The 43,601-nt window shown below is 58.9% G+C and carries 37 protein-coding genes; 17 read left to right on the top strand and 20 right to left on the bottom strand.

Going from position 1 to position 43,601, the window contains the following annotated elements:
* The 4 genes from ALO80_RS27080 to yaaA all read right to left on the bottom strand — a co-directional run.
* A partial coding sequence (locus ALO80_RS27080) for a PilZ domain-containing protein (RefSeq protein WP_144434256.1) occupies window positions 1-634 on the bottom strand: 634 nt, incomplete at its 3' end.
* Between the two features lie 40 nt (window positions 635-674).
* Entirely contained in the window at window positions 675-2,156 is a 1,482-nt protein-coding gene (gene alg8 / locus ALO80_RS27075; RefSeq protein ID WP_002552255.1) for a mannuronan synthase, read from the bottom strand.
* A gap of 100 nt (window positions 2,157-2,256) precedes the next feature.
* The gene (locus ALO80_RS27070) at window positions 2,257-3,573 is read right to left on the bottom strand and encodes a nucleotide sugar dehydrogenase (protein WP_054984385.1); all 1,317 of its coding nucleotides are present in this window, start codon (window positions 3,571-3,573) and stop codon (window positions 2,257-2,259) included.
* A gap of 815 nt (window positions 3,574-4,388) precedes the next feature.
* Window positions 4,389-5,168 carry a peroxide stress protein YaaA gene (gene yaaA / locus ALO80_RS27065; RefSeq protein ID WP_055005220.1) on the bottom strand — a complete coding sequence of 260 codons (780 nt, stop codon included), beginning with the start codon at window positions 5,166-5,168 and terminating at the stop codon, window positions 4,389-4,391.
* Window positions 5,169-5,370: 202 nt separating this feature from the next.
* Between yaaA and ALO80_RS27060 the strand changes: the two genes are divergently transcribed.
* From ALO80_RS27060 to moaE, 5 genes are all read left to right on the top strand, one after another.
* The gene (locus ALO80_RS27060; RefSeq protein ID WP_055011186.1) at window positions 5,371-6,549 is read left to right on the top strand and encodes a polysaccharide deacetylase family protein; all 1,179 of its coding nucleotides are present in this window, start codon (window positions 5,371-5,373) and stop codon (window positions 6,547-6,549) included.
* Between the two features lie 294 nt (window positions 6,550-6,843).
* Window positions 6,844-8,238, top strand: coding sequence for a PhoH family protein (locus tag ALO80_RS27055; RefSeq protein WP_054984383.1), 1,395 nt, complete (start codon window positions 6,844-6,846; stop codon window positions 8,236-8,238).
* 108 nt (window positions 8,239-8,346) lie between these two features.
* Window positions 8,347-8,832: a cyclic pyranopterin monophosphate synthase MoaC gene (moaC, locus tag ALO80_RS27050; RefSeq protein ID WP_054984382.1), complete on the top strand. Its 486-nt coding sequence runs from the start codon at window positions 8,347-8,349 to the stop codon at window positions 8,830-8,832.
* The gene (gene moaD, locus ALO80_RS27045) at window positions 8,829-9,074 is read left to right on the top strand and encodes a molybdopterin converting factor subunit 1 (RefSeq protein WP_054984381.1); all 246 of its coding nucleotides are present in this window, start codon (window positions 8,829-8,831) and stop codon (window positions 9,072-9,074) included. The genes moaC and moaD overlap by 4 nt, the downstream gene beginning before the upstream one ends.
* A gap of 2 nt (window positions 9,075-9,076) precedes the next feature.
* Window positions 9,077-9,526 carry a molybdopterin synthase catalytic subunit MoaE gene (moaE, locus tag ALO80_RS27040; RefSeq protein WP_055011183.1) on the top strand — a complete coding sequence of 150 codons (450 nt, stop codon included), beginning with the start codon at window positions 9,077-9,079 and terminating at the stop codon, window positions 9,524-9,526.
* Window positions 9,527-9,529: 3 nt separating this feature from the next.
* Here the strand turns inward: moaE and rhlB are convergent, their stop codons facing one another.
* Together rhlB and ALO80_RS27030 are read right to left on the bottom strand one after the other, a co-directional pair.
* Window positions 9,530-10,987, bottom strand: a complete 1,458-nt coding sequence (rhlB, locus tag ALO80_RS27035) for an ATP-dependent RNA helicase RhlB (protein WP_055011182.1) — start codon at window positions 10,985-10,987, stop codon at window positions 9,530-9,532.
* A 115-nt stretch (window positions 10,988-11,102) separates the two neighbouring features.
* Window positions 11,103-11,762, bottom strand: coding sequence for an alpha/beta hydrolase (locus tag ALO80_RS27030; RefSeq protein WP_055011181.1), 660 nt, complete (start codon window positions 11,760-11,762; stop codon window positions 11,103-11,105).
* A 485-nt stretch (window positions 11,763-12,247) separates the two neighbouring features.
* Between ALO80_RS27030 and ALO80_RS27025 the strand changes: the two genes are divergently transcribed.
* The 5 genes from ALO80_RS27025 (at window position 12,248) to ALO80_RS27005 (ending at window position 17,808) form a co-directional block, all read left to right on the top strand.
* The gene (locus ALO80_RS27025; RefSeq protein ID WP_054984377.1) at window positions 12,248-13,276 is read left to right on the top strand and encodes an amino acid ABC transporter substrate-binding protein; all 1,029 of its coding nucleotides are present in this window, start codon (window positions 12,248-12,250) and stop codon (window positions 13,274-13,276) included.
* 70 nt (window positions 13,277-13,346) lie between these two features.
* On the top strand, window positions 13,347-14,528 hold the full coding sequence (locus ALO80_RS27020; protein WP_055011180.1) for an amino acid ABC transporter permease: 1,182 nt from the start codon (window positions 13,347-13,349) through the stop codon (window positions 14,526-14,528).
* A 10-nt stretch (window positions 14,529-14,538) separates the two neighbouring features.
* Window positions 14,539-15,636 (top strand): amino acid ABC transporter permease, encoded by a 1,098-nt coding sequence (locus ALO80_RS27015; protein WP_055011179.1) that lies wholly within the window; start codon window positions 14,539-14,541, stop codon window positions 15,634-15,636.
* 10 nt (window positions 15,637-15,646) lie between these two features.
* Window positions 15,647-16,411 (top strand): amino acid ABC transporter ATP-binding protein, encoded by a 765-nt coding sequence (locus tag ALO80_RS27010; RefSeq protein WP_003365366.1) that lies wholly within the window; start codon window positions 15,647-15,649, stop codon window positions 16,409-16,411.
* Window positions 16,412-16,578: 167 nt separating this feature from the next.
* A complete protein-coding gene (locus ALO80_RS27005) occupies window positions 16,579-17,808 on the top strand; it encodes a CynX/NimT family MFS transporter (protein WP_055011178.1) in 1,230 nt (409 codons plus the stop codon).
* A 42-nt stretch (window positions 17,809-17,850) separates the two neighbouring features.
* Here the strand turns inward: ALO80_RS27005 and ALO80_RS27000 are convergent, their stop codons facing one another.
* Complete coding sequence (locus ALO80_RS27000) at window positions 17,851-18,789, bottom strand: aromatic alcohol reductase (protein ID WP_055011177.1); 939 nt, start codon at window positions 18,787-18,789, stop codon at window positions 17,851-17,853.
* Between the two features lie 49 nt (window positions 18,790-18,838).
* On the opposite strand from ALO80_RS27000, the gene ALO80_RS26995 reads away from it, so the two are divergent.
* The 4 genes from ALO80_RS26995 to ALO80_RS26980 all read left to right on the top strand — a co-directional run bounded on the left by ALO80_RS26995 (window position 18,839) and on the right by ALO80_RS26980 (window position 21,193).
* A complete protein-coding gene (locus ALO80_RS26995) occupies window positions 18,839-19,288 on the top strand; it encodes a winged helix-turn-helix transcriptional regulator (RefSeq protein WP_055011185.1) in 450 nt (149 codons plus the stop codon).
* 82 nt (window positions 19,289-19,370) lie between these two features.
* Entirely contained in the window at window positions 19,371-19,862 is a 492-nt protein-coding gene (locus ALO80_RS26990; protein ID WP_054984371.1) for a nuclear transport factor 2 family protein, read from the top strand.
* Entirely contained in the window at window positions 19,855-20,196 is a 342-nt protein-coding gene (locus ALO80_RS26985) for a GIY-YIG nuclease family protein (RefSeq protein ID WP_055011176.1), read from the top strand. The genes ALO80_RS26990 and ALO80_RS26985 overlap by 8 nt, the downstream gene beginning before the upstream one ends.
* Before the next feature lie 64 nt (window positions 20,197-20,260).
* Complete coding sequence (locus ALO80_RS26980) at window positions 20,261-21,193, top strand: glutathione S-transferase family protein (protein WP_055011175.1); 933 nt, start codon at window positions 20,261-20,263, stop codon at window positions 21,191-21,193.
* A gap of 90 nt (window positions 21,194-21,283) precedes the next feature.
* Here the strand turns inward: ALO80_RS26980 and ALO80_RS26975 are convergent, their stop codons facing one another.
* Entirely contained in the window at window positions 21,284-21,634 is a 351-nt protein-coding gene (locus tag ALO80_RS26975; RefSeq protein WP_054984368.1) for a glutaredoxin family protein, read from the bottom strand.
* A gap of 5 nt (window positions 21,635-21,639) precedes the next feature.
* Window positions 21,640-22,641: a nucleoid-associated protein YejK gene (gene yejK, locus ALO80_RS26970; RefSeq protein ID WP_054984367.1), complete on the bottom strand. Its 1,002-nt coding sequence runs from the start codon at window positions 22,639-22,641 to the stop codon at window positions 21,640-21,642.
* 393 nt (window positions 22,642-23,034) lie between these two features.
* On the opposite strand from yejK, the gene ALO80_RS26965 reads away from it, so the two are divergent.
* Entirely contained in the window at window positions 23,035-23,316 is a 282-nt protein-coding gene (locus ALO80_RS26965) for an HU family DNA-binding protein (RefSeq protein WP_002552279.1), read from the top strand.
* 105 nt (window positions 23,317-23,421) lie between these two features.
* Here ALO80_RS26965 and rlmF read toward each other — a convergent pair whose 3' ends face one another.
* The 5 genes from rlmF to ALO80_RS26940 all read right to left on the bottom strand — a co-directional run bounded on the left by rlmF (window position 23,422) and on the right by ALO80_RS26940 (window position 29,969).
* Complete coding sequence (gene rlmF, locus ALO80_RS26960) at window positions 23,422-24,408, bottom strand: 23S rRNA (adenine(1618)-N(6))-methyltransferase RlmF (RefSeq protein ID WP_055011174.1); 987 nt, start codon at window positions 24,406-24,408, stop codon at window positions 23,422-23,424.
* Window positions 24,409-24,493: 85 nt separating this feature from the next.
* Window positions 24,494-27,340, bottom strand: a complete 2,847-nt coding sequence (locus ALO80_RS26955; RefSeq protein ID WP_055011173.1) for a valine--tRNA ligase — start codon at window positions 27,338-27,340, stop codon at window positions 24,494-24,496.
* Window positions 27,341-27,550: 210 nt separating this feature from the next.
* Window positions 27,551-27,985, bottom strand: a complete 435-nt coding sequence (locus ALO80_RS26950) for a hypothetical protein (RefSeq protein WP_055011172.1) — start codon at window positions 27,983-27,985, stop codon at window positions 27,551-27,553.
* A gap of 7 nt (window positions 27,986-27,992) precedes the next feature.
* Window positions 27,993-28,421, bottom strand: a complete 429-nt coding sequence (locus tag ALO80_RS26945; protein WP_054984363.1) for a DNA polymerase III subunit chi — start codon at window positions 28,419-28,421, stop codon at window positions 27,993-27,995.
* A 57-nt stretch (window positions 28,422-28,478) separates the two neighbouring features.
* Window positions 28,479-29,969, bottom strand: coding sequence for a leucyl aminopeptidase (locus tag ALO80_RS26940; RefSeq protein ID WP_055005232.1), 1,491 nt, complete (start codon window positions 29,967-29,969; stop codon window positions 28,479-28,481).
* 319 nt (window positions 29,970-30,288) lie between these two features.
* On the opposite strand from ALO80_RS26940, the gene lptF reads away from it, so the two are divergent.
* Both lptF and lptG read left to right on the top strand, forming a co-directional pair.
* Entirely contained in the window at window positions 30,289-31,416 is a 1,128-nt protein-coding gene (lptF, locus tag ALO80_RS26935; RefSeq protein ID WP_054984361.1) for an LPS export ABC transporter permease LptF, read from the top strand.
* On the top strand, window positions 31,403-32,464 hold the full coding sequence (gene lptG, locus ALO80_RS26930) for an LPS export ABC transporter permease LptG (protein ID WP_054984360.1): 1,062 nt from the start codon (window positions 31,403-31,405) through the stop codon (window positions 32,462-32,464). Before lptF ends, lptG begins: the two co-directional genes overlap by 14 nt.
* Window positions 32,465-32,602: 138 nt before the next feature.
* Here the strand turns inward: lptG and ALO80_RS26925 are convergent, their stop codons facing one another.
* The 6 genes from ALO80_RS26925 to ALO80_RS26900 all read right to left on the bottom strand — a co-directional run.
* The gene (locus ALO80_RS26925; RefSeq protein ID WP_027902257.1) at window positions 32,603-32,815 is read right to left on the bottom strand and encodes a cold-shock protein; all 213 of its coding nucleotides are present in this window, start codon (window positions 32,813-32,815) and stop codon (window positions 32,603-32,605) included.
* A 412-nt stretch (window positions 32,816-33,227) separates the two neighbouring features.
* The gene (gene gcvT / locus ALO80_RS26920) at window positions 33,228-34,352 is read right to left on the bottom strand and encodes a glycine cleavage system aminomethyltransferase GcvT (protein ID WP_055011184.1); all 1,125 of its coding nucleotides are present in this window, start codon (window positions 34,350-34,352) and stop codon (window positions 33,228-33,230) included.
* An 88-nt stretch (window positions 34,353-34,440) separates the two neighbouring features.
* Entirely contained in the window at window positions 34,441-37,305 is a 2,865-nt protein-coding gene (gene gcvP / locus ALO80_RS26915; protein WP_055011171.1) for an aminomethyl-transferring glycine dehydrogenase, read from the bottom strand.
* A 10-nt stretch (window positions 37,306-37,315) separates the two neighbouring features.
* The gene (gcvH, locus tag ALO80_RS26910) at window positions 37,316-37,699 is read right to left on the bottom strand and encodes a glycine cleavage system protein GcvH (RefSeq protein ID WP_055011170.1); all 384 of its coding nucleotides are present in this window, start codon (window positions 37,697-37,699) and stop codon (window positions 37,316-37,318) included.
* Between the two features lie 322 nt (window positions 37,700-38,021).
* On the bottom strand, window positions 38,022-39,515 hold the full coding sequence (locus ALO80_RS26905; protein ID WP_174518978.1) for a TolC family protein: 1,494 nt from the start codon (window positions 39,513-39,515) through the stop codon (window positions 38,022-38,024).
* A gap of 93 nt (window positions 39,516-39,608) precedes the next feature.
* Window positions 39,609-43,601 (bottom strand): beta strand repeat-containing protein (locus ALO80_RS26900; RefSeq protein WP_235812514.1); only part of this gene is annotated, 3,993 nt, incomplete at its 5' end.

Raw genomic sequence — 43,601 nt, 5'->3', positions numbered from 1 at the left:
GCACGGTGCCTTCACGCGGCATGGTCACGTCCATGCTTGGGATGGTGACCAGGCCGGCCGATGCATGGCTGACGAAGTACAGGCCGTAGATCGTCTTGAAAATGAAGCCGAAGGCGGCCAGACCGACAATGAAGATACCCAGGCTGAAGGTCACGGCGCGCAGGCGACCCATGGCGCTCATGCCGCTGTCCTTGCCCTTGACCTTGCGTGCCTTGGTGAAGTTGTCGCGCTGCAGTGTTGCCAGTACTTCACCCAGGGTGACGACTTCGCCGGATAGGTGCGAGGTGATCAGGTGGCGCAGGGTGGCAATGTCCTGAGGTTCCAGGTTCTGGAACTGGCAGCCGATACGGTGGCTGGAGTTGTCTATCGAGCGCACCTGCAGGTCGACGTCCATGGCCAGGCCAAGGTTGTCGATGATGAATTGCAGGCGTCCTTTGACGATCTGACCTTCGCTGAATTTTTGCCCGCTCGGAGCAACGAAGCTCAGACCACCGGCCGACAGGTCTTCGACACGTACCAACGGTGCGTTGGGCTGATCATTCAGCAGACGCAGCTTGGCAGGGATCTTGATCCGCGCGTGTTGGCGCTGGGCTTCGGATTCATGTACGACGTTCGCATTCACGGCTGTATTCATGGCTAATTTTCCTACTTAAGCGATTAATCCGTTGGCCCGGTCAAACCATCGTCAACAGCACGGCGACGAAGATGGTGCCAGCCGAGAAAGTCATGGTTCGGGACGACCACGTGTTGAACCAGCCCTGAAAGCTGGCCATGTCGCGGCTCAGTTTGGTGTCCTGGCGTGTCCAGGACTGGCGGTCCAGGCGGAAGAAGACGTAGATCTTCATCAGCGCGCCGACGATCTGGTTGTAATAGAGAATTATCGGGTAGGCAGGCCCGATCCTGTGCCCCGACAGGGACAGCAGCAGGGTGAGGATCAGGCGGGTCATGCCGATCCACAGCAGATACATCAGCAGGAACGCGCCACCGTATTTGAAGCTGGCGATCAGGGCGACGGTCAGGCCAAGGATGGACGTCCACATCGACACACGCTGGTCGAACAGTACGATGCTGGTGAAAATACCCAGGCGACGCACGCCCAGACCCAAGGCACGCGAGTTCTGACGCAGATTGTTGCCGTACCAGCGATACATCAGCTTGCGGCTGGCTTTCAGGAAGCTTTTCTCGGGCGGGTGCTCCACCGTGTTGATCGCGGCATCCGGCACGTAGAACGTGTCGTAACCCAGACGCATCAGGCTGAACCAGCTGGACTTGTCGTCACCGGTCAAGAACCGGAAGGTGCCCAGACGCCAGTGATTGAGCGAGTCGCTTTCCACGTCGGCAATGAACTCGGGGTCGGTTACCACGGTTGCGCGGAACACCGACATGCGACCGGTCATGGTCAACACGCGTTTGGACAAGGCCATCGAGCACATGTTGATGTGACGCTGAGCGAAACGCAGCTTGTGCCATTCGCTCATGATGTAGCCGCCACGGACTTCACAGAACTCGTTGGTGGTCAGGCCGCCGACGTTGTCGAACAGCTGGAACCACGGCACGGTCTTGGCGACCACGCCTTCGTTGAGCACCGTATCGCCGTCGATCACTGCAACCACTGCACGGCTGTCGGGCAAGTGGCGCGAGATGGCACGGAAACCGTAGGCCAGGCCATCGCGTTTGCCAGTACCTGGAATGCGTACGAAGTCCAGCTTGACGCGTTCCGGCGGATTGAACTTGGCCCACATGCTCTTGACCAGCAGCTCATCGGACATTTCCACCAGCGAGCAGACGATAGTCGTCGGCAGGCCGCAGTCGATGGCTTCGCGGATGACCGAGTTGTACACCTGTGCGGTGGTCAACGCGTCGATACGAAAACTGGTAACCATCAGAAACACATGAGACGGGTCTGCTGCGCTGCCCAGCTTGCGAACCTTGCGGCGCAAGTGCGGGTAGACGATGTACAGGAAAATCATCCCGCGCACGAAGTGCGTGATGCCCATCGAGTAGCGCCAGATACCGACAGCGCCAATCAGGAATATAAAGTTCTTCGACTGTGAGTCGAAGATACTGGTGGGCAATGCCGCGGCAAGGCCCATGAGTAAACTTAAATAGAACAGCCAACCTGCGGCCTGTAACAGGCCGTGCTTGAGCCTCTGCATAATCGTATCCCTAAGTCAGTTGCGAGCCTCAAGCCCCAGGCTGCAAGCACATTGCTTGAGCCTGTGGCCTGGAGCCTGGCGCTTGTGGCTTGCGGCTGATTTACCAGCAGATACCTTCGGCGCGACCGTCTTCGCTGGTGGCGTTAGTCATGAAGCCCACCAGGTCAATAACGCGCTTGCCTTCAGGCGTCTTGTTGGCGAGGGCGCGGAAACGCTCATCGCGGTTGCCAAGGATGATGACGTCGGAGTCATTGATGACTTTGTCGAAGTCCGAATTCAGCAGCGACGAAACGTGCGGAATCTTGGATTCGATGTAGTCCTTGTTGGCACCGTGAACGCGTGCATATTCAACGTTGCTGTCGAAGATGCTCAGGTCGAAGCCTTTACCGATCAGCATTTCAGCCAGCTCTACCAGCGGGCTTTCACGCAGGTCGTCAGTACCGGCCTTGAAGCTCAGGCCCAGCAGTGCAACTTTACGGGTGTCGTAGCTGGCGACCATGTCGAATGCGTTCTGCACCTGCGAGGTGTTACTGCGCATCAGCGAGTTGAGCAGAGGTGCTTCGACATCCAGGCTGCTGGCGCGGTAGGTCAGGGCGCGAACGTCTTTCGGCAGGCAGGAGCCGCCGAATGCGAAGCCTGGGCGCATGTAGTACTGGGACAGGTTCAACGCCTTGTCCTGGCAGACCACGTCCATCACTTCACGACCATCGACGCCGACGGCCTTGGCGATGTTGCCGATTTCGTTGGCAAAAGTAACCTTGGTGGCGTGCCACACGTTGCAGGTGTACTTGATCATTTCGGCAACGGCGATGTCCTTGCGGATGATCGGAGCGTCGAGTTCTTCGTACAGCGATTGCAGTACATCGCCCGAGGCTTTGTCGAACTCGCCGATGACGGTCATTGGCGGCAGGTCGTAGTCCTTGATCGCGGTACTTTCGCGCAGGAACTCCGGGTTGACGGCAACACCGAAATCGACACCGGCTTTCTTGCCGGAGCAGTCTTCCAGAATCGGGATGACCACATTGGCAACGGTGCCCGGCAGTACGGTACTGCGAACAACGATCGTGTGGCGGGTGGCTTTGTCACGCAGGACGTAGCCGATTTCACGGCAGACCGATTCAATGTAATCGAGTTCCAGATCGCCGTTCTTCTTGCTCGGCGTACCGACGCAGATCATCGACAGGTCGGTGGCGCGAATGGCTTCGGCGAAGTCAGTAGTGCCGCGCAGTTTTCCGGTACTGATACCTTTCTGCAGCAGTTCTTCCAGACCCGGTTCAACGATAGGTGATTTGCCGTTGTTGATCAGATCGATCTTGGTGCTGGAAATATCCACACCAACTACATCGTGACCGCGGGCAGACAGGCAACCGGCACAGACTGCACCGACATAACCCAAACCAAATATGCTGATACGCATCGTATTCTCCTCGATTTTTCACGCCATAAATTGGCTGGATATTAAATTTTGGCCAGCAGATGTCACGCGCCATCCTGTACGGCTAACAACGCCGTAGAACTAACGCAGGCATATTTAATGAGTGAGTGCCCAAAACAAGTGAGGCGAACTCAAATGACACTAAGTGCAAGCGGCAAGTAACCTGTCCGTTCGGTCAGGGCCCTGCTCTCCTTGGATGCAGTAAACCACTCCTGTTTGACGATCGACGGCGGACCTCGGTCGGAAAGCCTCTGGCTAGAGCCATGGCCGTCCTTGTCGAATCCTGCGCGTCACACCGGGTCGGCGCTTCGCCTGTCTACAACATCAACTAGTGATGTGAGTTTAATTCTGGTACCTGACGCCAGTGTCGTGTGGACCTGGCTTCCCTGTCGGTAACGTCCCGTTAGTCCAGACGACCTGTAAGTGATCTCTTACACGTCAGTCCAGAATTGTTACGGGATGTAGGAGCGTACGAATTCGCATTTAGTTCCGGGCCGCTCGTCCTGATTTGCGTATTTTGGTGTATCCGGTTTGTCATAAGGACGGTATCGAGATGATGGCTTTTTTCTTAAAAGCCTTGACTTGCAAGGGGTTCAGGCAGGGAGATACTAAAAGGCTACTACTGAAAAAAGTTAAAATGCCACTACTTAAAAAAGTTGGATTTTTTTCACAAAAAAACTGGACGTCAGTGCACAGTCTAAAACATGACGTTTATCTGACGTCACAATGCTGGCAATCGGTGTCGGATCGTAGGACAGGTCGTGTAACAGCGGTGCGTTACACGACGGTTACAATGACTAGTCTTCTGCAACGTTGCGCAGGAACACCAACTTGTCGGGTGTCGATTGTTCACGGTTGTAACGATAGCCCTGTGCATCGAACGCCTGTAAGGCTTCGGGACTGTTGATGCGCTCTTCTATAACGAAGCGGCTCATCATGCCGCGCGCCTTCTTGGCATAGAAGCTGATGATCTTATAGTGGCCGTTCTTGAAGTCCTTGAACTCGGTGTCGATGATTCGGGCCTTGAGCGCCGAGCGTTTGACTGCAGAAAAGTACTCGGTGGAGGCCAGATTGAGCAGCAGGTCGTCGCCCTGATCGGCCAGCGCTTCATTCAACCACTCGCTGATTCGCGTGCCCCAGAAGGCATAAAGGTCCTTGCCGCGAGCATTGGCCAGTCGAGTACCCATCTCCAGCCTGTAGGGCTGCATCAGGTCCAGCGGGCGCAGCAGACCGTACAGACCTGAAAGCATGCGCAAGTGCCCTTGCGCATAGTCCAGCTGCGCGTCGTCAAGAGTGTCCGCTTCCAGGCCTGTGTAGACATCTCCTTTGAAAGCCAGCAGGGCCTGCTTGGCGTTGTCGAGCGTGAAGGCCGGGTTCCAGCTGCCGAAGCGTGCCGCGTTCAGCCCGGCCAGCTTGTCGGACAGATGCATCAGTTCACTGATCTGGGCCGGCGTCAGCTCACGCAGTTGGGTGATCAACTCCTGAGAGTGATCCAGATATTGCGGCTGAGTGAAGCGCCCGGTAGTGGGCGGGGTCTCGAAATCGAGGGTTTTTGCCGGGGAAATCACCATCAGCATGAAGTCGTCTCCTTAGATCGTCCGGGGATTCTAGGGGCTGATGGCCTGCGACTCCAGCTATGGGGGCGATAGGGCCTGCTCAACTTGTCGCGTTGGCGTGACAAGCGGCTTTGTATGCGTGCCGACATAAGAAGCCAGGCTCATATCAGCTATAGTGGCGCGCTGGTCATGATGTTAATGGTTGATCGAGAGGGCGTCGGGTTTGCGTATTGTTTTAGCAGTGTGTGCAGGTCTGTTCTGGCTTCAGGCGCAGGCAGCAGCGCCGGTCATTGCCACCATTGACCGCAGTGTGTGGCCTGAGCGCCTCGAAACGCCGGGGCTGTTCGACGTCGCGTCGCGGGCGGAAATCCTCGCGTTTGCTCACGAACTGTACCTCAGCGAGAAGCTGGACGAGGAGGGGCTCAAGCAGCGCCTCGGCTTGCGCTTCGTCAATGTGCCGTCGCTGAACGTCGTCCGCCATCGCCTGTGGCTGCGTCTGCTGGAAAATTATCAGAACGCACAAAAGAGCTGCGAACAGGATGCCAACTTCTGTGTGCTGGTGGAGGACATGGACCAGTTGCGCCAGCGTGCCGAAGAGTTTCAGGTGTCGAACGACTCGTTCTACGCCAACTGGGCCAGACCCGGCGCCGCTTTCCATCAGCGTTATCTGAACGAACTGCTGTTCATGGCTGCGTTGTTTCCACAGACCAGCAGCGAGATCGAACGGTACAACTCCGATGAAATGAGCGGCGACGAAATGCCGGACCGTACTTTCATGCTCAATTTCGAAAGCGGCCCGAGTCCGGCCGATGGCGGAACCGACTGGCTGGCCGACTTCATGCGTCAGCAGAAAATGACTGCCACCTTCTTTGTCCTGGGCAAAAGCCTTCAGGAGCGTCTCGACAGCACGTCGAGCGCAAGTCTGCAGGCGTTGTATCGCCAGCAGTGTGTAGGCATCCAGGGCTGGGAGTACCGTTCGCACAGTCAGTGGCTGGACTGGCAGGATTCAGTGCAGCGCAGCGCCGCACTGGTTCAACGCGTGCTTCCGGATAACTTCGTGCCGCTGTTCCGTCCGCCTTACGGTCATCGGCGTGCCGACAGCGGAGACTTCTTTCGCGCCGAGCATTTACGCGTGTCATTGTGGAATATCGACGCAGAGGACGGCACCGGGCGGCTTTCGGCAGAACAGGTGGGTGACCGCGTATTGACCCTCATGCTGCTCTGGCGCAAGGGCACTGTGGTTTTCCATGACGTGGCCAACAAGGCGCAGTCTGCGCTGCCGTTGCTGCTGGCCAATACCGCGCAAAGCGAGCTGATCTGGGACGATTGCCGAAATATCTCTGAAGCCCCCGTGGAGCAAGGGCTGGAGGGCAGCGAGGAGGCTGCGCCCGAGGGGGAATGAGGGCAGATTCGGCGTGGGCGGACTTCCGACTTTAAACGTGCTGTGAACGTCCGCCAAGCTCTATTCGTCAGGCTGTGAAATAAAGTTCAAAAAACTGTCAAAGAGCTTTTTTCTGTCATCCCTTTTGCTGTATTACGAATACAGACCGCCGAAACCTGCAACACAGGTGGCGTCTTCCAAGACCCACCTTGAGCGACATTTCTACCCTGCCTGAAGGGAAGAATCCGGCGGCCTTTTCGTGGCGCAGTACTGTCGTGGTTCTGCGTCGCCCGGCTTCTACAAAGGTGAGCGAGTATGGATGACCACGGACGCACCCCTTCCACCAACCAGCCAATCCTTTACGTGCTCGATACCAACGTATTGATCCATGATCCAAACGCACTGCTGAATTTCGAAGAACACCACGTTGCCATCCCCATGACGGTTCTGGAGGAACTGGACAAACTCAAGGCCGGTAAACATTCGGTTGCTGCCGAGTGCCGTCAGGCCATCCGCCTGATCGACAAGACGCTGGGCGAAGCTTCGCCGGAAGAGGTCGAGAAGGGCGTGCCTATCGACCGTGGTACAGGCGTATTCAAGGGCTACCTGTCGATTTTGATGAGCAAACGCGAGGAACCCAACAGCCTGCTGCCCGAGCACCTCAACGACAACATCATCATCAACCAATTGATCGACCTGCATGCGCGCAACAAGGACTTGAGCGTCGTGCTGGTGACCAAAGACATCAACATGCGGCTCAAGGCGCGCGCCTGCGGTATTGCGGCCGAGGATTACAGTACCGACCAACTGGTAGACGACGTGTCGCTACTGTCGCGTGGCTACCACGACATGACCGGTTCGTTCTGGGACCGGGTCAACAAGGTCGACACGCGCCAGGAGCGTGGCCGTACCTGGCACCGCGTGCAGCTCAATGAAATGCTGCCGGCCGTTCATATCAATGAGTTCATTGTCGATGAACAGGGTTTCGTAGGCTGGATCAAGGGCGTCAAGAACGACGAATTGCTGATTCTGGACATGCATCAGGAGCCATTGCTGCATCAGGAAGCCTGGGGCCTGAAACCGCGGGACATCTATCAGGGGCTGGCATTGTTCGCACTGCTCGACCCGGACATTCACCTGGTCAACCTGTCGGGTGCTGCTGGCTCGGGTAAAACCATTCTGGCGTTGGCGGCTGCCATCGAGCAGACCATGGTCACCAAGCGTTACCGCCGCATTATCGCGACCCGCAGCGTTCAGGGCCTGGATCAGGAAATCGGCTTCCTGCCCGGCACCGAGGCGGAGAAAATGGAGCCCTGGCTCGGCGCTATCACCGATAACCTCGAAGCGCTGCATATGGATGATGAAAACACTCATGGCAGTGTCGACTACATCCTCAGCAAAGTGCCGTTGCAGTTCAAATCCCTCAACTACATCCGGGGTCGCAGCTTCCAGCAAAGTCTGATCCTGATCGATGAATGCCAGAACCTGACCCCGCACCAGATGAAAACCATCATCACCCGTGCTGGCGCCGGTTCCAAAGTGGTCTGCCTGGGCAACCTGGCGCAGATCGATACCCCTTACCTGTCGGCCACCAGTTCCGGGCTGACGTACCTGACGGAGCGTTTCAAAGACTTCCCGAACGGCGTGCACATCACCCTTCAGGGCGTGCCACGCTCAATCCTGGCCGAATACGCGGAGAGTCATTTGTAAATAAGCCGCAAGCGGGGAGCCCATGCGTGAATGGGTTCCTTGCCTGCAGCTTGTAGCGTGTAGCAGCCACACCCTCTACACTTCTTGCTTCTGCCAAGGAGTAACGTTGTGCTCACTCATCTCGATTCTCAGGGTCGTGCCAATATGGTCGATGTCACGGATAAAGCCGTGACATCCCGTGAGGCGGTGGCCGAAGCTTTCGTACGCATGCTGCCGACAACGCTGCAAATGATTGTCAGCGGTGGTCATCCCAAGGGTGACGTGTTTGCCGTAGCACGTATTGCCGGTATCCAGGCAGCGAAGAAGACCAGCGATCTGATTCCGCTTTGCCATCCGTTGATGCTCACCAGCATCAAGGTTCACCTCGCCGCCGAGGGCGATGATGCCGTTCGGATCACGGCAAGCTGCAAGCTGGCCGGGCAGACGGGTGTGGAAATGGAAGCCCTGACCGCAGCCAGTATTGCGGCACTGACAATTTACGACATGTGCAAGGCCGTCGACCGTGGCATGGCCATCGAGTCGGTTCGGTTGCTTGAGAAGCTGGGCGGCAAGAGCGGTCACTTCATTGCTGATCAGGCACAGGTCCCGTCATGAAGATTCAGGTTCAGTATTTTGCCCGTTACCGTGAAACCCTGGGCCTGGACAGTGAGCACGTCGAAGGTGAATTCGCCACACTGGACGCACTGCGCCAGACGCTGCTGCAGCGTGGCGAGGCCTGGCAGGTGCTTGCCGAGCAGAACCTGATGTGCGCTCGTAACCAGGAGCTGTGCAAGCCGACCGAGCCATTGTCCGATGGCGATGAAGTCGCGTTCTTTCCGCCCGTGACCGGAGGTTGACGATGGCTGTTCGCATACAGGCCGCAGCCTTTGACCCCGGCCACGAAGTCAACGCGTTGCACGCGGCCAACCTCGGCATCGGCGCGGTGGTCAGTTTTGTCGGCTATGTTCGCGACTTCAATGAAGGGCGTGAAGTGTCAGGCATGTTTCTGGAGCATTATTCGGGCATGACTGAAAAAGCATTGGCAAAAATCGTTGCAGAAGCCGAACAGCGCTGGCCCTTGCTGCGCCTCGATGTGCTGCATCGGGTGGGTGCGCTGGAGCCGGGCGAGCCGATCGTGTTCGTAGGCGTTGCCAGTGCTCATCGGCAGGCAGCGTTCGAAGCCTGCGATTTTGTCATGGACTATCTCAAAACACGCGCGCCGTTCTGGAAGCGTGAAAATACGGCCGACGGCCCGCGCTGGGTAGAAGGGCGTCAAAGCGACCAGCAAGCGGCCGATCGCTGGAAGTGACCGTCAGGCGTTGCCTCGCACCACGGCCCTGAGCAGATGGGTCGGCGGTGTTTCACAACTGATCTTGCGACCCAGTTTTTCTTCGATGGCCGGCAACTGATAAGAGTCATCCTCGCCGGCAAAGCTGATCGAGACGCCATCGGCCCCTGCACGACCGGTACGGCCGATGCGGTGCACGTAATCGTCCGGCACCTCGGGCAGGGTGAAGTTGATCACGTGGCTGATGCCGTCAATATGGATTCCCCGACCGGCTACATCGGTGGCGACCAGTACGCGGATCTTGCCTTCTCGGAAGCCTTCAAGGGTCTTGATGCGCTTGTGCTGAGGTACATCGCCCGACAGTTGCGCCGCATTGACGCCGTCGCGCACCAGGCGCTCTTCGATCCGTCGGACTTCGTCCTTGCGGTTGGCAAAGACCATCACCCGTTCCCAGCCGTTGTCGGTCACCAGGTTGTAGAGCAACTTGTACTTGTCGGCACCGGCAACGGCATAGATATGCTGTTCGACATTGTCGCTGGCGACATTCAGCGACTCTATCTCGACGATGGATGGATCTGTCGTCCACTGTTTGGCGAGGTTCATCACGTCGTCGGTGAAGGTCGCGGAAAACAGCAGGGTCTGGCGTTCACCCTTGTGCGGGGTCTGGCGAATGATCTGACGGACCTGCGGGATGAAACCCATGTCCAGCATACGGTCGGCTTCGTCGAGGACCATGACTTCGACCATGTCCAGATGCACTTCGCCGCGCTGATTGAAGTCCAGCAGTCGGCCGGGTGTAGCCACAAGAATGTCGCAGTGCCGTGCTTCAAGTTGTTTGAGTTGCTTGTCGAAGTCCATGCCGCCGACGAACGTCATGACGTTCAGGTTGGTGTACTTGGTCAGGTCGGCAGCGTCCTTGGCGATTTGCACAACCAGTTCGCGAGTCGGTGCGATGATCAGTGCACGGGGCTCACCCATGTAGCGTTCGGCTGGTGGCGGCGTCTGGGTCAGTTGCTCAATGATCGAGATCAGAAACGCGGCGGTCTTGCCCGTGCCGGTCTGGGCGCGCCCGATGGCGTCCTTGCCCTTGAGGGTGAAACCCAGCACGCCCGCCTGGATCGGCGTGCAATACGGGAAACCGAGGTCCTGAATGGCGTGCATCAGTTCAGGTGCCAGGTTGAAATCGTGGAAGCGGGTCTTGCCTTCCTGCGGCTCGACGACGAAATCTTCGAGTTTCCAGGCTGGCGCAGGCGGTTTTACCACACGCTCACGACGTGGGCGCTCGGCCCTGGGCTTGTCGGTGCGCGGCGCTCTGGCTTTGGAGGGCGCGATGGTCGTGTCCAGAGCCTGAGTCTGGGCAGCATGACCCGATGTGTCGGCTGTGGCAGCGGGAGAGGCGGGAATAGAGGTTGTCGGACCAGGCGCGCGCTGCTCAGCCTCGCTTTTACCGAACATCTTTTTAAGTGCTTTGAGCACGGTCATCTCATCAATTGGTTAAGGAATGTACGCCGAGCAGTGTAAAGCAAGAACCGTGCTCGGCGTAGTGCCATCCGTGGCGAGCTACAAAAGCAGTCTGTTGCAGGGCCCCCTGCGTGCCTCAGCGCAGCCTGTCGTACAGCCAGACACCAATGTCCTGGATTTCCTGCGGTAACACTTGATGCCCCATTGGGTACTCTTGCCATTGAGCGGTTACACCCTGGGTCTTGAGGTGCTCATAAACCGTCCGGCCCATGGCATTGTGGACCACCTCGTCGTGCTGGCCATGCAGGCAGTAGGCTGGAATACGTTGCTGACTGGCGGACAGCGTCATTTCATTGCTGAATGTGGGTGCATAAGTCGACAGCGCGAGCACACCGCCTAGCGGACCCTGCCAGCGTCGATAGCCGGCGTGTAATACCACCGCACCGCCCTGGGAAAAACCTGCGATGAATATTCGTGCCGGGTCGATGCCGCTGTCGCGCTGTTGCTCGATCAGGTCCAGCACCTTCTGCGCCGAGGCTTCCATCTGATCGTGATCAATGGCGCGCGCCTCGGAACTCATGGCTTTGATGTCATACCAGCTTGGCATTTCATAACCGCCATTGACCGTCACGGCACGTGTCGGCGCCTGAGGCAGGACGAAGCGAGTGGTCGGCAGCGACTCCTGCAGCGCTTCGGCGACCGGCAGAAAATCATAACGGTCGGCACCGAGTCCGTGCAGCCAGATAACGCACGCATCTGCCGTGCCGGAAGGTTGGATGATCAAAGGTTCACTCATGTCTGCTCCATTTGTGTGCGCTGACTCATTTCGAGCGCTTTAATAAGGTGCGCGGGTAGATTAAAAATGAAAGAAGATGTCGCAAGATTACAAGTTTTTGTCTTGACCTGTCGCTAATTCGACATAGCCAGCATGCTGGTACGGGCTTTGCTACAGCAGGACTGGAGTCGAGGCGCTCACATCGTTCGGTAACACTATAAGGCTATTACTTATAGCGATCGAAAAGCAGCTCGGGAGTCCATGCGTCAGGATTCGCGGCACGATTCAACCTGTACCGCTCTGGTCCGGGAAAATCATGGGGTTTCAGTCCACGGGGCCGATTCTGAATGATGAAGACGAATGACGGGATGATCCTGCAGACGATTCGTGATTCAGGCCCAGCGTTGCATGACCCAAAAATAAGCCAGCACGGGTTATTAGCGCCTCACAAAGGTGCGACGCGACTGAGACACCTACACAACAAAGAGCAAACTGGAGGTTTTTGAATGAAGATGTTGAAATCCACCCTGGCTGTCGTCACCGCCTTGGCCGCATTTGGTGTAACCGGGGCTGCCAACGCCGGTGCCACCCTTGACGCTATTCAGAAGAAAGGCTTTGTTCAGTGCGGTGTCAGCGATGGCCTGCCAGGGTTTTCCGTTCCAGACTCCACCGGCAAGATCACCGGTATCGACGCGGATGTCTGCCGCGCTGTAGCTGCCGCCGTATTCGGCGACGCCACCAAGGTCAAGTTCAGCCAGTTGAACGCCAAGGAGCGCTTCACTGCACTGCAATCCGGCGAGATCGACATCCTGTCGCGTAACACCACGTGGACCAGCTCCCGTGATGCGGGCATGGGCCTGGTATTCACCGGCGTGACCTATTACGACGGTATCGGCTTTCTGGTGAACAACAAGCTGGGCGTCAAAAGCGCCAAGGAACTGGACGGTGCAACCATCTGCATTCAGGCTGGTACCACCACCGAGCTGAACGTCTCCGACTACTTCCGTTCCAACGGCCTGAAATACACGCCGATCACGTTCGATACCTCCGACGAAAGCGCCAAGTCGCTGGAAGGCGGTCGTTGCGACGTACTGACTTCCGACCAGTCGCAGCTCTACGCACAGCGCAGCAAGCTGGCCAAGCCGGACGATTACGTTGTTCTGCCTGAAGTGATTTCCAAAGAGCCTCTGGGCCCTGTCGTCCGCAAAGGCGACGAAGAGTGGTTCTCCATCGTTCGCTGGACCCTGTTCGCCATGCTCAACGCCGAGGAAGCCAAAATCACTTCCAAGAACGTCGAAGCTGAAGCCAAGTCGACCAAGAACCCTGACGTAGCCCGTATGCTGGGTGCCGACGGCACTTACGGCAAGGATCTGAAGCTGCCGAAGGACTGGGTCGTGCAGATCGTCAAGCAAGTCGGTAACTACGGCGAAGTGTTCGAACGCAACCTGGGCGAGGGCACCCCGCTGAAAATCAAGCGTGGCCAGAACGCTCTGTGGAATGCCGGCGGCATCCAGTACGCTCCACCTATTCGTTGATTGACCCGGCGCCCGACAGGCTTCCCAGCCTGTCGGGCGTTGTTCTGTTGGATTTTTCCTGGGGCATTTCATGGAAAAGCAAATCGTCGCACCCAAGCAAAAGCTCTCTCTGAGCGATCCGAAAGTGCGCGCGTGGTTATTTCAGATCATCACTGTTGCAGCGGTGATCGCGTTGGGCTGGTTCATCTTCGACAACACCCAGACCAACCTGCAACACCGTGGTATTACCTCGGGTTTCGGTTTTCTTGAGAACAGTGCCGGTTTCGGTATCGCCCAGCACCTGATCGACTACAGCGAAGCGGACAGCTATGCCCGCGTATTTGTGATCGGCCTGCTGAATACCTTGCTGGTTTCGGTTATCGGTATTGTCCTGGCGACCTTGCTGGGCTTTGTCATCGGTGTCGCGCGGCTGTCTCCGAACTGGATGATCAGCAAGCTGGCCACTGTGTATGTCGAAGTCTTCCGCAACATTCCGCCGCTGTTGCAGATCCTTTTCTGGTACACCGCCGTATTCCTCACGCTGCCCGGTCCGCGTCAGGCGCATGGTTATCTGGACATGTTCTTTGTCAGCAGCCGCGGGCTCAATATGCCCAGAGCCTTGCCTGCCGAAGGTGTCTGGGCATTTCTGGTCAGCATCGTGGTTGCCGTCATCGCGATCGTCATGATGGTGCGCTGGGCCAACAAGCGCTTTGAAGCCACGGGTCAGCCGTTCCACAAGTTCTGGGTCGGCCTGGCATTGTTGCTGGTGATTCCGGGCCTGAGCATGCTGATTTTCGGCAGCCCGGTGCATTGGGAGCTGCCGCAACTGAAAGGCTTCAACTTCACCGGTGGCTGGGTGCTGATCCCTGAACTGATCTCCCTGACCCTGGCACTGACGATCTACACGGCGGCGTTCATCGCCGAAATCGTGCGTTCGGGTATCAAGTCGGTGAGCCATGGTCAGACCGAAGCTGCCCGCTCGCTGGGCCTGCGTCCCGGGCCAACGCTGCGCAAGGTCATTATCCCGCAGGCTCTGCGAGTGATCATTCCCCCGTTGACCAGTCAGTTCCTGAACCTGGCGAAGAACTCTTCGCTGGCAGCCGCCATCGGCTATCCGGAAATGGTGTCCCTGTTCGCCGGTACGGTGCTCAATCAGACCGGACAGGCCATTGAAGTCATTGCCATCACCATGAGCGTGTACCTGGCGATCAGTATCAGCATTTCCCTGCTGATGAACTGGTACAACAAGCGCATTGCGCTGATCGAGCGGTGAGGAAACGCGCATGACAACTCATACTTTCAAACCTGATATGCCACCACCGGGCAAAGTGTTCGGGCCGATGGCGTGGATGCGGCAGAACCTGTTCTCCAGCTGGATCAATACCCTGCTGACCCTGTTCTCGCTCTACCTGATCTACCTGGTCGTTCCGCCCATCATCAGTTGGGCTCTGCTGGACGCCAACTGGATCGGCACGACCAAGGAAGACTGCACCAAGGCGGGCGCCTGCTGGGTGTTCGTCGAGCAGCGTTTCGGTCAGTTCATGTATGGCTACTTCCCCAATGAACTGCGCTGGAGGGTCGACCTGACCGCCATCCTGGCAATCGTCGGCGCTGCACCGCTGTTCATCTCGAAATTTCCGCGCAAGGCCGTCTACGGTATTGCTTTCCTGGTGATCTACCCGGTTGTTGCGTTCTACCTGCTGCACGGCGGTGCTTTTGGCCTGACCAACGTCCCGACCAGTCAGTGGGGCGGTCTGATGCTGACCCTGGTGATTGCCACCGTGGGTATCGTCGGTGCCTTGCCACTGGGTATTCTGCTGGCGCTCGGTCGTCGCTCCAACATGCCGGCTGTGCGTGTGGTGTGCGTGACGTTCATCGAGTTCTGGCGCGGCGTGCCGCTGATCACCGTGCTGTTCATGTCTTCAGTCATGTTGCCGCTGTTCATGCCAGAGGGCATGAACTTCGACAAGCTGCTGCGTGCGTTGATCGGTGTCATCCTGTTCCAGTCCGCGTACATCGCTGAAGTGGTGCGAGGCGGCATGCAGGCCATTCCCAAGGGCCAGTACGAGGCAGCCTCGGCGATGGGCCTCGGCTACTGGCGCAGCATGGGGCTGGTGATCCTGCCGCAGGCTCTGAAGATGGTCATTCCCGGCATCGTCAACACCTTCATTGCATTGTTCAAAGACACCAGTCTGGTAATCATTATCGGCCTGTTCGACCTGCTCAACAGCGTCAAGCAAGCTACCGCCGACCCGGCATGGCTGGGTATGGCCACTGAAGGCTATGTCTTCGCGGCCCTGGTGTTCTGGATCTTCTGTTTCGGTATGTCCCGCTATTCCATGCATTTGGAACGTAAGCTGGACACAGGCCACAAGCGTTAGGAGTTTTGTGATGAGTGAAGTTATCAATAAGCCTCTGGGCGCTGAAGGCATGATCCGCATGGAGGGCGTACACAAGTGGTACGGCCAGTTCCATGTACTCAAGGACATCAACCTGAATGTGCGTCAGGGCGAACGTATCGTGCTGTGCGGCCCGTCGGGCTCGGGCAAGTCGACCACCATTCGCTGCCTCAACCGTCTGGAAGAGCATCAGCAGGGTCGTATCATCGTCGATGGCACCGAACTGACCTCGGACCTCAAGCAGATCGAGACCATCCGCCGCGAAGTGGGTATGGTGTTTCAGCACTTCAACCTGTTCCCGCACCTGACCATTCTGCAGAACTGCACGTTGGCACCGATGTGGGTGCGCAACATGCCGAAGAAGAAGGCCGAAGAAATCGCCATGCACTATCTGGAGCGCGTGCGTATCCCGGAGCAGGCCCACAAGTTTCCGGGTCAGCTTTCCGGTGGTCAGCAACAGCGTGTAGCGATTGCCCGCGCCTTGTGCATGAAGCCGAAAATCATGCTGTTCGATGAGCCGACGTCGGCCCTCGACCCGGAAATGGTCAAGGAAGTACTCGACACCATGGTCGGCCTGGCTGAAGAAGGCATGACCATGCTGTGTGTGACTCACGAGATGGGCTTCGCCCGTACCGTGGCGAACCGGGTGATCTTCATGGACAAGGGTGAAATCGTCGAACAGGCCGCGCCGAACGACTTTTTCGACAACCCGCAAAGCGACCGTACCAAGCTGTTCCTCAGCCAGATCATTCACTGAGTCAGTCGCGGTTGCACAAGAAACCGGGCTCTGCGCCCGGTTTTTTATTGCCTGAATTCGCCACCCTTGTTGTATGCAATTTTGGCTGAACCTTGTATTCGCGATCATTCTCCAACAGGATACCGCCCCCCTGAAAAGGGTCGACATACCTGATTACCGAGAAACCGATGACTGCCAAGGCTCAACCCAGCCCTCAACCGATTGCCGATCAACCCCATCCTGTTCTGAAACGCCCCTGGCTGTTGTTGCTGGGCCTGGTGCTGGTCGCCCTCAACCTGCGCCCCGCATTGTCCAGTGTTGCGCCGCTGCTCAATGAGGTGTCTGAAAGCCTTGGGATGTCGGCTGCCGAAGCCGGTCTGCTGACCACCTTGCCGGTGTTGTGCCTGGGACTGTTCGCGCCATTGGCACCGATTCTCGCCCGGCGTTTCGGCAGTGAGCGGGTGGTGCTGGTCGTTCTTCTGACGCTGGCGGCCGGCCTGGGAGTGCGTAGCCTGTTTGGCGAAGTCGGCCTGTTCACCGGCAGTCTGCTGGCGGGCGCGAGCATTGGCATCATCGGCGTATTATTGCCCGGTATCGTCAAGCGTGATTTCGCCCACAAGGCCGGGGCCATGACCGGTGTCTACACTATGGCACTGTGCCTGGGGGCAGCAATCGCCGCCGGTTCGACGGTGCCGTTGAGCCAGTACTTCGGTGACAGTTGGCAGATCGGCCTGGGTTTCTGGCTGATCCCGGCGGCGATTGCTGCGCTTTTCTGGTTCCCGCAGGCGCGTGAAATGCACGGCTCACATCGTGATGTGTATCGAGTCAGCGGCCTGTTGCGTGACCCGCTGGCCTGGCAGGTCACGTTGTACATGGGCTTGCAATCATCGCTGTCCTATATCGTCTTCGGCTGGTTGCCGTCGATCCTCATCGGTCGCGGCCTGACGCCGACCCAGGCCGGTCTGCTGCTGTCCGGCTCGATCATCGCGCAAGTCATCAGCGCCCTGGCGGTGCCCTATCTGGCCACGCGCGGCAAGGATCAGCGCCTGGCGATCATGCTGGTCATGTCGCTTACGCTGACCGGTCTGGTCGGTTGCCTTTACGCGCCTCTCGGCGGGCTATGGGGCTGGGCAGTCCTGCTGGGCATCGGGCAGGGCGGCACGTTCAGTCTGGCGCTGGCATTGATCGTTCTTCGCTCGCGCGACTCCCATGTGGCTGCCAACCTGTCGAGCATGGCACAAGGCTTTGGCTACACCATCGCTTCGATCGGGCCATTTGCGGTGGGCGTGGTCCATGACATGACCGGCAGCTGGACCGCGATTGGCTGGATCTTTGCGGTGCTGGGGCTGGGTGCCATGATCGCGGGCATGGGGGCCGGTCGTGCACTGCAGGTGCAGGTCAGTAGCGAGAAGGTTTGATTTTCGATGATTTTTGATTATTCGCAGCGGGCTTGAGTGGCTTCAGGACTGAGCCAGATTGGCCAGCGCCCATTGTTCGGCACTGGTGATGCTCAGCCCTGCCTGCGCGTTGTAGGTATTGGCGACGTCCCATGCCACACCTCGGCCCATGGCGAAGACTGCCCGGTATTTGCGCAAATTGTCATCCGGCATTTCCGTAAGCTCGCCCTGCAACCGCGCAACACTCCATACGTGCCGCTCGATATCACGTCCTGTGACACGCTCCACGAGATCGGCCAGCCCGGCGTACGTCAATGTGTCGCCAGCGGTGTAAACCACTTGATTCACGATGCGCGGCTCGTGCATCACGATGGCAGCGGTCAGCCTGCCAATGTCTTCTGCAGTGGTGACCGTCACGGCGGTATCGAGGCTGCCCAGCGCATTGATCCGTCCGCCTTGCAGATCGACGACACCGAACGCCGGTTCGAACAGGAAGCTTGTAAACATACCGGTCGAAACGATCACCCATTCGGTGTGCTGCTGGGCGCGCAGCTTTTCTCGCACATCGAGTTGCTCGTCGAACAGATCCTGAGGGCTGCCGCGGCCGATAAGGTCGTAGTCAACGCCGAACTGCCAGGGCAGGTAGCGTTTTATGCCGGCCTTGAGCGCCGCATCGGTCAGTTTGCGTTGAGTACCCCGGCCGGCGGCGAATCCCGCACAGCTGATTACCATGTCGTAGCGCGTCATGACGGTGGCAAGTTGGTCCACGGTGGCATCGGCCAGATCGGCCGTTTCGATGGCAATGTCCAGCGCGCGAATCTCTTCGATTTCCGCACGCTTGGCAGGCTCTTGCGTATTCAGGCTGCTCTGGCGTAGCAGCACGGCAATGCCAAGGCCGTGTCCTACGGCTTTCTCAACCAGCCCTCGCAACACGGCGAGCCCAAGCTCTCCTGCACCTATGACCAGAATGCGTTGTTTGACGTTTGCGTTATCGGCTTGCATGGTGACCCCCTTCGGATCGCGTTTCAATTCAGGCGGGGGAGATGCTGGCATGCCTGTCGACATACAAAAAGTAGGTACATCGGTGATACCAGGCGGGCTGGACGCGCAGGAAGTGGTAAGACGCTCCGAAGCGGCGTGTGCTGCGCTCAGCGATGATGAGGATGGTCTCAAGCGGGACATCCTCGGTCACGCCGGTAATCGTTGGTCATTGGGCGTGGTACATGCCCTTGGCGTCAGCAGCCCTTTGCGCCATGCGCAATTGCGCCGAAAGCTGCACGGTGTGACCCAGCGCATGCTCACTCATACCTTGCGCCAGCTTGAGCAGGATGGGCTGATCACCCGCCACGACTATCGCGAGAAGCCGCTCAGGGTGGAATATTCGTTGACCGATCTGGGGATGGGACTGCTGGTGCAAATGATTCCGCTGTGGACATGGGTCATTGAAAATTCGGAGGCGTTCAGTGCGGCGCGAGATCGTTTTCCGGACAGGCAAAAGTGATGGCTGATGCGCCATCAACCTCTCGCCATTTTCCGCGGCGCCGCTTATCGTGCACGGATAATTCGCCAAGGGATGTGCACGCATGAACTACGAAGAACAAAGTCAGGCCAACAGCGCACTGATCACCCGCTTTTATGAGGCGTTTGCGCAGCTGGATGCCGAGGCGATGAGTGCTTGCTATACCGATGACGTGCTGTTCAGCGACCCTGCCTTTGGCCAATTGCGCGGCGCTCAGGCAGGCGACATGTGGCGCATGCTGACTTCCCGGGCGAAAGATTTCTCGGTGGTCTTCGATCAGGTACGAGCCGATGACCGGACGGGCAGTGCGCACTGGGTGGCGACGTATCTGTTCAGTCAGACCGCAAGCACGGTAGTGAACGATATTCAGGCCCGATTCGTGTTTCGTGATGGCAAGATCTGCGAGCATCACGATCATTTCGATATGTGGCGCTGGTCGCGTCAGGCTCTGGGGTTGAAGGGCCTGTTGCTTGGCTGGACGCCTTTGGTGCGCAACGCCGTCAGGGCTCAGGCGCTCAAGGGCCTGAAAGCCTTTTCAGAGAGCCGCCGTGCCTGAGGTCGCCAGTACCGCGAGTGCGTCGACTGCCGGACCAGCACTCGGTAAACCCTGGTTCGTCTATCTGGTGCGCGCTGCCAACGGCGCGCTGTACTGCGGCATCAGTGATGATCCGCAGAGGCGATTTGCTGCGCACCAGAGCGGCAAGGGCGCGCGCTTTTTCTGTTCCAGCCCGGCGATGGCGCTGGTTTATGTCGAGCAATGGTCCAGCAAGGGCGAGGCGTTGCGTCACGAGCGGCTGATCAAGAAACTCAGAAAAAGCGCCAAAGAGGCGCTGGCAGCCAGTTACGCCGGATCGTTGATCCATGAGCGTGATGTTGTGACATCAGTTTGAGTCTGTGGGCGGGCAGAGTGCCGCAGGTTAAGCTGTGGGCTCCCCGAGCGCACAGAGGCTGAACATGTCCGAGTTGATCCTTCACCACTACCCCACATCGCTGTTTGCCGAAAAAGCCCGTCTGATGCTGGGCTTCAAAGGGCTCACATGGCGCTCGGTAACTGTCCCGTCGATCATGCCCAAGCCCGACCTGACCGCGCTGACCGGTGGCTATCGCAAGACACCGGTGTTGCAGATCGGCGCAGATATCTACTGTGACACGGCGCTCATGGCCCGCCGCCTTGAGCGGGAAAAGCCTGCGCCGGCGTTTTATCCGCAAGGTCAGGAATTTGCGGTTGCAGGTCTGGCCGCATGGGCGGACTCGGTGCTCTTTCTGCATGCCGTAAGTCTGGTGTTTCAGCCTGAATCCCTGGCCGTACGCTTTGCCAAAGTGCCGCCAGAGGCCGCCAAGGCGTTTGTGGCTGACCGCTCTATGCTGTTTAACGGCGGCACAGCGTCACGTCCGCCTGTCGAGCAGGTCAAGCACCAGTGGCCCACGCTGATGTCGCGTCTGGAACTGCAACTGTCCCACGGCGGTGACTTTCTGTTCGGTGTGCCTTCGATTGCCGATTTTTCGGTTGCCCACACTCTGTGGTTTCTCAAGCAGACGCCGGTCACTGCGCCATTTGTCGATGATTATCCGAGTGTCAGTGCCTGGCTGGGTCGTGTCCTGGGTTTCGGTCATGGTACATCCAGCGACCTGAGTTCGGCCGACGCTATCGAGGTCGCCAGAAATGCCGCGCCTGCACCGCTGCCAGATGAAACCTTCGTCGATCCAAACGGCTTCAAGGCCGGCGACAAGGTTGCGGTTTCTGCGGTCGACTACGGCGTCGAAGCGGTTGAGGGCGAGCTGGTATTTACCGGCCGTGAAGAACTGATCCTGCGCCGTGAGGACGAGCGTGCGGGTGTCTTGCACGTACACTTCCCGAGGATGGGTTATCGGATCGAGAGGCACTGAGGTTTAACGATGCCCTGCGTTGCAAAGAGGACGCGGAGCGCGGCTTGACTACCATGCCAGCGCGCAGCATTGGCATGACAGTCAGTTGGGCTACTTCAACGCCGCCAGTATCTGATCCGGGTCAAACCCCCGGATCAGTGTGCCGTTGACGTCGATCAGCGGAATGCCTCTCCCGCCCAGCGCTTCATACGCCTTGCGGCCTTCTTCCGACTTCTCGATGTCGAACTCCTGATACGCAATCCCCTTGCTGTCCAGAAAACGTCGGGTCTGCTTGCAGTAGCCGCACCAGTCGGTGGCGTACATCACCACTTTTGCCTGGCTGTAGCGCTGCGCTACGTCTGCTGGGGGCGGGTTGACGAAATTCTCGATCCTGCCCCAGTTCTGGTAAATCACCACCACCAGCATGATCAGGGCAAATTTCTTGAGGGTGCGCAGCAGCATGTCGGTTACCGTCGCTTCAACTGGTCGGTCAGTTGCGTCGGCAGCCCTTTGATAATCAGGGTGCCTGCGGTTTCGTCGTATTCGATCTTGTCGCCCAGCAAATGGGCCTCAAAACTGATCGACAACCCCTCGGCGCGGCCGGTGAAGCGGCGGAACTGGTTGAGGGTGCGCTTATCGGCCGGGATCTCCGGTGACAGGCCATAGTCCTTGTTGCGGATATGATCGTAGAACGCCCGTGGCCGCTCCTCGTCGATCAGTTCGGACAGTTCTTCGAGACCCATCGGCTCGCCCATTTTGCTCTGGCTGCTGGCGTAATCGACCAGGGTCTTGGTCTTCTCGCGGGCCGATTCTTCCGGCAGGTCTTCGCTTTCAACGAAGTCGCTGAAGGCCTTGAGCAGGGTGCGGGTTTCGCCGGGGCCATCCACGCCTTCCTGGCAGCCAATGAAGTCGCGGAAGTACTCGGACACCTTCTTGCCGTTCTTGCCCTTGATGAACGAGATGTATTGTTTTGACTGCTTGTTGTTCTGCCACTCCGACAGGTTGATCCGCGCGGCAAGGTGCAACTGGCCCAGGTCCAGGTGGCGCGAAGGGGTTACGTCCAGTTCGGCATTCACCGCCACGCCTTCGCTGTGGTGCAGCAGGGCGATGGCCAGGTAATCGGTCATGCCTTGCTGATAGTGGGCGAAAAGAACATGGCCGCCGACGGAAAGATTGGATTCCTCCATCAGCTTCTGCAAGTGTTCGACCGAGGTGCGCGAGAAGGCGGTGAAATCATTGCCGCCGTCCAGGTACTCTTTCAGCCAGCCGCTGAAAGGGTGCGCGCCGGATTCGGGATGGAACAGGCCCCATGCCTTGCCTTGTTTGGCGTTGTAGCTCTCGTTGAGGTCGGCCAGCATGTTCTCGATGGCCTGGGACTCAGCAAGTTCGGAGTCGCGTGCGTGGAGAACAGCGGGCGTACCGTCGGGTTTCTTATCGATCAGGTGGACGATGCAATGACGGATCGGCATGGGCTTCTCGGCTGAAAAAGGTGAAGAGCGTGCAGCTCGTTGCAAGACGGCAAGTGTAACGCACGCATGCGCCTGTTGGCCCTGAGCAGGCTGGTTTTCGCCAGCAGTGAGTGTTTGCTGGATGTTTTTTGCTCAATTAGCATTAAAACCTGACCAAAAGGATAGGTAGAGGCGGATATTTGCCCGGCTCTGTGCTAGTTTTGCGCGGTCTTGCGCACTTAGCGCGTCAGGCATGCAGTTAGCGCACACGTAGGTCGAACCATTACCCGGTTTCAGTATCTACACTTTCGCGATTAATCGTGGCTGCTAGCGGGTGGCCAGGTTCATTGCCTGGCCACGGGCCGACGTTGCACTCTGCAATCCACATGAATTTGATAGGGAAGGAACACCACCATGGCTCTTACTAAAGACCAATTGATCGCCGATATCGCTGAAGCTATCGACGCGCCAAAAACTACTGCGCGTAATGCTCTTGAGCAATTGGGCCAAATTGTTGCCGACCAATTGGAAAACGGCGTGGAAATCACTTTGCCAGGTATCGGTAAACTGAAAGTTGCAGAGCGTCCGGCTCGCACTGGCCGCAACCCTTCGACTGGCGCTGCCATCGAAATCGCTGCCAAGAAAGTTATCAAGTTCGTACCAGCCAAAGTGCTGACCGACTCGATCAACAAGTAAGCACCCGCTTGCTGTAAAAAGCCGTGCACCGGTTAACCGGGCACGGCTTTTTTGTGGGCGCCAGGTGTTGTGGATGTCTAGCGTTCATCACGCGGAGCGTTTCAGTCAACGCTGCGCGCGCTGTGCCTTGTCGAGAAACGTCCAGGCCACAAAACGGCTTTGCTTCTGGCCCTGACCCATTTCCACTACCTTTACTTCAAGCGCGCCGGCTTTTTTCAGGGCGCTCTGAATTGGCGGCAGGTTGGATGCCTTGGACACAAGGGTACTGAACCACCCCACCTGATCCGGCAATCTTGCGCTTTCCTGGATCAGCTGGGTCACGAAGCCGATCTCGCCACCTTCGCACCACAACTCCTGAGACTGCCCGCCGAAGTTGAGTACCGGAAGCTTACGCTTTGGATCAGCCTTGCCCAGCGCGCGCCATTTGCGCTGGCTGCCACGCTGGGCCTCATCAAGCGAAGCATGGAAGGGCGGGTTGCAGAGGCTCACGTGGAAGCGTTCGTCACTGTCGAGCAGCCCAAGCAGGATTTGCTTGCGATTGCCCTGCTGGCGCACGCTGATGGCCTTTTGCAGGCCGTTGGCTTTGACAACGGTGGTCGCCGCGGCAATGGCCGTGCTGTCGATGTCCGAGCCGACGAATTGCCAGCCATAGTCGCTGTGCCCAAGCAGGGGATAAATGCAGTTGGCACCGGTGCCAATATCCAGTGCCTTGGTAGACGGCCCCCGCGGAATCACGCCCTCGTTGTCCTCTGCCAGCAAGTCGGCGAGGAAGTGCAGATAGTCCGCGCGCCCCGGTATGGGCGGGCACAGGTAATCGGCCGGGATGTCCCAGTGGGCAATGCCATAAAACGCCTTGAGCAGAGCGCGATTGAACACGCGCACTGCCTGCGGATCGGCGAAGTCGATGCTTTCCTTGCCGTACGGATTGAGGATCACGAACGCTGCCAGTTCGGGACTGGATTTGATCAGCTTCGGAAAATCGTAATGGCCCTGATGACGATTGCGCGGGTGCAAGGTGGCCTTTTCACGCGGCACAACCGGTCTGGCTGGCCGCTGAGGCTTTTTGCGTGGTGGTTTGCGGGTATCGGTCATGGGGTCGATGTTCAGCCGTAGTGTCGGGTGCGAATGTTCAGATAACAAAAAGCCAGCCCATGTTCGGGCTGGCTTTGCGGCCACCTTAGAGGCTGGCGATGCGTGCGTGCTGCTCTGCCAGCTTGCCCAGTGCCTGTTCGGCCTCGGTCAGCTTGGCGCGTTCCTTGGCGATGACTTCAGGCGGTGCCTTGTCGACGAAGGCTGCGTTGGACAGCTTGCCGCCGACGCGTTGCACTTCACCTTGCAGACGCTGGATTTCCTTGTCCAGACGCGCCAGTTCGGCTGCCTTGTCGATAAGCCCGGCCATCGGCACCAGGACCTCCATGTCGCCCACCAGCGCAGTGGCCGACAGCGGTGCTTCTGCACCCTCGGTCAATACGGTCATGGATTCGAGCTTGGCGAGCTTCTTGAGCAGGTAATCGTTTTCGCTCAGGCGGCGTTGATCCTCGGCACTGGCGTTCTTGAGGAACAGTTGCAGCGGCTTGCCGGGACCGATGTTCATTTCGCCGCGGATGTTACGCACCGCCAGCATCAGGCCTTTGAGCCACTCGATGTCGTCTTCGGCGGCCTGATCGATGCGTGCTTCATTGGCCACCGGCCAGGGTTGCAGCATGATGGTCTTGCCTTCGACACCTGCCAGCGGCGCGAGACGCTGCCAGATTTCTTCAGTGATGAACGGCATGAACGGGTGCGCGAGGCGCAGTGCGACTTCCAGTACGCGAACCAGCGTGCGGCGTGTGCCGCGTTGACGTTCGACCGGTGCGGTCTCGTCCCACAGCACAGGCTTGGACAGCTCCAGATACCAGTCGCAATACTGGTTCCAGATAAATTCGTACAACGCCTGAGCGGCGAGGTCGAAGCGGAACTGATCCAGCTGGCGGGTCACTTCGGCTTCGGTACGTTGCAGTTGCGAGATGATCCAGCGATCGGCCAGCGACAGTTCGACAGCTTCGCCGTTCTGACCGCAGTCTTCACCTTTGTCCAGCACGTAGCGCGCGGCGTTCCAGATCTTGTTGCAGAAGTTGCGGTAGCCTTCGACGCGGCCCATGTCGAACTTGATGTCGCGACCGGTGGACGCCAGAGAGCAAAAAGTAAAACGCAGGGCATCGGTGCCGTAGCTGGCGATGCCATCGGCAAATTCCTGACGGGTCTGCTTCTCGATCTTTTTCGCCAGTTGCGGTTGCATCAGGCCGCTGGTGCGTTTCTGCACCAGCGTCTCGAGGTCGATACCGTCGACGATATCCAGCGGATCAAGGACGTTGCCCTTGGACTTGGACATTTTCTGGCCCTGGCCATCACGCACCAGGCCGTGCACATAGACAGTCTTGAACGGGACTTGCGGCGTGCCGTCCTCGTTCTTCACCAGGTGCAGGGTGAGCATGATCATCCGGGCGACCCAGAAGAAAATGATGTCGAAACCGGTGACCAGCACGTCGGTGGAGTGGAAGGTCTCCAGTGCCTTGGTCTTTTCCGGCCAGCCGAGCGTGGAGAAGGTCCACAGGCCCGAGCTGAACCAGGTGTCGAGTACGTCGTTGTCCTGCTGCAGCGCGATTTCCGGGCCCAGATTGTTCTTGGCCCGTACTTCGGCTTCGTCGCGACCGACATACACCTTGCCGGACTCGTCGTACCAGGCCGGAATGCGGTGGCCCCACCAGAGCTGACGGCTGATGCACCAGTCCTGAATGTCGCGCATCCATGAGAAGTACATGTTTTCGTATTGTTTGGGCACGAAGGCGATACGGCCATCTTCGACCGCAGCGATAGCAGGTTCGGCCAATGGCTTGGTAGAGACGTACCACTGATCGGTCAGCCATGGTTCGATGATCGTGCCGGACCGGTCGCCTTTCGGCACCTTCAGGGCGTGATCGTCGACGCTGACCAGCAGGCCGGCTGCATCGAACGCTGCAACGATCTGCTTGCGCGCTTCGAAACGGTCCAGGCCGGCGTAGTCTGCCGGCAGGCTGCCGTCGACGGTTTCGTTCAGCGTGCCGTCAAGGTTGAAAACCTGAGCGGTCGAAAGCACGGTGGCGTTCTTGTCGAAAATGTTCAGCAGCGGCAGATTATGGCGCTTGCCGACTTCATAGTCGTTGAAGTCGTGCGCCGGGGTGATTTTCACGCAGCCGGTGCCGAATTCGGGGTCGCAATAGTCGTCAGCGATGATCGGGATGCGACGGCCTACCAGCGGCAGTTCGACGAATTTGCCGATCAGTGCCTGATAGCGTTCGTCCTGCGGGTTCACCGCCACGGCGGCGTCACCGAGCATGGTTTCCGGACGCGTGGTGGCAACGATCAGGTAATCCAGACCTTCGGCGGTTTTCGCGCCGTCGGCCAGTGGATAACGCAGGTTCCACAGGTGGCCTTTCTCGTCGTGGTTCTCCACTTCGAGGTCGGAAATGGCGGTGTGCAGCTTGGTGTCCCAGTTGACCAGGCGCTTGCCACGGTAAATAAGGCCGTCTTCATGCAGGCGCACGAAGGCTTCCTTGACTGCGTCGGACAGGCCGTCGTCCATTGTAAAGCGCTCGCGGCTCCAGTCGACGGACGAACCCAGACGGCGGATCTGACGGCTGATGTTGCCGCCTGACTCGGCTTTCCATTCCCAGATATTGTCCAGAAACTTTTCGCGACCCAGCTCGTGACGGCTGACGCCTTGCGCTTCAAGACGACGCTCCACCAGCATCTGCGTAGCGATACCGGCGTGGTCGGTGCCTGGTTGCCACAGCGTGTTGCGACCCTGCATGCGGCGGAAACGGATCAGGGCGTCCATGATCGCGTTATTGAAGCCGTGGCCCATGTGCAGGCTGCCGGTGACGTTCGGCGGCGGGATCATGATGGTGTACGAGTCACCCACGCCTTGCGGAGCGAAGTAGTTCTCGGACTCCCAGGTCTGGTACCAGGAAGTTTCGATGGCGTGCGGCTGGTAAGTCTTGTCCATGCGCGGCGGGAACCTGTGGCATTGATTCGGAAACCGGCAAGTATAGCCCTTGCGGCCAGCGACAAGCCATAAGTGCCGGGCCACAACTGGCAGATCTGTCAGCAGGCGGCAAGTGAGCCAAGGGGCGCTGGCTGCCCTGATACGCTCGCAACTGGATACTCGCCGACAAAGTATCTATTTAACCAGGAAACAGGTCCCTGGCCAGAAACCTCACTTCTGCTGCTGCGCCAATAGCCGCTCCAGCCTGGCCTCCAGCCGGCGTTTGATTTCGTTTTCGATATGCGGGGCGAAGTCGGCGATCACGTCCTGCATGATCAATTGCGCGGCGGCGCGCAGTTCGCTGTCCAGGTGCAGCAGTGTCTCGGGGTTGGGCAGCGCTTGAGGCTCGGCCGCCTGCTGCACCTGCGGGGCGGGGGCAGCATGGGTATCAGGTGTCAGCGTCGGGATATCGTCTTCGTCGAAGTCCGGTTGATGCACGCTGTCGGGGCGAGTGCCGACGACATCGAACAACAGAGGGATCTGTCCTTCCGGACGGGCCGGGTCGTTCGGCAGCGGGGAATGTGCGGGGTCATCGCCGAGCAGTTGGCGGATCGATTCCAGATCGTTCAGCAAATGCGCGGATTCAGCTTTTTTTGAAGTATCCATCGTGTCCTCAAAGACGCTGCAGTCGGTGATCTTGCGGAGGATAGCCCTGTTCACGGTAGGAACGGAAACTCTCGCGTGCGGCAAGGCGTATGGCCGGGTCCTCGACAACGACTTCCGCCACACGGGCGAAACGTTTGAAGAAGGCCGGAATGCTCAGGTCGAGGTTGACCAGCAGGTCGTCGTGGGCCCCCGAGTCGTCACCCAGCCCTAGCACCACCGGGGCATCGGTATCGCTCTCGGCTTCACCGTGGGGCAGAAACACTTCGCCCCTGAAACGCCAGAGCCGGGCATCGAGGTCTTCACGCTGTGCTGCATCGCTGCAATGCAGATAGACCTTGTGACCCAGACGCCAGGCCTTTTCTGTGAGCTTGCAGGCGAAATCCAGGCGAGCCGCAGGGTCTGCGCTGGGCAGGATGTAAAAATCGACTTGAGTCATTTGGGTTCCAGAGCCTGTGGCGTATCGACCGCAAAGCCGATACGCCAGGGCTTGTTCTTATACGCCGGCGCGATCGAGCAGGTACTGGGTCAGCAGTGGAACCGGGCGTCCAGTGGCGCCTTTTTCCTTGCCGCCGCTCAGCCATGCAGTGCCGGCAATGTCCAGATGAGCCCAGTCATAGGCCTTGGTGAAGCGCGACAGGAAGCAGGCCGCCGTGATGGTGCCGCCTTTCGGACCACCGATATTGGCGATGTCGGCGAACGGGCTGTCGAGCTGCTCCTGGTACTCATCGAACAACGGCAGCTGCCAGGCACGGTCATCCGCCTGTTTGCCCGCGTCGAGCAACTGGTTGATCAGTGCGTCGTTGTTGCCCAGCAGGCCGGAAGTGTGGCCGCCCAGCGCAACCACGCACGCGCCCGTCAGGGTCGCGATGTCGATGACCGCCTTTGGCTTGAAGCGTTCGGCGTAGGTCAGTGCGTCGCACAGCACCAGACGGCCTTCGGCGTCGGTGTTGAGGATTTCGACCGTTTGCCCACTCATGGTGGTGACGATGTCGCCGGGACGTGTCGCGGTGCCGCTCGGCATGTTCTCGGCGCAGGCCAGAATGCACACCAGATTGATCGGCAGCTTCAATTCCAGTACGGCGCGCAGGGTGCCGAAGACGCTGGCAGCACCGCACATGTCGAATTTCATCTCGTCCATGCCCGAAGCGGGCTTGATGCTGATGCCGCCGGTGTCGAACGTGATGCCTTTACCGACCAGCACAAAAGGCTGATCGCCTTTTTTGGCACCTTGATAGTTCATGACGATCAGGCGAGGAGGCTGGGCGCTGCCCTGAGCGACTGCGAGGAAAGAGCCCATGCCCAGTTCGGCCAGCTTCTTCTCGTCGTGGATTTCCACTTTCAGATTCTTGTGCGCCTTGCCCAGGGCCTTGGCTTCTTCGCCCAGATAGGTAGGGTGGCAGATGTTCGGTGGCAGATTGCCCAGGTCGCGGGTCAATGCCATGCCGGTAGCGATGGCCCGAGCATGAGTGGACGCGCGCTCGACGTCGGCTGTGCGGACTTTGTCGGTCAGCAGGGTGATTTTTTTCAGGGCGCGAACGTCGGCTTTCTGAGTCTTGAAGCGGTCGAAGACGTATTCGCCGTCCGCCAGAGCCTCGACCAGCAGGCGAGCCATGCCGTACGTATCGCGGTTCTTCACCGACAGGTCATCGATAGCAATTGCTGCGTCGGTGCCGCCCAGGCCCTTGAGGCATGACAGCGCCGCGCCAACGACTTTTTTCAATTGACGGTCCGACAGCTCGCCTTCCTTGCCGATGCCGATCAGCAGAACGCGCTCGGCCTTGATGTTGGGCAAGTTGTGCAACAGCAGACTCTGACCGACCTTGCCCGCCAGGTCGCCGCGTTTCAGGATCAGCGAGATGGCTCCGCCGCTGAGGACATCGACAGCCTGAGCAGCTCCCGCCAGTACGCGGCTTTCGCCGACGGTGACCACCAGCGTTGCGGTTTTCAAGGTTTCTGGGCTTACGCTTTTAACAACCAATTCCATGTGGGGTCCCCGAATAGACGATGAGAGTCGCAATATAAATGATGTACGCGGCATGGCCTGAGTGTCTTCCAGGACGATACCCGCGATAAGCCTTGCAGTTTGACCCCCCTGCACGACTGCTGACAACCCCGCAAAGCCGCCTGCTTTGCGTGTATGTGCGAACTATCCCCGGCGCGCAGTGACAGAAACACACAATCACAGGATAATGCCGCATATTTTTTGATGCCCACGCCATTTGCCGGCGTGAATCTGTGGTTGCCGTGGCTCACAATTTTTCCCTGTTTGGCTGCCTGAGCCTGACAACTCTGGAGTGTCTGGTTTGATTGTCTTCCGTTATCTGTCCCGAGAAGTGCTGCTTACCTTGAGCGCGGTCAGCGCCGTGCTGCTGGTGTTCATCATGAGCGGACGCTTCATCAAATACCTTGCGCAGGCCGCGTCCGGTGCGCTCGATCCAGGCGTGCTGTTCATGATCATGGGGTTCCGCCTGCCGGGTTTCCTGCAGGTCATCCTGCCGCTGGGCCTGTTCCTCGGCATCCTGATGGCTTACGGACGCCTGTATCTGGAAAGTGAAATGACCGTGCTGGCCGCCACCGGCATGAGTCAGCAGCGGTTACTTGCCATTACCATGGGACCTGCCACGCTGGTCGGGCTGCTGGTTGCCTGGCTGAGCTTCAGTCTGGCTCCCCAGGGCGCAACCCAGTTTTCGCTGCTGATCAATCAGCAGGATGCCATGACCGAGTTCGACACGCTGGTGCCCGGCCGTTTTCAGGCGCTGCGTGACGGGACCCGTATCACCTACACCAAGGAACTGTCGGAAGACCGCTCGCAACTGGCCGGTGTGTTCATCTCCGAAAAACGCATGTCCAGCGACAAGAGCAAGGACAACGGCATCACCGTGCTGGTGGCGGAGAAGGGCCATCAGGAGGTCAGGCCCAATGGCAGTCGCTTCCTGATACTCGAAAACGGCTATCGCTACGATGGCAATCCGGGTGCAGCCGATTATCGCGTGATCAAGTACGACACCTACGGCGCGATGCTGCCCAAACCGGAAATCAGCGAAGAAATCACTGACCGTGAAGCCATTCCCACCAGCGAGCTGTTCGGCAGTAACGCGCCGCGTTCCGTGGCTGAATTGCAGTGGCGTATTTCACTGCCGTTGTCGGTGTTCATCGTGACGTTGATGGCCATTCCGCTGTCGCGCGTCAATCCGCGTCAGGGCCGTTATCTGAAGCTGTTGCCGGCGATCCTTCTGTACATGTCTTATCTGGCCATTCTGATCTCGGTGCGCAGTTCGCTGGAGAAGGGCAAGCTGCCGCTCAGTCTGGGCATGTGGTGGGTGCACGCCATCTACCTGGCCATCGGTCTGGTGTTGTTCTATTGGGAGCCTCTGCGTCTGAAGATGGCGAGTCGTCGCAGCGTCACGGAGGTGACTCGTGGTCAAGCTTGATCGATACATCGGTAAAAGCGTTCTTCTGGCAATTCTCGCGGTCCTGGGGATCATTCTCGGCCTGGTTTCGCTGTTCGCGTTCATCGACGAGATGGGTGATATCAGCGATACCTACACGCTGGCAGATGCGCTCAGCTACGTGATGATGACTGCGCCGCGCCGCGTCTACGACACCTTGCCGATGGCGGCCCTGATCGGCTGCCTGATTGGTCTGGGTACGCTGGCCAGCAGCAGTGAACTGACCATCATGCGCGCGGCGGGGGTTTCCATCGGGCGCATCGTCTGGGCAGTCATGAAGCCGATGCTGCTGCTGATGATCGCCGGCGTGCTGGTCGGCGAGTACGTTGCTCCCTACGCCGAGAACCAGGCTCAGGCCGCACGCTCGCTGGCTCAGGGATCCGGTGATGCGCAGAGCGCCAGGCACGGTCTGTGGCACCGTCAAGGTGATGAATTCATCCACATCAACACGGTCCAGCCCAATGGTCTGATGCTTGGCGTGACACGCTATCGTTTCGACGATCAACGCCACATGCTGACGTCCAGCTTTGCCAAAGAGGCCAACTTCAAAACCGATTACTGGGAGTTGAAGGACGTCAGCACCACGCACTTCAATGAAGGCCGCACCGAAGTCATCAATACGCCGGTCGAGCGTTGGGATGTGGCGTTGAGCCCGCAACTGCTGAGCACGGTCATCATGCCGCCGGAGTCGCTCTCGATCAGCGGTCTCTGGAACTACGCGCATTATCTGGCCGATCAGGGCTTGAGCAATGGACGCTACTGGCTGGCGTTCTGGACCAAGGTCCTGCAACCGGCTGTGACAGTCGCTCTGGTGCTGATGGCGATCTCGTTCATCTTCGGTCCGTTGCGTTCAGTGACGCTGGGGCAGCGTGTGTTCACGGGCGTGGTGGTCGGTTTCACCTTCCGCATCATCCAGGACCTGCTCGGTCCGTCGAGTTTGCTGTTCGGCTTCCCGCCGTTGCTGGCGGTGTTGCTGCCTGCCGCAGCATGCGCGCTGGCAGGGATACTCCTGTTGCGCCGTGCCGGATAGCGTCGTGTGGTGATACTGAAAAAGCCGACTTTGAGTCGGCTTTTTCATGGGCGACAACCGCCGTTCAGGTTTTCGTGCGCACAAAAAAGCCTCTGGCATCGCTGCCAGAGGCTTTTTTGCACGTACGCGAGTGTGTGATCAGGCTTCGGCTTGAACTTCGTCAGCCTGCATGCCTTTCTGGCCCTGCACTGCAACGAAGGTAACTTTCTGGCCTTCTTTCAGGCTCTTGAAGCCGTTACCCTGGATGGCGCGGAAGTGTACGAACAGATCCGGCCCGCTCTCAGGAGTGATAAAACCAAACCCTTTTTCGTCGTTGAACCACTTGACGGTACCGCTCTGACGTTCAGCCATTTTCTTATTTCCTTGACGCTTGACTTGAATTGGTGACAGCCTCTTTCACGCGAAAGAGCACTGGGGCTGGTTGCAGGAAGTAAGAAACGTAGAACGGGTTGTAGCAAACCTAGAGCTACTGCCCTGGTCCAGATTCGGCGACCCTTGCAAACACAGTCCGGAAACTCTACGCCAACTCTCGTTACAAATACAACCCCCCTGTCTTGTACCCTGTTTCCGGGGGGTTGAGCCTTATGCACTGCGTGTTTGCACGCAGTGCACGGTGCCTGATCCTTCATAACATTTTGCACTTTATAGGTGCATTTTTTGCATATGGAACAGACTGTTCATTCGGTTGAAACACTGCCGAAACATTGACGTGAAACAGCGTTCCCACACCGCAGAAGTGTTGCTGTTTTTTTGACGCCGTTGTTTAGCCACGGAAGTAACGTTGCGCAACGAAAGGCATTTTTGTAACACGCATCGGTACTCTTTTGCCACGTACCACTGCCCAGACGAGTGTCTCCAGCGCGGTGTAATTATCGTGCAAGTAACCCATGGCAAGCGGGCCGGCCAGCGTGGGGCCAAAACCGCCACTGCAGACAGTGCCTATTACAGTGCCCTGTTCATCGACAATTTCTGTGCCTTCGCGCACTGGCGTTCGCTCTTGGGGAAGCAGGCCGACACGTTTTTTTTCTACACCATTCTGTTGCTGGGCGAAGATCTGCTCGGCTCCCGGGAAGCCGCCTGCACGCGCACCGTCGGCGCGGCGCACTCTGGAAATGGCCCACAGCAGACTGGCCTCGACCGGCGAGGTCTGCGTGTCCATGTCATGACCGTACAGGCAAAGGCCCGCTTCCAGTCGCAGCGAGTCACGTGCGCCCAGGCCGATCGGGGCAACTTCCGGCTCTTCCAGCAAGCGGCGCGCAAGGGCTTCAGCCTGGTCGGCCGGCACTGAAATTTCATAGCCGTCTTCGCCGGTATAGCCCGAGCGACTGACGTAGCACTGAACGCCCAGCAGCTTGACGCTGGCGAACTGCATGAACGTCATCTTGGCCACTTCCGGGGCAAGGCGTGCCAGCACCGTAACAGCGGCCGGCCCCTGCAGTGCGAGCAGAGCGCGTTCTTCAAACAGCGGTTCGATCTTGCAATGCCCGGCTAAATGCTTGCACAAGTGGGCGAGGTCCTGATCCTTGCAGGCCGCATTGACCACCAGCATCAGTTGGTCATTGCCGAGATTGGCGACCATCAGGTCATCGAGAATGCCGCCTGTTTCGCTGGTGAACATTGCATAACGCTGCATGCCCACCGGCAAATCAAGGATATCCACCGGTACCAGAGTCTCCAGCGCCCTGGCCGCTTCTGCGCCGGTGAGGCGAATCTGGCCCATGTGCGAGACATCGAACAAGCCGGCCTGCGCACGGGTGTGCAAGTGTTCTTTCATTACGCCTGCCGGGTATTGCACGGGCATGTCGTAACCGGCGAAGGGCACCATCTTCGCGCCAAGTTCGCGGTGAAGGGCGTGCAGGGGAGTGGTCAGCAGTGATTCTGTAGACATGTTCAATTCCTTGTTGAGCGGGCCATGCAGAGCGGTACTGCCTGCACTCGCAACCGAGTACATGCAGGCAGTCCCGCAGCACGGGCTATCAGGCTTCCTGATAGCTCTCGATGGACGGGCAGGCGCAGACCAGATTACGGTCACCGAAAACGTTGTCGACACGTCCGACCGGAGGCCAGTACTTGTTCTCGATCAGCGAATCAACCGGATACACCGCCTGTTCGCGGCTGTAAGGATGGCTCCACTGGCCGACGATTTCGGCAGCGGTGTGCGGCGCGTTCTTCAGCGGGTTGTCTTCCTTGTCCAGCGTGCCGTTTTCAACCGCGCGGATTTCTTCACGGATCTTGATCATGGCGTCGCAGAAACGGTCCAGTTCTTCTCTGGATTCACTCTCGGTCGACTCGATCATCAACGTCCCGGCCACCGGGAACGACATGGTCGGGGCATGAAAGCCGAAGTCGATCAGGCGCTTTGCCACATCATCGACGCTGATGCCGCTACTGTCCTTGATCGGACGCAGGTCGAGGATGCATTCGTGCGCAACCAGACCGTTGGTGCCGGTGTACAGCACCGGGTAGTGCTCTTCCAGGCGGCGCGAAATGTAGTTGGCGTTGAGGATCGCCAGCTGCGAAGCGCGCTTCAGGCCTTCGCCGCCCATCATGCGGATATACATCCAGGTGATCGGCAGAATGCTGGCACTGCCGAACGGTGCCGCGCAGACCGCGCCTTCCTTGCGCTCCATGCGTGCGTGGCCCGGCATGAACGGGGCGAGGTGGGATTTGACGCCAATCGGGCCGACACCCGGGCCGCCGCCGCCGTGCGGGATGCAGAAGGTTTTGTGCAGATTGAGGTGGGAGACGTCGCCGCCGAACTTGCCCGGCGCACACAGACCGACCATTGCGTTCATGTTTGCGCCGTCGATGTACACCTGACCGCCATTGTCATGAACGATGCCGCAGATTTCGCGGATGCCTTCTTCGAATACACCGTGGGTCGACGGGTAGGTGATCATGATGGCTGCAAGCTGATCGCGATGCTGAACGGCCTTGGCCCGCAGGTCTTCGATATCGACGTTGCCACGCGCATCGCAGGCAGTGACCACCACACGCATGCCGGCCATGTTGGCAGTGGCCGGGTTGGTGCCGTGGGCCGACGAAGGGATCAGGCAGATATCACGATGCTCATCGCCACGGCTCTGGTGATAAGCGCGGATAGCCAGCAGACCGGCATATTCACCTTGAGAGCCTGCGTTCGGTTGCAGCGAGATCGCGTCGTATCCGGTAGCCGCACAGAGCATGGCCTCCAGCTCGTCGGTCAGTTGCTGATACCCGGCACTCTGCTCGGCTGGGGCGAAGGGGTGCAGGTTGCCGAATTCGGCCCAGGTCACCGGGATCATTTCGCTGGCGGCGTTGAGCTTCATGGTGCACGAGCCCAGTGGAATCATGGTGCGGTCCAGTGCCAGGTCCTTGTCGGCCAGCTTGCGCAGGTAACGCATCAGCTCTGTTTCGGAGTGATAGCGGTTGAACACCGGGTGGCTGAGGATTGCCGTCTGGCGCAACAGCGCAGCAGGCAGGCGCGACTGAACGCTGGCTGCCAGCGCGGCGAAGTCCGGCAAGCTCTGGCCGTCGCTGACGAAGATTTCCCACAGCGTTTCTATCGCCGACTGCGAGGTGGTCTCGTCCAGTGACAGCCCCAGGTGCTGACCGTCGATTTCACGCAGGTTGATGTGCCTCGCGCGCGCTGCAGCATGCAGTGCATCGGTCCTGTTGCCGGTGTTCAGGGTCAGGCTGTCGAAGAAGAATGCCTGCTCGGCCTTCAGGCCCAGCTCGCTCAGGCCTTCGGCAAGAATTGCGGTCAACCGGTGAACGCGCTGGGCAATTTGGGTCAGACCACGCGGACCGTGGTAGACGGCGTACATGCTGGCAATGTTGGCCAGCAGCACTTGTGCAGTGCAAATGTTGCTGGTGGCTTTCTCGCGACGAATATGCTGCTCGCGGGTCTGCATGGCCAGGCGCAGGGCCTGCTTGCCGTGACGGTCTACCGACACGCCGACCAGGCGGCCCGGCATGTCGCGCTTGAAGGCATCGCGAGTCGAGAAGTACGCCGCGTGCGGGCCGCCGAAGCCCAGTGGCACGCCAAAGCGTTGTGCGCTGCCAATGGCAACGTCAGCGCCAAACTCACCTGGCGGGGTCAGCAGCGTCAGGGCCAGCAAGTCGGCAGCGACGGCCACCAGCGCATTGGCACCGTGAAAGCGCTCGACCAGATCGCGGTAATCGAACACATCACCATTGCTGGCCGGGTATTGCAGCAACGCGCCGAAGTAATCGCTGACATCGCCCAGCTCGGCTTCATCGGCTACAACTACGGTGATACCCAGCGGCTCGGCGCGGGTGCGCAAGACGTCGAGGGTCTGCGGATGGCAATGGCTTGAGGCAAAAAATTGCTGGCTGCCCTTGTTTTTGCTCAACCGTTTGCAGAAGGTCATCGCTTCGGCGGCGGCGGTCGCTTCGTCCAGCAAAGAGGCGTTGGCAATCGGCAGGCCGGTGAGATCACTGATGAGCGTCTGGAAATTGAGCAACGACTCCAGACGGCCTTGGGAAATCTCTGGCTGATAGGGGGTGTAGGCGGTGTACCAGGCCGGATTTTCCAGCAGGTTGCGCAGGATGGGTGCCGGTGTATGAGTGTTGTAGTAACCCTGGCCAATGTAGGTTTTGAACAGTTGATTCTTGCTGGCGATGGCCTTGATGGACGCCAGTGCGTCGGCTTCGCTTTGCCCGGCGGGCAGGTTCAGAACGCTGGTGCCCTTGATGCTTTCCGGGATGACGCTTTCGCTCAAGGCTTCGATGGAGTCGAAACCCAATGTTTGCAGCATGGCCTGTTCGTCGGCGGCGCGCGGACCGATGTGACGGGCAATGAATTCGTTGGCAGTTGTCAGTTCGATACGGTCAGTCATGGCTTGCTCCTCAGGCTTGGGCGTTGGCTTTGATCAGGCGGTCGTAGGCGTCCTGATCCAGCAGGCCGTGGATGGCGTTGGCATCCTGTGGAATGAAACGAAAGAACCAGCCTGCACCGAGAGCGTCTTCATTGACCAGCTCGGGTGTAGCGTCGAGGGCGGAATTGACCTCGACCACTTCACCGTCCAGCGGCATATTGATGCTGCTGGCGGCCTTCACCGACTCCACCACCGACACTTCAGCGTGTTGAGTGTAGGCCTGCATATCCGGGAGCTGCACGAAGACCACGTCGCCCAGCGACTCTTGTGCATAGGGCGTTATGCCGACCGTAACGCTGCCATCGGCTTCGGCACGCAGCCATTCGTGGTCGACAGTAAATCGCAACTCGCTCATACAGACTCCTTGGAGAACAGGGCTCGCGCAGAGCGCGAGTGATATGAGCTATGGCATAGCAATTTAGCGGCCATGTTTTATTTTTTCATTTAAAACAATGAGTTAGATTGTTTTCGTGGTCACAGATCAAGTACGAGTGTAGCGAAATCGATACACCTGGTGGGCATTTGAAAATGCGTGCCTGATCAAGGCCTTGGTTCAAGCGAGGTTAAGTGCCCTGGATCGAAAACGTTACGCTGGAACGATTTCGTTGCGGTGGGGTGGCCTTACTGCACCCGGCCAGCGCACAGGCGCTGGCCAGGTGTTCATTCATGGGGCGGGATCAAGGCTTGGGCGCGGTCGCTGCTACTGAAATATTGCCCGCTTCCCATTGGGATTCACGCGCGTCCAGCGCCACTGCAATAGCCTGCACCTTGGTCGACGAGAGCTCGGACGGCAGCGGATCCAGGCCGGCACTGGCGAAAATCTGCCCATAAGCATTGCGCAGATCGGCATACGCCAGGTCGCGACGCAGATCAGCCTGCAGCGTGTTCAGTTCGCCCTGAATCAGGTCCAGTTCGCCCAGACCGGCTGCCTGATAACGATTACGCAGCTGGCCGACGATCTGGCTGTCGATGCTCGACAGCTGTTGACTGGTCTTGAACTGGCGCAGTGCTTCATTGTAGTTGGCATTGGCCACGTAGAGCTGGGCCAGTACGGCGATGGACATCGCCTGACGACGCGCGGTAGCGACTTCCTCACCGGCTTTGGCCACGTCAATGGCGGCAGGTGCCGACAGCACGTTGAACAGGTTCCAGGTGACTTTTACGCCCAGATCGGCCCATTTGTCGTTGACCAGAAACGAGTTGCTGTCGTAATGGCCACCAGCCGAGAACTCCAGGCCGGGCAGCATGCGCAGCATCGCTTTGCGGGTTTCGGCCGAGCTGATGCGGGTTTGGTAATCCTGTTCGCGCAGTTCGGGACGACTGGCCAGCGCTTCGGTTTCCAGACGCGCCATATCGACCTTGAGCTCCGGAATCGAGTAATCGTCCGGCGTTGCCAGCTTCAGATCCGTGCCCAGCGGCAGATTGATCAGGGTGGCCAGTTCAGTCTTGGCCAGTGAAAGTGCCTTGCGCTGCTCTTCGAGCTGGCGCGTTGCCTGGATCAGCGAGCGCTGATAACCCAGTGCCTGCACCGGATCACCCACCCGCTGCTGGCTCATTTGCTGGCTGTTGTCCTGGGCTTTTTCGACGCGGACCATCAGGCTGTCGATCTGCTTGAGCATGCGTTCGGCAGCGACGGCGCGCCAATAGGCTGAACGTACGTCCTGAACGATTGTGTTGATCACCTTGCGGCGGCGTTCCTGAACGATCAGGCGCTGATCGCCTTGCTGCTTGGCGCTGATGTAGCTGACACCGAAGTCCAGCACGTTCCACACCATGGTCAGGTCAGCGACGCGACGGCTGCGGTCCTGCGAGGTCGACGGTTCGAGGGACTGGGTGCCGGTCTCGACGCTTTCACTGCTGGACGCACTGACGTTACTGCGTCCGGCATAGCCGGCGGACAGCGCCATGCGCGGCAGCATGTCGAAGCTGGCAAGGTCCAGTTGGCGCTTGGCCAGGGCTTCTTCCATGATTTTCAAACGCGCTTCAAGGTTGTACTTCACCGCGCGGGCCATCGCCTGATGCAGGGTCAGGGCACCGTTCAAAGGTTCCTGATCCTTGTACATCAGTTGCAGATCGCTTTTGGCGCGCTGCTCGCTGACGCTCCGGTCGATAGGCTGGCTGGTAACCGCACAACCGCTCACTACCAGCGCAAGCAGGCTGATGCTGAACAACTTATGACTTCTTTTCATGCTCCTGACGCCCCTTGCTACCGCATTCTTTTTTATGAGCGCCGTACCGCGACGGCGCATGACTCAAAGCCTGTCTCAGGCTTGCACTTCACTCACACCGACTTCCCCTAAAGCCCATGCCAGTGCGCGCAGTTTCTCTTGCTCGTTATCAGTGATCTGTTGCAGTTGCTGAACCAGGGTCAGCGCGCCAAAACCTGCCTGGATGCTCTGCGACGACTCTTGCAAGCCGTTGCGACCGGTGTTGTCGAAGGCACCCGTCGCCGAGGTGTCCGTTGCTGCCTCGCGGGAAAACAGTGTCGCCAGCGTGCTGGTGCCGAATACGCTGCCTTCTCCGCTGCTGAAGCCCGTGAAGCCCGAGCCTGGGCCGCCGACGCTGTTGGCGTCGAACACCTGGGCAATGAAGCTCGGTGCCAAGGCTCGGTTGGTGATGAAGATGTTGCCCACAGGTGGCAGATCACCTCCGGTAGTGCGCTGTTCGAAGAGCGGCGAGAAGCTCAATGGCGAGCCCAGGTTGCCGGTCGGCGGGCCGAACAGTGCCGGCTGCAGGGGCAGATTCGGCACAGCGTTCTGCAGTGCTGGCGCATCGATCCGGAACTGCGGATCCCCGGTCAGCGACGTGGTCGCGATGGCATAGTTGGGAGACAGCGCAATGCCGGTACCCGCGTTGCCTGCCCGGTCAGTCACCGTGCTGCTGTCCAGCACAATGAAGTTGCTCGGGTCAGTGACGTTCGCGGTCGGTGTCAGGGTCGCCGTCCAGGTAGCCCCTCCATCGCTGCTGGCAAGGTTGGACAGCGTACCGTTGGCTACGCTGATGTCCGACAGCGTGAAGTTATTCACCGGCTCGCTGAAGGCAAAGGTCACCAGCGATGTCTGACCCGTCGCCAGGTTCGGGTTGGCGATAGAGACGCTGGCCGTCGGACGCTGGTTATCGATGCTGTAGTTGCTGGAGAGCGCTACCGTTGTGCCCGCATTGCCTGCCAGGTCGTTGAGCGTACCGCTGTCCAGAACGATGAAGTTGTTCGGTGCCGTGACATTGGCATCCGGTGTCAGGGTCGCCGTCCAGGTGAGACCGCCGTCGCCGCTGCTCAGGTTGGACAGGGTGCCGTTGCCGACACTGATATCCGACAGATCGAAATTGGTCACACGCTCGCTGAAGGCAAAGGTCACCAGCGAGGTCTGACCAATGGCCAGGTTCGGGTTGGCCACGGTGATGGTTGCGGTCGGACGCTGGGTATCGATGGCGTAATTGTTCGACGCCGTGGTACCGCTGCCGGCGTTGCCCGATGCGTTGGTAACGCCGGTGTTGTCCAGCGTGATCAGGTTGCTTGCATCGGTCACGTTTGCCGTCGGCGTAAAGGTTGCGGTCCAGGTGATACCGCCGTCGCTGCTGCTGACTGCGCTCAGCGTACCATTGGCCACCGTCAGGTCGGCGTTGCTGAAGCCGTTGACCGCTTCGCTGAAGGTGATGGTCACCTGTGACGTCTCGCCTGCCGACAGGGCGCTGTCGGCGACCACAATGCTGGCGGTCGGACGTGCCGGATCAATGGCGTAGCTATTGGACTGCGTCGTGCCGCTGCCTGTATTGCCTGCCAGATCCGCCACGCCACTGTTATCGAGCGTCACGACATTGTTGTTGCTGGCGGCGTTCGGGTTCGGCGTGAGTGTTGCTGTCCAGGTAATACCCCCGTCGTTGCTGCTGACAGCGCTCAACGTGCCGTTGGCCACCGTCAGGTCGGCATTGCTGAAGCCGCTCACCGCTTCGCTGAAGGTAATGGTCACTCGCGAGGTTTCACCGATAGACAGCAAGCTGTCGGCGACCACGATGGTGGCTGTCGGGCGCTGGGTATCGATGGCGTAGTTGTTCGAGGTCGTGGTGCCGCTGCCGCCATTGCCTGATGCATTGGTGACGCCGGTGTTGTCCAGTGTGATCAGGTTGCTCGTATCGGTCACGTTTGCCGTCGGCGTGAAGGTTGCTGTCCAGGTAATACCGCCATCGGTGCTGCTGACGGCGCTAAGCGTGCCGTTGGCGACGGTCAGGTCGGCATTGTTGAACCCGTTGACCGCCTGGCTGAACGTGAACGTGACCAGAGACGTCTCGCCGGCGGACAGGGCCGTGTCGGCCACCACTATGGTGGCTGAAGGTCGAGTGGTGTCGATCACGAAGTTGCCCGAATCGGTTGTGCCGACACCCGGGTTGCCAGCCAGATCGTTGATGCCTGAGTTGTTCAGGGTGATCAGATTGCTGGTGTCCGCCACATTTGCGTTCGGGGTGAAGGTCGCGGTCCAGGTGATACCGCCGTCGCTGCTGCTGACGGCGCTCAAGGTGCCATTCGGAACGCTCAGGTCGCTGTTGTCGAACCCGCTGACTGCTTCGCTGAAGGTAATGGTCACCAGTGAGTTTTCACCTATCGACAGCGCGTTGTCCGCCATCACGATAGTCGCTGTCGGGCTTGCCGAGTCTATGGCGTAAATGTTGGACAAGGTCAGGCCGCTGCCTGCGTTGCCCGACAGGTCAGTTACGCCGCCATTGTTCAGGGTCACCGAGTTGCTTGCGCTGGTAATGCCTGGCGTTGGGGTAAGCGTTGCCGTCCAGGTAATACCGCCGTCAGTGCTGCTGACTGCGCTCAACGTGCCGTTGCTGACGTTCAGGTCGGCATTGCTGAATCCACTGACCGCCTCGCTGAAGGTAATGGTCACCAGCGAGGTTTCGCCGATGGCCAGCGCATTGTCGGCCACGACGATGGTCGCCGTCGGGCGCAGGGTGTCGATGGCGTAGTTGTTCGAGGACGTGATGCCGCTGCCGGTATTGCCCGAGGCATTGGTGAACCCGGTGTTATCCAGGGTCACAAGGTTGCTTGCGTCGGTGACATTGGCCGTCGGCGTGAAGGTGGCCGTCCAGGTGATACCGCCGTCGCTGCTGCTGACTGCGCTCAAGGTGCCGTTTTCGACGGTCAGGTCGGCATTGCTGAAACCACTGACTGCTTCGCTGAAGGTGATGGTCACCAGCGAGGTTTCACCGACAGACAATGCGCTGTCTGCAACCACGATGGTCGCGGTCGGCTGGATGGTGTCGATGCTGTAATTGTTGGAGTTGGTGAGTCCGCTCCCGGCATTGCCCGCCAGGTCGGCCACGCCAGCGTTGTTCAGGGTGATCAGGTTGGTGCTGTCGGCGACGTTGATCGTCGGCGTGAAGGTGGCCGTCCAGGTGATGCCGCCGTCGCTGCTGCTGACCGCGCTCAAGGTGCCATTGGCAACGCTCAGGTCGCTGTTGTCGAAACCGCTGACCGCTTCACTGAACGTGATGGTGACCAATGAGGTTTCGCCAATCGACAGCGCGTTATCCGCCACGACGATGCTGGCAGTCGGCCGCACCGAGTCGATGGCATAGTTGTTGGAGAAGGTCAGCCCGGTGCCCGCGTTGCCGGCCAGATCAGTGACGCCGGCGTTGTTCAGTGTTACCAGATTGCTGCTGTCTGTGACGCCCGTTGACGGCGTGAGCGTTGCCGTCCAGGTCAGGCCGCCGTCGGTGCTGCTGACCGCGCTCAACGTACCGTTGGCCACCACGAGGTCAGCGTTGCTGAAACCACTGACCGCCTCGCTGAAGGTAATCGTCACCAGCGAGGTTTCGCCGATGGCCAGCGCATTGTCGGCCACGACGATGGTCGCGGTCGGGCGCAGGGTGTCGACGGCGTAGTTGTTCGAAGACGTAACGCCGCTGCCGGTAACGCCTGAGCCGTTGGCAAACCCGGTATTGTCCAGGGTGATGAGGTTGCTCGCGTCGGTGACACCGGCAGCCGGTGTGAAGGTTGCCGTCCAGGTGACACCTCCGTCGCTGCTGCTGACCGCGCTCAAGGTGCCGTTCTCGACAGTCAGGTCGGCATTGTTGAAGCCGCTGACCGCTTCACTGAACGTGATGGTCACCAGCGAGGTTTCACCGACAGACAACGCGCTGTCGGCTACCACGATAGTGGCGGTCGGCTGCTGTGTGGCAATGGTGAAATTACCGGAATCGGTTGTGCCGCTGCCGATATTGCCTGCCAGATCGGTCACGCCGGTGTTGTCCAGTGT

Source organism: Pseudomonas caricapapayae, from assembly GCF_001400735.1.
Lineage (GTDB): Bacteria > Pseudomonadota > Gammaproteobacteria > Pseudomonadales > Pseudomonadaceae > Aquipseudomonas > Aquipseudomonas caricapapayae.
Note: the sequence above shows the minus strand (reverse complement) of the source record. Positions and strands in the feature narration are given on the sequence as shown.

Bases quoted from the DNA above. Each gene is read 5' to 3' on its own strand.
- alg8 (WP_002552255.1), bottom strand. From the start codon at position 2,156: ATGCAGAGGCTCAAGCACGGCCTGTTACAGGCCGCAGGTTGGCTGTTC.
- ALO80_RS27070 (WP_054984385.1), bottom strand. From the start codon at position 3,573: ATGCGTATCAGCATATTTGGTTTGGGTTATGTCGGTGCAGTCTGTGCC.
- yaaA (WP_055005220.1), bottom strand. From the start codon at position 5,168: ATGCTGATGGTGATTTCCCCGGCAAAAACCCTCGATTTCGAGACCCCG.
- ALO80_RS27055 (WP_054984383.1), top strand. From the start codon at position 6,844: ATGGATGACCACGGACGCACCCCTTCCACCAACCAGCCAATCCTTTAC.
- moaD (WP_054984381.1), top strand. From the start codon at position 8,829: ATGAAGATTCAGGTTCAGTATTTTGCCCGTTACCGTGAAACCCTGGGC.
- moaE (WP_055011183.1), top strand. From the start codon at position 9,077: ATGGCTGTTCGCATACAGGCCGCAGCCTTTGACCCCGGCCACGAAGTC.
- rhlB (WP_055011182.1), bottom strand. From the start codon at position 10,987: ATGACCGTGCTCAAAGCACTTAAAAAGATGTTCGGTAAAAGCGAGGCT.
- ALO80_RS27030 (WP_055011181.1), bottom strand. From the start codon at position 11,762: ATGAGTGAACCTTTGATCATCCAACCTTCCGGCACGGCAGATGCGTGC.
- ALO80_RS27025 (WP_054984377.1), top strand. From the start codon at position 12,248: ATGAAGATGTTGAAATCCACCCTGGCTGTCGTCACCGCCTTGGCCGCA.
- ALO80_RS27020 (WP_055011180.1), top strand. From the start codon at position 13,347: ATGGAAAAGCAAATCGTCGCACCCAAGCAAAAGCTCTCTCTGAGCGAT.
- ALO80_RS27015 (WP_055011179.1), top strand. From the start codon at position 14,539: ATGACAACTCATACTTTCAAACCTGATATGCCACCACCGGGCAAAGTG.
- ALO80_RS27010 (WP_003365366.1), top strand. From the start codon at position 15,647: ATGAGTGAAGTTATCAATAAGCCTCTGGGCGCTGAAGGCATGATCCGC.
- ALO80_RS27005 (WP_055011178.1), top strand. From the start codon at position 16,579: ATGACTGCCAAGGCTCAACCCAGCCCTCAACCGATTGCCGATCAACCC.
- ALO80_RS27000 (WP_055011177.1), bottom strand. From the start codon at position 18,789: ATGCAAGCCGATAACGCAAACGTCAAACAACGCATTCTGGTCATAGGT.
- ALO80_RS26995 (WP_055011185.1), top strand. From the start codon at position 18,839: ATGCCTGTCGACATACAAAAAGTAGGTACATCGGTGATACCAGGCGGG.
- ALO80_RS26990 (WP_054984371.1), top strand. From the start codon at position 19,371: ATGAACTACGAAGAACAAAGTCAGGCCAACAGCGCACTGATCACCCGC.
- ALO80_RS26980 (WP_055011175.1), top strand. From the start codon at position 20,261: ATGTCCGAGTTGATCCTTCACCACTACCCCACATCGCTGTTTGCCGAA.
- ALO80_RS26975 (WP_054984368.1), bottom strand. From the start codon at position 21,634: ATGCTGCTGCGCACCCTCAAGAAATTTGCCCTGATCATGCTGGTGGTG.
- yejK (WP_054984367.1), bottom strand. From the start codon at position 22,641: ATGCCGATCCGTCATTGCATCGTCCACCTGATCGATAAGAAACCCGAC.
- ALO80_RS26965 (WP_002552279.1), top strand. From the start codon at position 23,035: ATGGCTCTTACTAAAGACCAATTGATCGCCGATATCGCTGAAGCTATC.
- rlmF (WP_055011174.1), bottom strand. From the start codon at position 24,408: ATGACCGATACCCGCAAACCACCACGCAAAAAGCCTCAGCGGCCAGCC.
- ALO80_RS26955 (WP_055011173.1), bottom strand. From the start codon at position 27,340: ATGGACAAGACTTACCAGCCGCACGCCATCGAAACTTCCTGGTACCAG.
- ALO80_RS26950 (WP_055011172.1), bottom strand. From the start codon at position 27,985: ATGGATACTTCAAAAAAAGCTGAATCCGCGCATTTGCTGAACGATCTG.
- ALO80_RS26945 (WP_054984363.1), bottom strand. From the start codon at position 28,421: ATGACTCAAGTCGATTTTTACATCCTGCCCAGCGCAGACCCTGCGGCT.
- ALO80_RS26940 (WP_055005232.1), bottom strand. From the start codon at position 29,969: ATGGAATTGGTTGTTAAAAGCGTAAGCCCAGAAACCTTGAAAACCGCA.
- ALO80_RS26925 (WP_027902257.1), bottom strand. From the start codon at position 32,815: ATGGCTGAACGTCAGAGCGGTACCGTCAAGTGGTTCAACGACGAAAAA.
- gcvT (WP_055011184.1), bottom strand. From the start codon at position 34,352: ATGTCTACAGAATCACTGCTGACCACTCCCCTGCACGCCCTTCACCGC.
- gcvP (WP_055011171.1), bottom strand. From the start codon at position 37,305: ATGACTGACCGTATCGAACTGACAACTGCCAACGAATTCATTGCCCGT.
- gcvH (WP_055011170.1), bottom strand. From the start codon at position 37,699: ATGAGCGAGTTGCGATTTACTGTCGACCACGAATGGCTGCGTGCCGAA.